This window comes from Bradyrhizobium macuxiense, assembly GCF_001542415.1.
GTDB classification, from domain to species: Bacteria; Pseudomonadota; Alphaproteobacteria; order Rhizobiales; family Xanthobacteraceae; genus Bradyrhizobium; species Bradyrhizobium macuxiense.
The window spans coordinates 79,264-127,931 of record NZ_LNCU01000032.1 but is presented as its reverse complement, the minus strand read 5'-3'; the positions used below and the strand labels follow the sequence as shown (position 1 = coordinate 127,931).

The 48,668-nt window shown below is 64.7% G+C and carries 35 protein-coding genes, 1 tRNA gene and 2 pseudogenes; 26 read left to right on the top strand and 12 right to left on the bottom strand.

What is annotated here, in order from left to right; genetic code table 11:
- Positions 1-1,286: gamma-glutamyltransferase (locus AS156_RS07570; protein WP_245312594.1), on the bottom strand; the 1,286-nt coding region annotated here is incomplete at its 3' end.
- Here AS156_RS07570 and AS156_RS44055 point away from each other — a divergent pair.
- Together AS156_RS44055 and AS156_RS44050 are read left to right on the top strand one after the other, a co-directional pair.
- Positions 1,285-1,873 (top strand): annotated as a pseudogene (locus AS156_RS44055) (enoyl-CoA hydratase-related protein); the annotation flags it as partial. The gene AS156_RS07570 and the pseudogene AS156_RS44055 overlap by 2 nt on opposite strands.
- 30 nt (positions 1,874-1,903) lie before the next feature.
- The gene (locus AS156_RS44050; RefSeq protein ID WP_347336616.1) at positions 1,904-2,152 is read left to right on the top strand and encodes an enoyl-CoA hydratase-related protein; all 249 of its coding nucleotides are present in this window, start codon (positions 1,904-1,906) and stop codon (positions 2,150-2,152) included.
- A gap of 18 nt (positions 2,153-2,170) precedes the next feature.
- On the opposite strand, the gene AS156_RS07560 is transcribed toward AS156_RS44050, so the two are convergent.
- Positions 2,171-3,184 carry a zinc-dependent alcohol dehydrogenase family protein gene (locus AS156_RS07560; RefSeq protein ID WP_066502113.1) on the bottom strand — a complete coding sequence of 338 codons (1,014 nt, stop codon included), beginning with the start codon at positions 3,182-3,184 and terminating at the stop codon, positions 2,171-2,173.
- Positions 3,185-3,373: 189 nt separating this feature from the next.
- On the opposite strand from AS156_RS07560, the gene AS156_RS07555 reads away from it, so the two are divergent.
- From AS156_RS07555 to qhpG, 6 genes are all read left to right on the top strand, one after another.
- Positions 3,374-4,249: a DUF2066 domain-containing protein gene (locus AS156_RS07555; RefSeq protein WP_066502226.1), complete on the top strand. Its 876-nt coding sequence runs from the start codon at positions 3,374-3,376 to the stop codon at positions 4,247-4,249.
- A gap of 419 nt (positions 4,250-4,668) precedes the next feature.
- The gene (locus tag AS156_RS07550) at positions 4,669-6,066 is read left to right on the top strand and encodes an FAD-binding oxidoreductase (protein ID WP_066502111.1); all 1,398 of its coding nucleotides are present in this window, start codon (positions 4,669-4,671) and stop codon (positions 6,064-6,066) included.
- Between the two features lie 25 nt (positions 6,067-6,091).
- Positions 6,092-7,741, top strand: coding sequence for a hypothetical protein (locus AS156_RS07545; RefSeq protein WP_066502108.1), 1,650 nt, complete (start codon positions 6,092-6,094; stop codon positions 7,739-7,741).
- 11 nt (positions 7,742-7,752) lie between these two features.
- On the top strand, positions 7,753-9,498 hold the full coding sequence (locus AS156_RS07540; RefSeq protein ID WP_066502103.1) for a ferritin-like domain-containing protein: 1,746 nt from the start codon (positions 7,753-7,755) through the stop codon (positions 9,496-9,498).
- A complete protein-coding gene (locus AS156_RS07535) occupies positions 9,495-10,862 on the top strand; it encodes a radical SAM/SPASM domain-containing protein (protein WP_066502101.1) in 1,368 nt (455 codons plus the stop codon). Before AS156_RS07540 ends, AS156_RS07535 begins: the two co-directional genes overlap by 4 nt.
- The gene (qhpG, locus tag AS156_RS07530; RefSeq protein WP_066502099.1) at positions 10,859-12,268 is read left to right on the top strand and encodes a flavin-dependent monooxygenase QhpG; all 1,410 of its coding nucleotides are present in this window, start codon (positions 10,859-10,861) and stop codon (positions 12,266-12,268) included. The genes AS156_RS07535 and qhpG overlap by 4 nt, the downstream gene beginning before the upstream one ends.
- A gap of 10 nt (positions 12,269-12,278) precedes the next feature.
- On the opposite strand, the gene AS156_RS07525 is transcribed toward qhpG, so the two are convergent.
- The 3 genes from AS156_RS07525 to AS156_RS07515 all read right to left on the bottom strand — a co-directional run.
- Positions 12,279-15,602, bottom strand: coding sequence for an adenylate/guanylate cyclase domain-containing protein (locus AS156_RS07525; protein ID WP_082747377.1), 3,324 nt, complete (start codon positions 15,600-15,602; stop codon positions 12,279-12,281).
- Positions 15,603-15,846: 244 nt separating this feature from the next.
- Positions 15,847-16,479, bottom strand: coding sequence for a pyridoxamine 5'-phosphate oxidase family protein (locus AS156_RS07520; protein WP_066502090.1), 633 nt, complete (start codon positions 16,477-16,479; stop codon positions 15,847-15,849).
- Positions 16,480-16,588: 109 nt separating this feature from the next.
- A partial coding sequence (locus tag AS156_RS07515) for a GntR family transcriptional regulator (RefSeq protein ID WP_210184211.1) occupies positions 16,589-17,257 on the bottom strand: 669 nt, incomplete at its 3' end.
- A gap of 134 nt (positions 17,258-17,391) precedes the next feature.
- On the opposite strand from AS156_RS07515, the pseudogene AS156_RS07510 reads away from it, so the two are divergent.
- The 6 genes and pseudogenes from AS156_RS07510 to AS156_RS07485 all read left to right on the top strand — a co-directional run.
- Positions 17,392-18,534: pseudogene (locus AS156_RS07510) on the top strand (MFS transporter); the annotation flags it as partial.
- Between the two features lie 348 nt (positions 18,535-18,882).
- A complete protein-coding gene (locus AS156_RS07505; RefSeq protein WP_066502081.1) occupies positions 18,883-19,947 on the top strand; it encodes a phosphotransferase in 1,065 nt (354 codons plus the stop codon).
- Positions 19,948-19,951: 4 nt separating this feature from the next.
- Positions 19,952-21,268 carry an aspartate aminotransferase family protein gene (locus tag AS156_RS07500; protein WP_066502078.1) on the top strand — a complete coding sequence of 439 codons (1,317 nt, stop codon included), beginning with the start codon at positions 19,952-19,954 and terminating at the stop codon, positions 21,266-21,268.
- Positions 21,269-21,287: 19 nt separating this feature from the next.
- Complete coding sequence (locus AS156_RS07495) at positions 21,288-22,535, top strand: Zn-dependent hydrolase (RefSeq protein ID WP_066502075.1); 1,248 nt, start codon at positions 21,288-21,290, stop codon at positions 22,533-22,535.
- A gap of 47 nt (positions 22,536-22,582) precedes the next feature.
- Positions 22,583-23,893 carry an ArgE/DapE family deacylase gene (locus AS156_RS07490; RefSeq protein ID WP_066502064.1) on the top strand — a complete coding sequence of 437 codons (1,311 nt, stop codon included), beginning with the start codon at positions 22,583-22,585 and terminating at the stop codon, positions 23,891-23,893.
- A 159-nt stretch (positions 23,894-24,052) separates the two neighbouring features.
- A complete protein-coding gene (locus AS156_RS07485) occupies positions 24,053-25,252 on the top strand; it encodes an adenylate/guanylate cyclase domain-containing protein (protein WP_066502062.1) in 1,200 nt (399 codons plus the stop codon).
- 93 nt (positions 25,253-25,345) lie between these two features.
- Here AS156_RS07485 and AS156_RS07480 read toward each other — a convergent pair whose 3' ends face one another.
- Together AS156_RS07480 and AS156_RS07475 are read right to left on the bottom strand one after the other, a co-directional pair.
- Positions 25,346-26,221 carry a hypothetical protein gene (locus AS156_RS07480; RefSeq protein ID WP_136626075.1) on the bottom strand — a complete coding sequence of 292 codons (876 nt, stop codon included), beginning with the start codon at positions 26,219-26,221 and terminating at the stop codon, positions 25,346-25,348.
- A 232-nt stretch (positions 26,222-26,453) separates the two neighbouring features.
- Positions 26,454-27,380 carry a LysR family transcriptional regulator gene (locus AS156_RS07475; protein WP_066502053.1) on the bottom strand — a complete coding sequence of 309 codons (927 nt, stop codon included), beginning with the start codon at positions 27,378-27,380 and terminating at the stop codon, positions 26,454-26,456.
- 107 nt (positions 27,381-27,487) lie between these two features.
- Here AS156_RS07475 and AS156_RS07470 point away from each other — a divergent pair, with 107 nt between their 5' ends.
- From AS156_RS07470 to AS156_RS07445, 6 genes are all read left to right on the top strand, one after another.
- Positions 27,488-29,110 carry an FAD-dependent monooxygenase gene (locus AS156_RS07470; RefSeq protein ID WP_160331066.1) on the top strand — a complete coding sequence of 541 codons (1,623 nt, stop codon included), beginning with the start codon at positions 27,488-27,490 and terminating at the stop codon, positions 29,108-29,110.
- Positions 29,111-29,112: 2 nt separating this feature from the next.
- Positions 29,113-29,895, top strand: a complete 783-nt coding sequence (locus AS156_RS07465; RefSeq protein ID WP_066502047.1) for an alpha/beta fold hydrolase — start codon at positions 29,113-29,115, stop codon at positions 29,893-29,895.
- Positions 29,896-29,919: 24 nt separating this feature from the next.
- The gene (locus tag AS156_RS07460) at positions 29,920-31,383 is read left to right on the top strand and encodes an MFS transporter (protein WP_066502045.1); all 1,464 of its coding nucleotides are present in this window, start codon (positions 29,920-29,922) and stop codon (positions 31,381-31,383) included.
- A gap of 42 nt (positions 31,384-31,425) precedes the next feature.
- On the top strand, positions 31,426-32,625 hold the full coding sequence (locus AS156_RS07455; RefSeq protein ID WP_066502043.1) for a M24 family metallopeptidase: 1,200 nt from the start codon (positions 31,426-31,428) through the stop codon (positions 32,623-32,625).
- A 319-nt stretch (positions 32,626-32,944) separates the two neighbouring features.
- Complete coding sequence (locus tag AS156_RS07450; protein WP_136626074.1) at positions 32,945-34,315, top strand: hypothetical protein; 1,371 nt, start codon at positions 32,945-32,947, stop codon at positions 34,313-34,315.
- 69 nt (positions 34,316-34,384) lie between these two features.
- Positions 34,385-35,209: a class I SAM-dependent methyltransferase gene (locus AS156_RS07445; RefSeq protein ID WP_066502038.1), complete on the top strand. Its 825-nt coding sequence runs from the start codon at positions 34,385-34,387 to the stop codon at positions 35,207-35,209.
- 198 nt (positions 35,210-35,407) lie between these two features.
- Here AS156_RS07445 and AS156_RS07440 read toward each other — a convergent pair whose 3' ends face one another.
- Together AS156_RS07440 and AS156_RS07435 are read right to left on the bottom strand one after the other, a co-directional pair.
- The gene (locus tag AS156_RS07440) at positions 35,408-36,421 is read right to left on the bottom strand and encodes an SIS domain-containing protein (protein WP_245312590.1); all 1,014 of its coding nucleotides are present in this window, start codon (positions 36,419-36,421) and stop codon (positions 35,408-35,410) included.
- On the bottom strand, positions 36,418-37,362 hold the full coding sequence (locus AS156_RS07435; protein WP_066502034.1) for an N-acetylmuramic acid 6-phosphate etherase: 945 nt from the start codon (positions 37,360-37,362) through the stop codon (positions 36,418-36,420). The genes AS156_RS07440 and AS156_RS07435 overlap by 4 nt, the downstream gene beginning before the upstream one ends.
- 314 nt (positions 37,363-37,676) lie before the next feature.
- Here AS156_RS07435 and nagA point away from each other — a divergent pair, with 314 nt between their 5' ends.
- Together nagA and AS156_RS07425 are read left to right on the top strand one after the other, a co-directional pair.
- A complete protein-coding gene (gene nagA, locus AS156_RS07430; RefSeq protein ID WP_066502032.1) occupies positions 37,677-38,882 on the top strand; it encodes an N-acetylglucosamine-6-phosphate deacetylase in 1,206 nt (401 codons plus the stop codon).
- Positions 38,883-40,085: an aspartate kinase gene (locus AS156_RS07425; RefSeq protein ID WP_066502030.1), complete on the top strand. Its 1,203-nt coding sequence runs from the start codon at positions 38,883-38,885 to the stop codon at positions 40,083-40,085.
- 51 nt (positions 40,086-40,136) lie between these two features.
- Here AS156_RS07425 and AS156_RS07420 read toward each other — a convergent pair.
- Both AS156_RS07420 and AS156_RS07415 read right to left on the bottom strand, forming a co-directional pair.
- Positions 40,137-40,212, bottom strand: a tRNA-Ile gene (locus AS156_RS07420).
- A 112-nt stretch (positions 40,213-40,324) separates the two neighbouring features.
- Entirely contained in the window at positions 40,325-41,293 is a 969-nt protein-coding gene (locus tag AS156_RS07415) for a Bug family tripartite tricarboxylate transporter substrate binding protein (RefSeq protein ID WP_066502027.1), read from the bottom strand.
- Between the two features lie 123 nt (positions 41,294-41,416).
- On the opposite strand from AS156_RS07415, the gene AS156_RS07410 reads away from it, so the two are divergent.
- Positions 41,417-42,385 (top strand): TAXI family TRAP transporter solute-binding subunit, encoded by a 969-nt coding sequence (locus tag AS156_RS07410; RefSeq protein ID WP_066502025.1) that lies wholly within the window; start codon positions 41,417-41,419, stop codon positions 42,383-42,385.
- Positions 42,386-42,488: 103 nt separating this feature from the next.
- On the opposite strand, the gene AS156_RS07405 is transcribed toward AS156_RS07410, so the two are convergent.
- Complete coding sequence (locus AS156_RS07405; RefSeq protein WP_245312588.1) at positions 42,489-43,679, bottom strand: ABC transporter substrate-binding protein; 1,191 nt, start codon at positions 43,677-43,679, stop codon at positions 42,489-42,491.
- A gap of 206 nt (positions 43,680-43,885) precedes the next feature.
- Between AS156_RS07405 and AS156_RS07400 the strand changes: the two genes are divergently transcribed.
- The 3 genes from AS156_RS07400 to AS156_RS07390 are packed head-to-tail and all read left to right on the top strand — an operon-like array spanning position 43,886 to position 48,136.
- Positions 43,886-44,998: a molybdopterin-binding protein gene (locus AS156_RS07400; RefSeq protein WP_066502020.1), complete on the top strand. Its 1,113-nt coding sequence runs from the start codon at positions 43,886-43,888 to the stop codon at positions 44,996-44,998.
- A gap of 9 nt (positions 44,999-45,007) precedes the next feature.
- Entirely contained in the window at positions 45,008-46,957 is a 1,950-nt protein-coding gene (locus AS156_RS07395) for a molybdopterin biosynthesis protein (protein ID WP_066502018.1), read from the top strand.
- Positions 46,958-47,005: 48 nt separating this feature from the next.
- The gene (locus tag AS156_RS07390; protein WP_066502015.1) at positions 47,006-48,136 is read left to right on the top strand and encodes an FAD-dependent monooxygenase; all 1,131 of its coding nucleotides are present in this window, start codon (positions 47,006-47,008) and stop codon (positions 48,134-48,136) included.
- Positions 48,137-48,668 lie beyond the last annotated feature (532 nt).

The following is a 48,668-nucleotide window of genomic DNA, read 5'->3' as shown; positions in this document are numbered from 1 at the left end:
CCCGACGCGCCGGCAGCGAGACGACGTCCGTCGGCGGCCTGCGCGATCACCGGCGTGTAGTTGGTCAGGCAGCGCTTGCCGCCGGCGAGCGAGTTGGGATTGCCCGGCGTCGGATCGAACCACATGATGCCGTTGTTCATGGTGAGCCCGGTGCTCGGCGTCACGAATTTCGAGCCGAAGGTCGACAGCAGCGTCTGCGTCACCGCCGCCATGTTGCCGTCGCGGTCGACCGCGGCGAAATGCGTGGTGCAGGACGGCGCGATCGCCTCGGCACCGAGCGAGCGGCGGCCGTCGACGTCGCCCATGTCCTTGAGCCGCTCGCGGTAGGCGGCCTGCAACGCTTCCGCATAGGCCGTGTACGCCGCAGCATCCGGACCGCCGCGCGCGGGCTCCAACGCCTTCTGCATCAGGCCGAGCGTGCGCGCCATGGTCGGCCCAGCGGTCAATTCCGGCGTCGCATAGACCGTGCCGCCGCGATAGGGGATCGCGAGCGGCTCGCGCAGATGGGCACGGAAGGCGCCGAGATCGCGCACCGACAACGCGCCGCCGGCAGCCTGGATGTCGTCGGCGATGCTGCGCGCGAGATCGCCCTCGTAGAAATCGCGCGGGCCGGCCGCGGCAAGCTGCGCCATCGTCGCCTTCAGGCTATCCTGCGGCATGCGCACGACCGACTTGATGCCCCAGGCTGCGCTCGGCGGCAGGCCGTCGTGCAGATAGGCGGCGGTGCTGGCGGGGTAGCGGCGGAGATCGGCGGTGGAGCTCGCGATCATCGCGGTGGTCCACCAATCGACCAGCAGGCCTTCGCCGGCGAGCTTCACGCTCGGCGCCAGCAACTCCTTCCACGGCATCCTGGCGTGACGGCGATGCGCTTCCTCCATGCCTGCGACGACGCCGGGCACCGCGATCGATCCGGGGCCATGCAGGTTGCGGTCGTCCTTGACGCGCGCCCAGGGGAAGAGGTCGGAGGCTGCTCCCGAGCCGGTCAGCGGATAGTCCTCGATGCGCAGGCTGTCGGGCGCGCGCATGCCGTAGTCGATCACCTCGGTGCGGTTCTCGCGGGCGCGATAGAGCACCATCGCGCCGCCGCCGCCGGCGCCGCTCATCCATGGTTCCAGCACGCCGAGCGCGAAGGTGGTTGCAATGACCGCATCGACGCAATCGCCGCCCGCTGCCAATACCTCCGCGCCCACCTCCGCCGCTCTGCGTGACTGCGCGGCGACGATACCGCCCTTGGAGGTCACGGCGGGTTTGCGGATCACTTGCGAGTTGGAGAACTGATCGGACATGGCGCTGTTTTCGCTGTTCTTGTTGCGGGTGGGTGAGGTTGGCGTAGCATGCAAGCAAGGCGGAGCGAGTGCAATAACTAGCTATTCCGGGGAGAGGAAAATGACTGGCGTGAAACGTGAACGGGACGGCAATGTCGGCATTCTGACGCTCAACGATCCCGCCAGCCTGAACGCGATGACGCCGGACTTGCTCGGCGATCTCGCGACGGCGATCGGCGAGATGACTGCCGATGCCGGCATCCGCGCGCTGGTGCTGACGGGAGAGGGGCGCGGTTTCTGCTCGGGGCAGAACCTCAAGGCGTTCCAGTCGCTCGGCGACAACATCTATGTCGGCGTCATGAGACATTATTGGCCGGCGTTGCAGGCGTTGCGCGAATGCCGCGTGCCGGTCGTCGTCGCGGTCAACGGCGTTGCGGCGGGCGGCGGCTTCAGCCTTGCGATGTCGGGAGACATCATTCTTGCAAGCCGATCGGCGAGCTTCATCCAGGTGTTCAGCCGGATCGGCCTGGTGCCCGATCTCGGCTCGACCTGGCTCTTGCCGCGGCTGGTCGGGCGCCAGCGCGCGCTCGACCTGATGCTGCTGAACGNCGGCCGAGCGGGCGAAGGAGTGGGGATTGGTGCGCGAGGTGGTGGACGACGCGAGACTTCTCGACGAGGCGAAGGCACTGGCGCGGCGTCTCGCTGACGGACCGACCCGGGCGCTGATCGCCACACGGCAATTGCTCGAGGAGAGTGAGCACGCCGGCTACGCCGATCAGTTCCGCCGCGAGATCGAGCTGCAGATGGTGATCCGCGAAAGCGCCGATGCGCAGGAAGGCCGCAAGGCTTTCGTCGAGAAGCGCAAGGCGCAGTTCACGGGGCGCTAGGCCTCGATGTCGGGCGCGCTACCCGATGGCAATGGCGACTTTGCCGAAATGCGCGCCGCTCGCCATGTGCGCGAACGCATCCTTGACCTGGTCGAACGCGAAGACCTTGTCGATCACGGGCTTGACACCGTGCAGGCTGATGCCGTCGCAGAGCGCCTGCAGGTCCTCGACCGAGCCGACCGTGACGCCCTGCAGCCGCTGTTGCTGCATCACCATCAGCGGCAGCCGCGTGTCGGTTGTTGGCGGACCGGCGAGCACACCGATGAAGGCGATGGTGCCGCCGATCCTGGTGGCGCGGATCGACTCATTCAGCGTGCCGACGCCGCCGACCTCAACGACCAGATCGACGCCGCGCACGGTCAGTTCGCGCGCCTTCTTGCCCCAGTCGGGCGTGGTCTTGTAGTTCAGCGTGACGTCGGCGCCGAGCTGCTTCAGCCGCGCGATCTTGGTGTCGCTGGAGGAGGTCGCGATGACGCGGGCGCCGCACATCTTGGCGAATTGCAGCGCGAACAGCGAAACGCCGCCAGTGCCCTGCGTCAGCACCGTCTGCCCGGGCCTGAGATCGCCGAGCTTGACCACGGCGCTCCAGGCCGTGAGGCCCGCGCATGGCAGCGCCGCAGCCTCGACGTCGTTGAGATGGTCGGGCGTGCGCACTAGCGCATGAGCCGGGAACACCCGATACTCGGTCAGCACGCCGTCGACGCTGCCGCCGAGCGCTGCGCGCATCCGCGTCTCGCTCGGCTCGCCGCCAACCCAGTCCTCGAAGAAACTGCCGATGACACGGTGGCCGGGCGCAAAATTCTTCACTCCGGCTCCCACCGCCTCGACGACGCCAGCGCCGTCCGACACCGGCACCAGCGGAAATTTCTGGCGCGAGCCGTAGCCGCCCTTGACGGTCAGCAGGTCGCGATAGTTCAGCGTCGCCGCCTTCAACCGGACCAGAACCTCACCGGGGCCTGCCTGCGGAACCGGCTTGTCGACCAGCGCAAGCGCATCCACTCCACCCGGACCTTGCAATTCGTAGCTCTTCAAGGGGACGCCTCCTGCAAGTCGCGGGCGCGCTCAGCATCGCCGCGTATGTTTCAATCATATGTCAGTCCGGCGGCGCGTGGCCATAGTGTGCGGCGCGATGCATCGCATGGTGCCCATGTCGGAACCTGTTGGCGCCGCGGCGAAAATGCAGTCAATCTGCGCGGACCAAGCGCGGAGCGGGAGGCGATCATGACTGCCTTGCTTGAGACGAGGAATTCGACCGGTATCCTCATGCGCGGTATGGCCTGGGTGGTCATCGTGGTGGCCCTGATCTGTCGCGGCGGCGCGCTCGCGGCCACCGCCGACGATCTCTACCGCGCGCAGACCGTCGTCACCGGCCAGGGCGAGCCGAACCGCATCATCGGCTTTGGCGCATGCCTCGAAGACGTGCTGATCAAGGTCTCCGGCCAGCCGGGGCTCGCGAGCGACAAGCGGCTCGCCGCATACAAGTCGAAGGCCAAGGAGTTCGTCAGCGATTTCAGCTATCACGACCAGTACGCCGGCAAGCCGCATCACGACGAGCAGGGCACCCGCGACCGACCCTACGATCTGACCGTCACCTTTGACGACAAGAAGATCGATGGCATCCTAGGCGCGCTCGGCCTCAAGCCGTGGCGATCGCAGCGGCCGGTGCTCGGCGTCTTCGTCGAAATGCAGCAGGGCGCCAAGGACTACATCGTCACCGCCGATGGCACGCAGTCGGACCTGCAGCGCGACGCGCTCGCGGCCGCGGCCGACAAGCGCGGGATGCGCGTCGTCCTGCCGAGCGCGGCTTCCCTCGCTGCCGCGAACCTCACCGCAGCCGAACTCCTCAAGGCGCCGTCAGCGAAATTGACGTCCATTGTTGCGTCGCAGGGTGGCGAGGCGGCCCTGGTCGGACGGCTGGTCTGGGATGACAAGGATCTCGGATGGGTCACGCAATGGCAGATCGACTGGCAGGGCAAGCCCTACACGTGGCAGTTGCGCGGCGTCACCTTCGACGAAGCCTTTCGCCGCGGCGTTGGCGGCGCCGCGCAGACGATGTCGGGTAACGGCGATCCGGGGAAGCGCGACCGATCCAGATGACGGCGCAGTCCGAACGTTCGTCGGTCGCGCGACCTGCCTTCGGTGTCGGACGATTGTGTCGCGAATATTTAGACGGTCCGAGAACCGCGAGCGGATTGACTTATGGCCTGATCGGGCATTGGATGTCGCATATTTCAGAGACGGTGATTTAAGCCCATGACAACCTCCGGTATAGTTGCGATCGTAGCGACGTTTTTCCTCAATGGGTCTCCCCGGTTCCCAGGAATAGCCTCACCGACCGGATGGCGAGCTGAGCGTCCCGACGACAACATCGTCGGTTAGGTGGCGACATGTGGAAGAGTGCGAAGCTTCGGCACCGCGAGGCGAGAGTCGCTGGCCTCCGCGTAGCCCATTCCCTGCCATCGGCTATTCCTTCGTCAGAGGCGATTGCCCACCTTCAATCCCAGATTGAGGGCTCCGTGGTGCTGCCGACCGACCCCAATTATCACGCCGCGCGGCAGGTCTTTAGCCAGGAATTTCAGGTCCTTCCGCAACTCATCGTCTATTGCGAGGTGTTCGAGGATGTCAGGCATTGCCTGAAGTTTGCGGAGCGCCACAAATTCTGGGCGATCACACGTTCGGGAGGTCACAGCACGGCGGGATATTCCGTCATCTGCGATATGGTGATCGATCTGAGCCGCATGAATTACGTCGTCGTCGATGCGGTGGCGAAGCGCGCGGTGATCGGCGCCGGCGCCACGTTCGGGCATATCAATGCAGTGCTCAACGGCTACCGGCTGCACATGCCGGGCGGCGCCTGCGAGGACGTGGCGATCGCCGGCTACATGCAGGGCGGCGGCTACGGTTTCACCTCCCGCGAGTACGGCATGAATTGTGACAATCTGATCGACGCGACCGTCATGCTCGCGGACGGAAGCATCGTGCTGGCCAGTGAAACCGTGAACAAGGATTTGTTCTGGGCCATCCGGGGCGGGACCGGCAACAATTTCGGTGTCGTGCTGCAGGCGACCTACCAGTTGCACGACCTCTGGAAGATCTGGGGCTTTGGCCTGCTGTGGCCCATCGAGCATGCGCCCGCAGCGCTCGTCGAGCTGCAGAAGAACTACATGACCAAGGGCGCCGCGGACCAGCTTGGTTACATGGTGATCGTCACCGCCCAGCAGGGGAAAAATGTCATGCTGATGCGCGGCACCTATCATGGCACCCGCGACGAGGGGATGGCCGCGCTCGCCTCGCTGCTGGCGACCAAGGGCGTCCAGCTGCAGGTCGATATGTTCGACACCTATCTGGCGGTGAACCGCTATATCGTCGACAAGCCGTTCCCGATCCCCGACGTGCCGAACTCGGTGATGGAGGACAAGCAGAGCGCCTATGTCTCGCGGCCCTTGAGCCTCAAGGACTGGCAGAAGATCATGAACCGCTTCGCGCAATCGCCATGCCCGTGGGGCTGGTTCGTGATCGAGCCCTATGGCGGCCAGATCAACCGCGTGCGCAAGGGCGAGAACGCATTTGTTCACCGCGATGTCATGATGAACACGTTCTACGGCCTGTTCTGGCGCACGCCGGAGGAGAAGGGCCCCTACGAACAGTTCCTCGACGATTTCATGAAGTTGTACGCGCCCTATTGCAACGGGCACTCCTATCAGAACTACCCGCGCCGTGAGCAGAAGGACTTCGCCAAGGCATATTGGGGCGACTACTACTCGTCGCTGGTGGCGATCAAGAACAAATACGACCCGCATGACGTCTTCCACTACCAGCAGGCCGTCGCGCTGAAGGGCGGAGGGCGCAAGCCGCCTCTGGTGCCGCCCACGCCGGGACCGATCGTGCGCGAAGCCTATTCGACCGGCGATTAGTTTCGATATTGTTGGGGAGGGGTGGATGGACCGTGTCGTCGAGGTGTACTTCCTGCCCCCGGTCGCGATTGCGCGGGTTGGCGGCAGCGACAATCCGCTGGAGGCGTTCGAGTGGGATACCGACGTCTCGACGCACGGCGCTCATCAAACCATCATCAAGCCGGCCGTCTCGCTGGACGTCGGCGCTGACGGATCGCTGCGGCCGTACCTTCCCAATGTCATCAGGTTCAAGGATGGCGACCAGTTGCGACCCGCGGCACCCTTCTTCGAGCTGTGGCTGCGAATCCAGTCGTCGCATGACGGCGAGATCCGGGAGGAAAAGGCGACACCCGCCAGGCTTGAGGAGTTGGGGGCCTCGGTCGACAATCTGCAGTTCAATGTGACGGTCGCCAATTGCAAGGCGCAGCGGCGCACCGGATCGCCGGCGTGCTCCTATATCGCGCGCCTCGAGGTCGGCGGCACCGACCATGAGCGCAAGCCGTTGCTCGCCATCAGCCCACACACGCCGGGGCAGGAGCCGCTGGTCTACCCGGATCGTCCGATACCGCTCGGCGCCTTTCAGGTCATCAAGCCCGCACCGGCAACCGCGATGGGCATCGACCTGTCGCAGATCCGCGTCCGCTTTACGCCGGCGCGGGGTGAGGTCTACGGGCCGCCCAATGCGATTGCGGGCCCGTCGTCGCCGGGGCAACCCGGCGACATCATCGCGGCGGCGATTCTGCCCGGTGCCATCCACGAGATCGTGCCGGACCGCAACCGCATCCTCAATCCCAACACGCCGTGGTCGACCTACATCATGAATGCGGCCGGGCAGACCGATCCGCAGCCCTGCGATTCCTACGATGGCGCCGATGTCGGCAACTGGCAGTCCTGGGGCGTGGTCGACGACACCTGCGACGGCACCATCTCGGCGCAACTCATCGTCGCCGGTACGCGCTTCACGGCCACCGCCAGAGTGCTGTCCGGCGTGCCGGACTACGCCCCGGACCGGAGGCCCTTCTCGTCGCTCGCGGGCGATCTCGCGGACCGGGAGTTGCCGCCGGTCGACGTGTCCGAGGCAACGATCGAACAGACCGGCGCCGAGATCGCCGATCTGTTCGCGCGCGTCTTCGAGACCGCGGGCCTGATGAATCTCGACGCCGTCCGCTACAAGGCGATCCAGAGCAATATCAACGATCCGCCGCCGCCGAATTATCCGGGGTTGCCGCAGATCGACAAGCGGATGATGACCAAGGACGACGAGCCCTATGTCGACCTCACGCCGATTTTGCTGGATTCCGACAAGGTCGCGCAGCAGAGCGACGGCGTGCCGTACCTGCCATTGCCTTATTCCGCCGTCGCCATGGCGGCGCATGCCCCGCTGACGGATCTGATTACGTTGCGGGACTTCCTGCGCACCCGCAAGGATCATGTCGGACGGCTGATCCGGCCGCCCTACGGCCGCTTCTCCCAGTTCGAGGAAGCGCCGGGCAAGGTTCCCAATCCAAGCTTCCGCGATTCCCGCGTCTCGCGCGACGGCCTGCATGACATGCGCATGCCACCCTTCATGCGCGACTCCGACGAGAATGCGCTCTCGCTGACCTGGCGTGACTACGACACGCTGATGCGGTTCATCGATTTGCTGGCGGAGCAGGCGGCGGCCAACGCCGCGCCGGGCCAGCCGCCGAAGGCGTGAGGACAACAGCCATGGACAATCGATCGGGAAAGATCTTTCCGCGCAATCTCACCGCCCGCGCCGCCTATCAGGTGCCGGGCAACCCGACCGTGACGCGTCTCGAGGACGCCGTCGGCAATTGCTATCCCGGCCTCGAGGTCGACGTGCGCAATTTCGATCGGCGGTTCTTCCCGGGCCTGGTCTTCGAATTCGTCGGCCGCGACGACAACGGCGCGCCTTATGACGAGCCCCAGCGTTACGGCGCGTGGCTCAGATATGTCGACTATCTGTTCGACCCTGAACTGCAGGCGGACAATGCCGACGCAAGGCGCCTGCTGCTCGACATCGAGTTGAACGCCGGCACGCTCGGCGCCCACACCGACTGGTATCTCGAATGGGTCGAGCAGGGCGGCAAGCGCCTGTCGATGCGCCTGCACAACCCCGACAATCCGGATTATCCGCTCGACGGCCTCTACGTTTGGCGATTGCTGCGTGGGCTCGCGCCGGGCGCGCTGAAGATCGGGTTGAAGCGGCGCGGCGCTCCTGATGGCGCCGAAGTCGTTTTCGAGGGCTGGCGGCGGCACTTCACCGATCCGGTCACGGGTGTGATCAATAACGCCTATCTGCCGGGCGAATTGCTGCAGAGCCTGTGCTCGCCCTGGCAGCACGATTTTCGCGATTGCGCCTGCATGTACTGGGCCTCCAATCATCCCGACGCGGTGTTCCAGGAACTCGAGCCCGGCGAGCCGATCCTGCCGAACGATCAGGCAGCCAATCCGCTGCTCGGCAATCTGAGGGTCGACTGGCTTCGTGCGGAGCGGTCGCGCGACATATCGGCGGAGGCCGCCAACACCATCGCCAAGAACCGCCCCTACCAGTTCGATCACTTCCAGATCAATCACGAATGGCAAAACCTGAACGTCGTTCTGCACGATCACGAAATCGACTCGGTCTATGTCCCCTTGCGTGAACGGCATGCCAATCCGTACGCAAACCCTGCCGAACTCGCGCGCGAGCTGCGCGAGAAGCTCGGTCCGATGGAGATGACGCTCGCGCTCGAATATCTCTATGCGCGGTTCTCGCTGCTCTCGCCCGAGGAGGCCGCAGGATCGCATTGGCGCACGATGAAAGAGGATGTCACTTTCATCCGTGGCGGCCTGATGATCATCGCCACTTGCGAAATGCAGCACCTGCGTTGGGTCAACGAGCTCCTGTGGATGCTGCACAATGCCGGCCTTACGCCTTCCTATGAACCTGTGTTGCATCCGGCGCCACAATTGCCTGACGGCAAGGGCGGCTGGCGCGACAGCGCCTTGCGCCGCTTGACGCCTGAGACGCTGGACGCGTTCATCAACATCGAACGTCCGAGCGGTTTCCTCGACGGTGCCTATTCGCGGGTGATCGCGACCCTGCGGTCGCCGATCTATCCGGCTCATGCGATCGAGCTCGCGGAGCGGATCGACAGCGACGGCGTCGATCACTACAGCCGCTTCCGCGAGGTGGAGACTGCGCTCAAGGCCTATCAGGGCGCCGATCCGGCCTTGCCGTATCTGCGGCGCGTTGAAATCGGGACGCCCGAGCAGGCGGCCGCAGCGCTGGCGATCTACCAGGAGATCCTGCGTGACCTCGGCCAAGGCTATACCGACTATGCGCATGGCGGCATGGCGGAGGGCGCGCCGCTGGTGAACGCCGCCCGCCTGAAGATGAACGAGCTGCTGCAGGTCGGCGAGAAGCTCGCGGCCGACGGCATCGGCATTCCATTCTGGCCCCAAAAATGATCGCCGCCAGTTCCTTCGAGGCGTCGCCTGACGTCCATCTGTTCGATACAGAGTTCGGGCCGCACGCGCTGTTGGCGGACGCATCCCAGGTCTTCGCGCTGGACGAGCAGACCAGGGACGAGCTGGCGCGAGCGGCAGGACTAGGTCCCGATGCCGTGCGCGAAGTAATCGGATTGTCGCGTCCGCTTGCATCCGCGATGGAGGCCCCACGCGATCCACCGCTGCGATCGCTGTCGCTTGCGGTCGCGCAGGCCTGCAATCTCGGCTGCACCTACTGTTATGCCCAGGAGGGAAGCTTCGGCGGCAAGGCCAAGGAAATGGCATGGCGCACGGCCGAGACCTCGGTGCGCCGGCTGTTCGCGGACGCAGAGCGAGGAGACACGCTCCATATCTCGTTCCTGGGCGGCGAGCCGCTGGCGGCGCGCGAACTCCTCCGCGATGCCACCGAGCTCGCCGTGGAGCTGGGACGCGCGAAGGGCGCCAACGCTAAATTCTCGATCACCACCAACGGCACCTTGCTGCGGTCGGATGACGGCGAATTTTTCGAGCGGCACGGATTCGCTGTGACCGTCAGCCTCGACGGCGTCGGCGCGGTCCACGATCGGCTGCGGCCGTTCAAGAACGGGCGCGGCAGCTATGAGCGGGCGATCGAGAATGTGCTGCCGCTGCTCGCCATGCAGCGTCGCATGCAGATCTCCGCGCGCGTCACCGTGACTCCGGACAATCTCGATCTGCGCGAAACGCTGGACGGATTCGCCGAATTGGGATTCACCAGCGTCGGATTCTCGCCCGTGCTGCGTTCGCCCACCGGCAAGAGCGAGCTTCGCGCGTCCGACTTCCAGATCTTGCTCGCGCAGATGATTGCCTGCGGGCGCGAATTCGAGCGTCGTATGGCGCAGAGGCAGCGCTATCCCTTCGCCAACATGCACAGCGCGATGCGCGAGATCCATCGCGGGACGCATCGCCCGTATCCCTGCGGCGCGGGCGCGGGGTATTTTGGCGTATCGGCGGATGGCGATATGTTCGCGTGTCATCGCTTCGTCGATGATGCGGCCGGCGCGATGGGCCATGTCGAGACGGGCGTCGACCGGGCGCGCCAGCGGCAATGGCTCGAGGAACGTCTGGTCGATCGGCAAGAGCCGTGCCGTTCCTGCTGGGCGCGCTATCTCTGCGGCGGTGGTTGTCATCACGAGGTGATCGCCCGCGGACGGCCGGCTTGCGATTTCATCAGGGGATGGCTGGACTATTGCCTGCAGGCCTATGTGAGGCTGTCCGTTCTCCGTCCTGATTATTTCGGCGGATCGCCGGATTATTTCGGCGGATCGCCGGCTGAGGTTGTGTTCGAGGCCCCGGCGTTGTCATGACCCCCGTCACGACAGCCGAGGTTTGCGTGATCGGCGGTGGACCGGCCGGCTCTGCCTTCGCGACGCGGCTGGCGCGGCTCGGGCATGATGTCGTCCTGATCGAGCGGAGCGCGTTTCCGCGCCCGCGCATTGGCGAGGCGATGGCGCCGTCGATCTGGACCATCCTCGACCTTCTCGAGGTCCGCGACGAGGTTGCGGCAGCCGGCTTCGCGCGGGTCGAGAAATCCATCCTGCGATGGGCTGGTGGCGCGGACGAAGACGTATCGCTGCCGCCCGGCCGTTTCGGCTTGATGGTCGATCGCGGACGGTTCGACGCGCTCCTGCTCGATACGGCGAGGAAGGCCGGCGTGCGTGTCCTTCAGCCGGCGAGAGCCAAGGCGCCGCGCGTGCGCTCTGGCGGATGGGTTGTTCCCGTCGAGAGTGGCGAGGGCGCGTCGTTAATCGAGGCGCGGTTCCTCGTCGATGCGGCGGGGCGCTACTCCAACATCCGCAGGACCGAGCCGCTGCTGGGGCCGATGACGGTCGCATTGTCAGGGCATTGGCGGGATACGCCGCTGGTTCCCGGTCACAACCGCATCGAGGCGGGACAAGACTGCTGGTATTGGGGCGCGCCACGACCCGACGGCGCCTTTTGCGCCATGATCTTCGTCGATGCCGACCAATGCCGGGGCCGCCGTCGGCCCGACATCGAGGCCGACTACCGGAACAGGCTATCGGAGTCCCGGCTATTGCAGGATTGTCTACGGGGCGCGCTGGAGGGTGGAGTTCGGCTGCACGACGCCACGCCGCATCAAACCAACGCGTGCGTGACCGAAACGTCGGTCAAGGTGGGGGAGGCGAGCTTCTCGCTCGATCCGCTGTCGTCGCAGGGCGTGCAGGCGGCGATGAACTCCGGCCTTCAGGCCGCGGTCGTCGTCCACACCATCCTGACGCGACCGGAGCATGCCTCAGCCGCGATGGCGTTCTATCGAGACGCCCAAGCGGACACCGTTGCGCGCCACCGGGCGGCATCTGCGCGTCACTACGCGGCGGTCGCGAGCACAACGTCAACGGCGTTCTGGTGTGAGCGGGCCGCCAAACTGGATGTTTCGAGCGCGTCGATGCCGATGGCGCAGCTGCGAGCATTCGCCGGAAAGGCGCGCCTGTCGGGCGAGGTCCGCATCGCTGATGTTCCGATCATCGAGCGCGATCACATCATGCTGCGCAAGGGCCTGCATCATCCGGCGCTTGGACGACCGTTCGCCTATCTCGACGGGGTCGCTGTCGAGACGTTGCTGGAGCGAGTTGCGAGCAGCAATAGCCTGGACGAGCTGGGGCGGGAGTTGGCGCGGGTCACGACCCGCGAGCGCGGGCAGCGCATGGTGTCGTGGCTGGTCGGGCGCAGGATCCTTGTATCAGCGGAATGACTGATTGGTCTCAGGCGATGGACGCGTGCGGCGCCAGGATGGTGCGCGCGGCGGCAAGATCGACGCTGTCGAACCCTTCGTCGAAACGGCGATAAACCGCGTCCACCATTGCCTTGCCTTCCGCGCCACGCCCGAGCTCGCCCAGCAGGCGGGCCAAATCCACCGAGGCGCGCAGCTCCCATGACAGCGCCGCGTGATTGCGTGCGACCGCGATCGCCTTGCGCAGGCATGCCTCGCCCTCGGCGATCCGGCGCTCGGGAAGCGCAAGCAGCAGCATGCCTTCGACGCGATAGAGTTCGGCCTCGGCCCAGCGCTCGTCGGTGGCCTCGAGCAGTTCCTTGGCCTGCGCGACGACCGACAATCCCTCATTGGGCTGGCCGGCATCGAGATAGGTCTCCGCGATGAGGGTCAGCACGTAGCCCTGATACTGGCGCGCGCCGGTCGCCCACCACAGGTCGGCGGCATTCAGCATCTGCGGAAGCAATTGCTCGGGCGGAACCTCGCCGCGCCGCGCCGCGGCGAGAAAGAAGCTCGCGCCGCGCTCCATCAAGTCGAAGGACAGACGCCGGGCGAGGTGCTGCCCCTGGGTCGCCGATTCGATCACGCCGGGCCGGTCGCGCGAGAGCACGCGAAGCAAAGCGCTGTAGATCAGCGCCTGGCAGATGCTCGGCAAATGCTTCAGAGCCTCGGCGTGCGACAGAGTTTCTTGTTGGGAGGCCTCCGCCTGAACAGGCTTGCCGAGCAACCAGAGCGTGGTCGAGCGGAACGAGGCCGCGACCTCCTTGTGATCCAGTCCGAAGGCCGCGGCGAGCGGACCGTGCGCGACGGGATCGTAGAGTGAGAGCGACTGCTCGAAATGATCGAGCGCGGCAGGTTGATGTCCAAGCTGAAACTGCACGCACCCCATGCTGCGCAGCCCGATCATGATATAGTTGGTGTCGCCCTGTTGTCGCGCAAAGGTCAGCAATTCCTCGGCGATCTCGCCGGCGCGCATCGTCTCGGACCGGACGAGATGGTAGGCATAGAGGCCGGCGAGCGTCAGCAGCAGCTGCGCCGGCTCACCGACGCTTTGGCTGAGCGCATGGGCGCGCCGGAGGGCGTCGCCGGTTTCCGGCGCCGAATAGCCCTTGGTGCTGCGCAGGGCGCCTGCGCGCTGCAACTGGATCTGCAACTCGAGACGGTCGCGCTCGGTGCCTTCCGGTAGGGACTCGACGACGCGCAATCCGTCGTTCAAATAAGCGAGGGCTTCGACATTGGCCGAACGCGCTACGGCGCGTCCGCCGGCGAGCCGATAATACTCGGCCGCGCGGGCGGCGTTGCCGCCGTGCTCGTGATGCATGGCCGCGATGTCGGGCTGCGTTTCGACGATCTGCGGAAATCGCGTCTCGAGGACCCTGACGATGTTGCGATGCACGTCGCGGCGGCGTGCCCGGATCATGAGCTGATAGGCGGAATCCCGCAGCAGCGCGTGCTTGAAGGTGTAGTTGGCCTCGGGCGGATCCCCGCTGCAATGAATGATGTTTGCGTCGATCAGCTTGTCGAGCGCGTCCGTGAGGGCCGGACCGCGCACGGAGGAGACTTCTTCGAGCAGGCGGTGCGAAAATTCACGCCCGATCGCCGCACCGATCTGGGCGATGTCCTTCACCGAATTCAGCCGGTCCAGCCGCGCCAGCAGCGAGTCCTGCAACGTCGAGGGGATCGCGATCGGTGTCCGCGCCGAAACCAGCTGATAGGACTCGCTCTCCTCACGAAGCAGGCCCGATTCCATCACGGTTCTCGTCAGTTCTTCGACGAAAAGCGGCACACCGTCGGTCTTGACGATAATCTCGTCCAGAATTTTGGCCGGCAGAGCCTTTCCGCCGGCCACGCCCTGGACCATCATCGTGGTTTCTTCGCGAGGCAACGGCGGGAGCTGTACGACCGACAGGTTCGGTGCGCTTTCCCATGGCGGGTTGAATTCCGGACGGGCGGTAATCACCATGAGTACGCTCAGCGTCGGCATCGCTTCGAAGAAGCGTCCCAGCACGACCAGCGACGTCGGATCGATCCAATGCGCGTCTTCGAGCAGTGCGAGCGCGGGGGCGTGTTGCGTTCTGGCTGTGAAGAGCACGACTAGCGCAACAATCGTCCGTTCCTTCTGTTCAGCCGCGGTCAGGTCGAGCGGCGGATAGCGTCCGACAGTCGGGATCGATAGCGCGCCGGCGAGAACCGGCGCGAATTCATGCGCCTTCAGTCCATAACGCGCGATCATCGCCTCGAGCTTGTCGAGCTTTGTCGACGGCGATTCGTCGTTGAGGAATCCCGCGGTTCGCCCGATCTCGCTCAGGATCGGGTAGAGTGCATCATTCACGTGATGCGGCGAGCATTGGAAGCTGATCGCGATGTGCGGCGATGCGGCGACGTGGTCCGCAAGGGTGGCCACAATGCGCGACTTGCCAATTCCCGCCTCACCCGAGACGAGCACGATCTGTCCTTCGCCGTTCCGCGAGCGCCTCCAGCGGTCCCGCAGCAGTGCCGTTTCCTGCTCGCGGTTGACCATGGGCGAAAGCCCCTGCGATCTGGATGCCTCGAAGCGGGTGCTGGTGCGCGCATCGCGCAGGACCGACCAGACCCGGACCGGCGTTTCGAAACCTTTGAGCGCATGTACGCCGAGCGGCTGCAGATCGAAGGTCCGCCCGACCAGCCGCATGGTGGACTCTGCGATCACGACGCTGCCCGGGGCCGCCAGCGCCTGCAACCGCGCCGCCAGATTCGGCGTCTCGCCAACGACGTCCCGTTCTTGCGCAGGGCCCGGTCCGATCAGATCGCCGACCACGACGATGCCGGTGGCGATCCCGACCCGGACGGCGAGCTTGTGTCGCGCCGCGGTCTCCAGGTTTGCGACGGCGTCGACGATGTCGAGGCCCGACCGGATCGCCCGCTCGGCTTCGTCCTCATGCGCCCGCGGGAAGCCGAAATAGGCGAGGATGCCGTCGCCCATGAACCGCGCAACGAAACCGTCATAACGGGCGACCGCACCCGAACAGGCATCCTGATAGGCGCGGATCACGTCGCGCATGTCTTCCGGGTCGAGCCGCGCCGAAATCTGGGTCGAGCCCACCAGATCGCAGAACATCACCGTTAATTGACGGCGTTCGGCCTCGTCCGAAGCCGGTGCTTCGCGGAGGGCTGCGATGGCCTTCAGCAGACGCTTGCGGTTGCCGAGCGATACGCCCAATTCCACGAGGTCGGCGTCGGTAAGATCAGGCAGAACGTCGAGTCCGACTTCCGCCTCGCGAAACGCGGTCTCATACTGCTCAAGACCCAGGCCTCGCAGCCATTCCACGACGTCCATGATCGCTTCCCGCCACCAAGCTTAAGGTCTTCCAACATGTTGCAGAAGTCCAGCGGATAAGTGGTTGGGTGGCATTGGCCCAGAGCAACTCATCCGCGAAAGCCCTCTGCGGTAGGGCAAAAGGGGCTAAGCCCGTGAAAACACGGATGCATCCCGTGGTTGCGGTAAGTCCGTCGCAGCCGCGGCGACGCTAGTCGTCCATCTGGACACTGTCAGCAGAGCCCGGCGTCAGTCGAATCCGGTGTCAGTAGAGCCGCGTGCGATAGGCCTCTTCCATTGCCTTTTCGGCGGTCTCGACCCCGATGGTGGCGGTCTGCTCGGCGATGATCCGGCCCAGCGTCGGGAAGCTGTGGCGTTCAACCTGCACGGCGGGATTCCACAGCTTCGAGCGCATCAGCGCCTTGCCGCAATGGAAGTAGGCTTCCTCGACATGGACCTTCAGGCCGATGATCGGCGTGACGTTCTGCACCGTCAGCGGCGTCAGCAGGTCCGGCTCCTGTGATATTTCCGCTTTTCCGTTGACGCGCAGCGTCTCGTTGATGCCGGGCACAAGGAAGACCAGGCCGATGCCGGGCGAGGCCAGAATGTTGCCGAATGTATCTACGCGATTGTTGCCGCGCCGGTCCGGGATCAGCAGTGTCTTGTCGTCGATGACGGAGACGAAGCCCGGCGCGTCGCCGCGCGGACTGGCGTCGGCGTGGCCATTGCCATCGCTGGTGGCGACGACGAGGAACGGCGATAGCGCGATGAAGTCACGGCAGAACCTGTCGAGATGATTGAGGACCTTTTTCTCCGCAAGCGCGCTCACTTGCCCGAAGTGCGCGCGAAGATCCTCTTGCGACTTCACCGGCGGCTTGCCCGCGCCCTGGTTGCTCACAACGCACCTCCCTGTGCTGTCAGTTCTCGATCCGGCCGTCGTGTCTTCAAGAAAGACTGCGCTTGCGGCGCTCGGCGTCAAGCCAGCGCCTTCAATCCGGTGTGGCTTNGCTTGTCGCCGCGCCATTCGACAACAGAAGCCCCGACTGCAGCAGGATTTCCGCCGTTGCATTGATATCCGCCTGAATGGCGGCTTCCGCGGCGGCGGGGTCGCGCTTCTTGAGCGCGGCGAGGATGTCGTGGTGATACGAGATCATCGCGCGTCCGCCGGAGACATAAACCGCTGCGATCAGCGGGCCCATCCGCAGCCACATGTTCTCGATCATGTCGTGCAGCACGGGGAGGCCCGCGATCTCGGCGATCTTGGAGTGAAACAGACGGTTGAGCTTGATCGCCGTCACCGTGTCGCCCTTGGTCCGCGCCTCTTCGTTCTCCTCGAGGATGCGCGTCAGCAGCACCTCCGAGGTGCGGTCGATGCGCGTGGCGGCGAGCTGGGCGGCGAGACCTTCCAGGCGTAGCCGGATCATCCGGACTTCCTGCAACTGCTCGACATGCATTCGGGGAACGCGGATGTCCTTCAGCCCGCGCATCTCGAGCGCGCGCTCCTGGACCAGGCGGAGCAGGGCGTCCCGTACCGGTGTGACGCTGACGCCGAGCTGATCGGCCAGGGCCCGGATCCGCACCTTATCGTCCGGCTGCAGCTGCCCCTCGATCAGGGCAAGGGCGATCTGCGAGTACACCGTCTCGTACAGGCTGCTGCGATCGACTTGTAAAAACATATCTTTCACAAGGGGTTCCCTATCCCGCGACGACCCGTCCCGGTCACGATTCAACGCCTACCAAGCTATATCAGCCCGCCTGTTTGATAACCAGCATGCTGATATTTGATGCATCAAAATGGTCTTGACGCATCATGCATCAAATGAATACGAAGGAACTGCCGGAGATCACACATTCAAAGCCCGCGCATCAACAGGGGAGAAGGAACAAGGGTATGGTTGAGCGACAGCCGATCAGGGCGGCACTGGCCGCGTTTCTCGGGACCGCCATCGAGTGGTACGACTTCTACATCTACGGGACCGCCGCGGCCCTCGTGTTCGGCGATGTGTTCTTCGCCACCAACGATCCCTTCATGGGCGTGCTGGCATCGCTCGCGACCTTCGCTGTCGGCTTCGTGGCCCGGCCGTTCGGCGCGCTGATCTTCGGGCATCTCGGTGACAAGGTCGGCCGCAAGAAGAGCCTGATCATCACGCTCGCCGTGATGGGCATCGCGACTACGCTGATCGGTATCCTGCCGAGCTTCCATTCCGTCGGCATCATGGCCGCGGTCATGCTCGTGCTGCTGCGTCTCGTCCAGGGCATCGCCGTCGGCGGCGAGTGGGGTGGCGCGGTGCTGATTGCCACCGAGCATGCGCCGGAAAAATGGCGCACGTTCCTCGCCTCCGCGCCGCAGTACGGCAGCCCGATCGGCCTCATCCTGGCGACGCTCGCATTCCGCTCGGTGTCCGCGCTGCCGCAGCAGGACTTCCAGTCGTGGGGCTGGCGCATTCCGTTCATCCTCAGCGGCGTGCTGGTCATCGTGGCCTTCATCATCCGTGCCGGCGTGAATGAAAGCCCCGAGATGATCGCGCAGCTCAACAAGGCGCCGTCGCACGACGTCGTTCCGGTCCGCGAGGTGCTGAAGACCAAGAAGAAGGCAGTCGTGCTCGGCATCGGTCTCAGCCTGCTCGGCATCGCCGGATTCTATTTCATCACCACGCTGATGATCAGCTACACGACGACCTATCTGAACATCCAGCGCAGCCAGATCCTCGACATCATCTCCTGGGTCGGCATCGTCGAGCTCGCCTCGTTCCCGGTCGGTTCGTACATCGCCACCAAGATCGGCGAGCGGCGCCTGCTGCTGCTGACGACGGGAGCGGCCTGCCTCTGGTCGGCACCGATGATGATGCTGGTGGTGACGGGCAGCGTCGCGAACATTGCGATCGGCATCCTGGTCGCGACGTTCCTGATCGGCGCCTACTACGCGGTGATCGCCTCCTTCCTGCCGCGGGCATTTCCGGTGCGCATGCGCTACACCGGCATCTCGCTGAGCTTCCAGCTCTGCGGCGCGATCTTCGGCGGCACCACGCCGCTGGTCGGTGTCTGGCTCGCCCACGCCTACGGCGTTCAGTGGGGCCCGCTGGCCGCGTTGTTCGCGCTGATCGCGGGCGGTGCCTTCCTGTCGATCTGGTTCCTGCCGGTCGAGGATGAAGCCCCGGCCACTGACGTTGCGCTCGGCCGGGCGAACCGTTCCGCCTACGCCGCCAACGGCTAGGCCACCAAGAAGTGCTCGCGGCGGCCCCCTCGAAATGGCTGTCGCGAGCGCGTATCACAGCGTAGCTAACTCAAGTCGGATGCCGGAATGAATGATGTGGCCACCGGGAGCTATTCTCGCGCTTCGGCCGGCGATGCGCTGTCGTCGCACTGGACGCTGCTGCTGCTTGCCGAGGTCGAGGATCTGGTCGCGCGGATCTACGGTTTGTCCGGTTCGGTGACCCGGCTGTCGAGCGAGCGCGACGAAACCTTCAAATTCGCCGCTGCGACCGGCGATGCCTATGTGCTGAAGATCGCAAATCCCGTCGAGGATCCGGCGTCGTTGGCGTTTCAGGACGGCGCGCTGATGCATCTGGAGGCGACGGCGCCTGAGGTTCCGGTGCCGCGACTGATCCCGACCTTGCAAGGTGCGCGCAGCCACGATCTGCCGGTGGCGGACGGTGCGGCCCGGAAGGTGCGGCTGCTCAGCTATCTCGACGGCGACCAGCTCTATCGCCTGCCGGCATCGACTGCGCGCAACCACAATCTCGGCCGCGTGCTCGCGATCCTGGGCCAGGGGCTCGCCGGCTTCAAGGGCCGTCCGCCCGTCGGCAAGCTGCTCTGGGACATCAGCCATACGCTCGACCTTGCCGATCTCGTCAGCCATGTCGGTGCCGAACGGCAGCCACTCGTGCGTGGCGTGCTCGATGCGTTTGCGGACGTGATTCCGCAGGCGGCAGGCTCGCTGCCGCATCAGATCATTCACAACGACTTCAATCCCCACAACATCCTGATCGATGCGGCGTCGCCGCTGGAGATCGCAGGCATCATCGATTTCGGCGACATGGTGTTTGCGCCGCGGGTCAACGATCTCGCCGTCGCGCTCGCCTATCATCTGGCGAGTGACGGCTGGCAGGACCTCGCGGGCGCGATCCTGCGCGGCTACGCAACGGTGACGCGGCTCGAGGTCGACGAGATCCGCGTGCTGCCGGTGCTCATCAAGGCACGAGTGGCGATCTCGATCATCATCTCGGAATGGCGGGCGGCGAGCCGGCCCGACAACCGGGACTACATCCTGCGAAACCATCACGCTGCGTGGCAAGGCCTGCAGCGTCTGTCCGGATTGTCCGCGTCCGATCTCGAGCGGTTCGTCTCTTCCAATTGCGAGGGTTAAGCACATGGCCATGGTCAACGCCTTCACCGCCGAGGACTTTGCGCGGCTCAGTCCCGAGGAGCAGAATCTCATCGAGCGTCGGCAGCGCGTGCTCGGCACCGCCTATCGGCTGTTCTACGAGCGTCCGCTGCATATCGTGAAGGGCGAGGGCGTCTGGCTCTACGATGCCGGCGGCAACAAATATCTCGACGCCTACAACAACGTCGCCTCGATGGGACATTGCCATCCAAGGGTGGTCGAGGCGATCACGCGGCAGACCGGCATCCTCAACACCCATACGCGCTATTTGCATGAATCCATCATTTCCTATGCCGAGGCGCTGACGGCGACATTTCCTGCCGCGCTCAGCCAGGTGATGTTTGCCTGCACGGGCAGCGAGGCCAATGATCTCGCCGTGCGCATCGCGCGTCACGTCACCGGCGGCACCGGCATCATCGTCACGAGCCTCGCCTATCACGGCCTGACAAGCGCCGTTGCCGAATTCTCGCCGTCGCTCGGCGAGTTCGTGCATCTCGGCGGTCACGTCCGGGCCGTGCCGGCGCCCGATTCCTATCGCACTGCGCCGGGCGAGATGGCGGAGCGTTTCGGGCGTGATGTCCGGGCCGCGATCGCCGATCTCAAGCGGCACGGCATCAAGCCGGCGCTGCTGATCGTTGACACGATCTTTTCCAGCGATGGCGTGGTGGCCGATCCCAAGGGCTTCCTGAAGCCCGCGGTCGATGCCATCCACGAGGCCGGCGGTCTCTTCATCGCCGACGAAGTGCAGCCCGGCTTCGGCCGCACCGGCGATGCGATGTGGGGCTTCCTGCGTCATGGCGTTGCGCCCGACATGGTCACGATCGGCAAGCCGATGGGCAACGGCTATCCGATGTCCGGCGTCATTCTCCGGCCCGAGGTCGTGGCGGAGTTCGGCGAGCAGGCGCGCTATTTCAACACCTTCGGCGGCAATCCCGTGGCGGCTGCAGCGGGTATGGCCGTGCTCGATATCATCAGGGATGAAGGACTGCAGGCCAACGCGGCCGATGTGGGCACCTACATGCGCCGGGGATTGCAGCAACTCCGCCGCGATTTCCCGCAGGTCGGCGACGTGCGCGGTGCCGGCCTGTTCATCGGCGTCGAGATCGTCTCCGATCCTGCGGCGAAGACGCCGGATGCCGCAATGACGACGCGCCTTGTCAACGGGTTGCGGGAGCGCAGTGTTCTGATCAGTGCCTCGGGGCCGAACGCCAACGTGCTCAAGATCCGTCCGCCGCTGGTGTTCTCGCGCGACAACGCCGACACGCTCATCGCTGCGCTGCGCGACGTGCTTGCTTTGCTGTAGGGTTCAGGAGACGAACAAAATGCCCCAGCACGCGTCCGAGTTGCGGGTCGATGGCGATCGCCTCTGGGCTTCGCTGATGGAGATGGCCAGGATCGGGGCGACCGCGAAGGGCGGCTGTCGCCGGATCGCGTTCTCCGCGGAGGACGACGCCGCCCGCGCGTTGTTCAAGTCGTGGTGCGTGGAGGCCGGGCTCGATGTCGTGTTCGACCGCTTCGGCAACATGTTCGCGCGCCGTGCGGGACGCGAGGACGGTGCGCCCGTCGTGCTCGGCAGCCACCTCGATACGCAGCCGACCGGTGGACGGTTCGACGGCATTCTTGGTGTGCTGGCTGCGCTGGAGGCGGTGCGCTGCCTGAACGATGCCGCTGTGACGACGCGGCGTCCGCTGGTCATCGCCAACTGGACCAACGAGGAAGGCGCGATCATCCGGCCGATGATCGGATCGGAAACTTTCACGGGCGCACTGCCGCTGGCGGAGGCGCTTGCGCTGACCGATGACGCGGGGACGTCGATCAGCGAACTGCTCGCCGGAATGCAGAACGGTGCGGGACCGCTCGAAGTCGGCTTCCCGATTCACCGTTATCTCGAGCTGCATATCGAGCAGGGGCCGATCCTCGAGAACGAGGGCGGCCAGATCGGCATCGTGACCGGCGGCATCGGCTTCCGCCGCTACGTCTTCAATTTCCAGGGGCAGGAAGCCCACGCCGGCCCGACGCCGATGGAGAGCCGCAAGGATGCCATGGTGGCGGCAGCACGCGCCGTTCTGATGGCGGACACGGCCGCGCGCGGCAAGCCGGGTGCCCGCGCCACGATCGGCCAGTTGCACACGCGCTCCGGTTCGCCGAACACGGTCGCGGCCGATGTCGAGATGACGCTCGATTTGCGTCACGGCGATAATGCGGTGCTGGATGCGCTCGAGCAGGAGGTGCTGTCCGGCATCGCCCGCATGGCGTCGGATCAGGGCGTGTCGGTCAGCTGGCGCGAGGTGGCGAACTCCTCCGCGGTGCCGTTCGATGCCGAGGTCATCGCTGTCGTGGCCGATGCGGCCGGTGCGCTCGGTTATCGCAGCTCGCGCATGCTCAGCGGTGCGGGGCATGACGCCTGCCACATCGCCCGCAAATATCCTGCCGGGATGATCTTCGTGCCATCGGCGAACGGCCTCAGCCACAACGAGGCCGAATATACCGCGCCGGACGATTGCCGTGCCGGCGCCGATGTTCTGCTCCGCGCCGCGCTGCATTTCGCCGAGCCGGTCGGGCCCGCGTGATCCAGGCTGCGATCAAACGACAAAACGATTCGAGAGGATAATCTCCCGTGAGTGCCAAAAACGATACTGCCCGGACGGCCGAGATTCTTGCCGGGGTTGACGCCCTGTTCGACGAGCAGGTGCAGTTCCTGCAACAGCTCGTTCGGATTCCCTCGCAGCGCGGCGAGGAGGCGGCGGCCCAGGAGTTCATGGCGGACGCGATGGCCGGGCTCGGTCTCGAGATCGATAAATGGGTGATCGATGCCGACAGCATGCGCGATCATCCCGGCTTCTCACCGGTGTCGATCTCCTACGACAAGTCCTGGAACGTGGTCGGTACGCATCGCCCGAAGAAAGCGACCGGACGCTCGCTGATCCTCAACGGGCATATCGACGTGGTGCCGACCGGCGTCGCGACATCATGGGCCTACGGTCCCTATGAGCCCGTGATCAAGGACGACTGGATGTACGGCCGCGGCGCCGGCGACATGAAGTCGGGGCTCACGGCCAACCTGTTCGCGCTGAAGGCGCTGCACCGCCTCGGGCTGCAGCCGGCCGCAGCGGTGCATGTGCAGTCGGTGGTCGAGGAGGAGTGCACCGGTAACGGCGCGCTCGCCTGCGTCGTGCGCGGCTACACCGCCGATGCGGCCTTCATCCCGGAGCCGCTTGAGCCAAAGCTGCTACGCGGACAGATCGGTCCGATCTGGATCCGGGTCGAGGTCGCCGGCGCTCCCGGTCATGCGTCGGGCGACTTCGGCAAGGGCGCCGGCGCGATCAACAATGCCATCGAGCTGATCCAGGCGCTGAGCGAACTCGAGGTGCGCTGGAACGCGCGCAAGAGCGGCTATCCGCCGTTCCAGAACCATCCCCATCCGATCAACTTCAACGTCGGCCGCATCGAAGGCGGCGAGTGGACATCGAGCGCGCCGTCGGCCTGTGCCTTCGAGGTGCGGGTCGCGGTCTATCCCGGCCAGTCCACCGCCGACGCCTGCGCCGAGTTCGAGCAGTTCATCACTGAAGTGTCGGCGCGCAACCCGTTCCTCGCGACGCACCCGCCGAAGATCTCCTATCCCGGCTTCATGGCGGAAGGCTATCATCTGGTCGGGGCCGACGCGCAGGAGGCGGCGCTGCGCCGCAGCCATGCCGAGGTCTGGGGCGACGATCTCAAGGAGCACGCGTTCGCGGCCACCACGGATGCGCGCTTCTTCGGCCTCTACGCCGATTGCCCGACGCTGGTCTACGGGCCGTACTGCCGCAATCCTCACGCCTTCGATGAATGCGTCGATCTGGAATCGCTGCGCAAGGTGACCAAGACGCTGGCGCTGTTCATCGCCGACTGGTGCGGCCTCGAAGCGAAGGAAAGCGAGGCCCGTCACTAGGTCGTCACGATCGCAACCTTCCGCGTTCCGGGGTGCCGCCACGCGGTACCCCGCCCGCAACCTGTTGCGCACAATCGCAACGGAGTGTGTTGACGTCGTCGGGCGGAAGCCCGACATAGGCCATACCGCCGGATCCGGGTCACCGCTCAGGAGCAGGGTATGAACGCGCCGCCAAACATCGATTCCGTCGCCACGGACCCGGACAACGACGTCGTGCGCTGGCTGACGAACGAGACTCGCGAGCAGCGCTTCATCGACAATATTTTTGCCGAGCTGTGCGTGCGGCTGCAGCGCGCCGATGTTCCCATCAAGCGGGCGTCGCTTCATCTCCTGATCCAGCACCCGCAATGGCTCGGCGCCCGGATCCTGTGGGCCGACGGCACGCAGGACGCCGCGATCACGCGGGTCGACTACGATGTCAGGCAGCGGTCTGAATACATCGGCAGTCCCGTGGCGGAGATCCAGGACGGCGCCACCGAGATACGCGAGAATCTCGAACGCGATCCCGCACTTGGCCGCAAGCATGGCGTCTATGACGAGTTGCGGTCGAAGGGCCTGACGGATTATGTGGCGTGGCCGATGTACCACACGCTCGGCAAGCGGCACGCCGTGGCCTTCTCGACGGATCGGCCCGGCGGCTTCGACGATGCGCATATCGCGTACCTGTTGCGCGTGATGCCGATCCTGTCGCTGGTCAGCGAAATCCGGATGAAGAACCGGATGGCGCGGACGTTGCTCGAAACCTACGTTGGGACGCACGCGGGCGAACTCATCCTGGCCGGCGCCACGAGGCGCGGCAGCGGAACGACGGTTCATGCCGCGATCATGATCTGCGATCTGCGCGATTTCACCCGGATCTCCGACAACTGGCCGCGCGATGACGTCATTGGTCTTCTGAACGACTATTTCGACGCGATGTCGGAGCCGATTGCCCGGCACGGCGGGGAAATCCTGAAGTTCATGGGCGACGGTCTGCTCGCCATCTTCCCGCTCAGCCAGCCATCGGCCTGTGCCAACCTGCTGCATGCCGTGACCGAAGCGCGTCAGGCCATGGCCGCCCTGAACGAGAAGAGCCGCGAGAGCGGTGGTGCGCCGTTGAACTTCGGCATCGGCGTGCACGTCGGAGACGTCATGTACGGCAATATCGGGTCGCGCACACGGCTCGATTTCACCGTCATCGGCCCCGCGGTCAACATGGCCTCGCGCCTCGAAACCTTCACCAAGCAACTGGGGAAGACGGTTCTGCTGTCCCGCGCGTTCGCCGACCAGGTCGCAAACGATTTCGATCTCGAACGTGTCGGCGAATACCCGGTGCGCGGCTTCAGCGACCCGATCGAGTTGTTTGCCTATCACGGGTGAGGGCGGCGCCCTCGCGTGGCGTCGTGCGTGATCTCGACTCTATGGCGACCAGGGCGCGCTGACGATGAAACTTGGCTCATCGGCCCGGAACGGTCACGCCGGAAATAATTCGGGAGCCGAGTTGGGCAGAAAGGCGGGATCTGCAGATGCGAGAGGAGGCGAAGGGCGGATCTGCATGGACTCGAATTGATAGTATCTCTCGAGAATATCGGTATCCAGCATTTCGCGCTCCTGTGTGTAATAGCTGAAATGAGCGACGACCTCGTCGCCGATGATTTGCCCGGGCCGCTTTGTCAGCATCGGGAGAAACGCGGAGATGTGCTCCTCATCATCGACATCGAGCGGACAGAAGGCGTCACCGAGCGCGTTCCGGTCTCGGCCGAACACGCCCAGGCAATTGATCGAGAACCGTCCCATCGTCATCGTGGCGTCGGGGACGTGAAAGTCCTTGATCCGGTTGGCCTCGAGCCTGGTCAGGAAGGCGCGGTGGAGATGGACTGCAAATTCGGGGTTTTTCCAGCCGATTGTGCAGGCCGCCTGGCATGACAATGGAATCGAAGAAGAGATCTTCCCGTGGAACGACAAGAGCCAGGAGCAGATCGCGTTGTTGATCACCATCGGCGAGAACCAGATCGCGTTGGTTTGGCTTGCCGCGGCTTTCGCTGCAAAACGTCCGAAGAAGCCCTGAGGCAGGTAACAGATGTCGTCGTCGAGCTTGACGTAGAACGCGTCCGGATCGGTCATCGTGCGATAGAACTTGTTGATCGATCGGTTGTCGCCGTTTGAGTTCGGCAGCGAGACGATCTTGACCCTGGGGCCAGCCAGGGACTGGAGGTAGGTTCGGTCGGCAGGATCCCGGCAATTGTCCCAGAGATGCCATTCGGCGACCGTGTCATCGCTGAGAATATATTTGGCCAGCAAGTGAAGATATCTGCGGCGCCCGGCCGGCGTGACGGCGATCACCTTCATCATCGATCCCTTCGTCTCTCGATCGGTCCAGAGCGGCCGACCTTGGCAGTCGATGACGCGACGCTTGCGGCGACAGCGGAAGCTGACCGATCTCGCGGACACTGACCGACAAGCCGAAACATGACTTATAATTCGTTAACATCTCTCTACCTGGCGGTGACCCGGGTGGTAGCGCTGACCTGCCGCCAGGCAGGCGGCGCCGGGATCATCTCGCGCCGCATAGGGTGTGTACCTATCGACGAGGCCGATCAGGTCGCCCTGTTGGAGCGCTCGCGCGTTGCGCGGTCCGGATGATCCCGTCGTGGATCAGTTCGCTGCATATCTCCTTGAGCAGAGCCACTGTCTCGTGCGTTGCCCTGCTGATGGGCCGGCCACGCGGCACGGCGAGCACGCGTTCGGCGCGCATCCACGGCAACAGAGCCGCGGAGAGCCGGCCGGCCTCGATCTCCTGATAGATGCCGGAATAGGGCAACAGCGCGTAGCCGAGCCCGGACGCCACGATGCGCTTCATCGGCGTGCTGCTTTCCACGCGCACGAAAAAGGGAACTTCGGTGGGAAACGGCGTGCGGCTCAGCGGCAGGATGGCGCGCGGCAGGCGTTTCACGTCATTGACCGTCATCCTGCCCCGCTTGAGCAGGGGATCCTGTGGTGGGCCGATCAGAAACACCTGCTCTATTACCAGCGTCTCATAGGCCAGATGATCATTCGGCTGCGGCGCCGTGACGATCGCAAGATCGAGCTGGCCACGCAGCAGCCGGTCGCAGGCGAGCTCGGTCAGGGCCTCGCCGAGTTCGAGCTGGACGCGAGGAAAACGCTCGGCCGTGAGCCGGGCGAGGGGCGGATAGAATATCTCCGCCACGCTCGATGGCGCGCCGAGCCGCACCGTGCCGCTCGGCTCGCGGTTCTCGGTACGCACCTCGGCCTTGATGTCGTCGACCAGTCCGAGCAGCCAGCGTCCACGCTCCAGCAGCACCTTGCCCGACTCCGTCACCGCGACGCCGCGCGCGGTGCGTGTGAGCAGCGCGCCGCCGAGCTCATGCTCCAGCTCCTTGATGTGACGGCTGAGCGCGGACTGCGCGATGTTCAGCGCGCTGGCGGCAGCGCCGAAGCCGCCACGCTCGGCCACACCGATGAAATAGCGAAGCTGACGCAGGTCCATGCCGCCTCCATCTCGGAACGAGATGGGAAGCATATCAAACATATTCTTGTGAGATGTCAAAATGAGCGCATCCTCCGCCCAACAACGAGCAAGGGAAGGAAATGCTCATGGGCACCTCTGGCGAGGCGCTGCGGCGCACGTCGATCATGATCGTCGGTGGCGGGCCGGTTGGGCTCGCGATGGGGCTGTTGCTCGATCGCTTCGGCATCGACGCCATCATCGTCGAGAAGAGCCCGACCACGACCGATCATCCGAAATCGCGCGGCTGCTGGGTCCGCACCATGGAGATCTTCCGCCAATGGGGTATCGAGCAGGCGATCCGCGATCGCGGCCTGCAGGATTCCTCGGACATGTTCGTGCAGGTCGAGAGCATCGCGGGCCGCGAAATCAGCCGCTCGCGCCCGGAGCCCAATCTCGGCCAGACCCCGGCCTGGAAATCGCTGGTCGCGCAGGATGCGGTCGAGGAGGAGATCTACAAGGTCATCGAACACTCGAACCTGGTGCAGGTGCATTTCTCGACCGAATTCGTCGGCTTCGAAGAAGTCGAGGACGGCGTCGTCTGCGAGATCCGCTCGGTGGAGACCGGTCGGACCGAGCGTTGGCACGCCAGATATCTGCTCGCCTGCGACGGCGCCGGCAGTCAGACCCGGCGCAGCGCCGGCATCGATATGGTGGGACCGGCGACGCTTGCCGTGATGCTCAACGAATATTGGCGCGGCGATCTCTCGCGCTTTCCGATCACGCGTGAGGCTGCTGGTTATCAGGTCTACAGCGACCAGCCGGGCATGCCGCGGCGAGCCGGCATTCTCAACACGAACGGCCGCGATCGCTGGCTGTCGGTGATCCAGATCGGCGAGGAAAAGGATGAGCGGCCGCGGCCGTGGACGGATGCGGAGACCATCGAGATCATCCGGACTCATGCTGGAGTCCCCGACCTCGACGTGACACTGCTCAACCGCTCGATCTGGCGGATGAGCAAGCAGGTCGCCGCGCGGTTCCGCAAGGGCCGCGTGTTGGTGGTCGGCGACGCCGCGCATCGCTTTCCGCCGACCGGCGGCTTCGGCCTGAATTCGGGCGTGCAGGATGCCCACAACCTCGCCTGGAAGCTCGCTTATGTGTTGCGCGGGCTTGCCTCGGAGCAACTGCTCGAGAGCTACGATGTCGAGCGCCGCCCGGTGGCACAGTCGAACGCCGATTTCAGCTACGGCAATTTGATCCGCTTCCGCCGCCTCGACGAGGCCGTGCGTTCAGGCAATGAGGATCGCATCCGTTTCTGGGTCAACGACCTCGACAACCATCTGCACTCGATCGGCCAGGCGCTCGGCTTTTCCTACGAGGAGGGCGCAGTGGTGCCCGACGGCACGCCGCGCGGTGGTCACCTGACACGAACCTACTTTCCATCCGACCGTCCGGGCGGACGTTTTCCGCACCTCTGGCTCGACATGGCGCGCAAAACCTCGACGCTCGACTGGTTCGACAAGGAATTCACCGTCGTTACCGGGCCGCTCGGTGGCGAATGGCTGGAGGCCGGCCGTGATGTTTCCGAAAAGCTCGGCATCCCGCTCAGCCTGCAGCAATTGCCGAATGCGCACCAATCCGACGGCATCCAAATGGGTCTGCGCGGCGCCGTGGTGGTCCGGCCCGACGGCCACGTAGCCTGGCGCATGCCTTACATCCCCCAGGATCCCGCGCGCGAGCTCGCCGGCGCACTGCGAACCGTGTTGCATTAGCGATGGAGAGCGTCGAGGCCAACGGCATCTCGATCAGCTTCAAGCGCAGCGGCGAGGGACCGCCGCTGTTCCTGCTGCATGGCGCGGAAGCCGATCATTCCATGTTCGATGCGTTTGGTGCCGCGCTCCTGCGGCATTTCACCGTCATCGCCTATGACCAGCGTGATTCCGGAGCCGCGCGCAATCCGCCTGTGTCTTATGGCCTCGGCGAGCTCGCCGACGATCTCGCCGCCCTGATCGCAGTGCTCGGCTATGCGCGCGCCCATGTCTTCGGAACCTCGTTCGGCGGCGCGATCGCGCAGGTGGCTGCCGTTCGTCACCCGGCTCGGATCGATCGCCTGGTGCTCGCTTCGACCTTCCGCGTCGGCGTGCCCGTCGCCTCGATCAACCCCGAAGGCTTTCCAAGGTTTGTCGCGCTACGCGCAGGCCTGCCGGAGAGCCTGCCGGCCTTCGCCGAATATTTCTTCACGCCGAGCTATATCGCAGCCCATCCGGAAGCGCTCGCCATCTTCACCGCCAGCAAGCGTGACGCGGGACAAAAAGAGCGCCGCGGCGCAGTGCTGGCGCAGCCGATCGAGATATCGCTCGGTGCGATCAAGGCGCCCACGCTGATGTTGGCAGGAAGCGAAGACCGCCTCATTCCGTCAACGCATACGCTGTCATTGGCAGGCGAGATTCCGGGCGCCCGCAGCGCGATCATCGATGGCGTCGGCCATGTCGGCACGATCCAGGATCCGGCGGCGGTGGCGGCGCAAGTGAGGGCCTTTCTGCAGAGCGAAAACTAAAGCAAATCGTGGAGGAGGACGATCATGGCGGAGTTAGGGGAGGATCTCGTCACTGCCTATGACGGTGCGCCGCTCGATGCCCGTTACTGGACCAGTATCGCGCTCGGCATCTCGACCAGCGTCTTCGATTACTTCGACTACTTCGTGGTCGGCTTCCTCGTCGCAGTGCTGGCGCCGCAATGGCAGCTCACGTTCGGGCAGACCTCGCTGATCCTGCTGAGCGCCGGCGTCGGTGCTATCCTGGGCTCGCTGGCCTGGGGCGCGCTCGCTGACCGCTACGGCCGCAAGACGCTGCTGGTCGCCGGCGTCACGCTGTGTGCGCTGAGCTCGGGCTCGGTCTCGCTGATACCCGACGGCGCCTGGATCACCTTCGCGACGCTGCGTTTCTTCGTCGGCTTCGGTGTCGGCGCTGCCGCCTCGGTTGCCGTGCCCCTGATCGTCGAATATACGCCGACGCGTCACCGCACCCTCGTGACCAGCGCCACCGTCATCCCCGTCTCGCTCGGTATTCTCGCGGCCTCGCTGTCGGCCGCGACCCTGCTGCACCAGATCGGCTGGCGCGGCCTTGCCGCGCTTGGCTTTCTGCCGTTGTTGCCGGCGCTGTTCATCGGTCTGATCATGCCGGAATCCGTGCGCTGGCTGGTGTCGCGGGGCCGCGATGCGGAGGCACGCCGCATCGTTGCACGTGCGCTCCGGGTTGCGCCCGATGCATTGCCACCGCCACCGGCGATCGCGACAACCGCCAAGCCGCAAAGCGCGAGTTTTGCGGAACTGCTGCGCGAGCCCAGGCGGGTCTGGTTGACGCTGATCATCTGGTTCGGGGCCAGCACGGCGAATTACGGCGTGTTTCTCTGGGGCCCGACGATCGTCGCTCTGCTGATGGGCGTGTCGACGGTCGAGGTCGCTCATCTGTTCGTGATCGTTTCGCTCACCGGCATGATCGGGCGCGCCATTTTCTCCGTGCTGGCGCCGCGGATCGGGCGGCGGCGTTGCGGGGAGATCATGGGTTATGGCATCGCGTTGTCGCTCGGTGCCGCGGGACTGTTCTTCGACCGGACGCTGTTCGGTTATCCCGCCTTCGTGGTGCTCCTGGTGCCCGCAGCGTTGTTCTTCGACGGCGGCTTTTCCAACATCGCGCCGTACTCCGCCGAGATCTTTCCGGTTCGCCTGAGCGCGCGTGGCGTGGGGCTGGCGCAAGCTGCCAATGGCGTTGGCAAGATCGCAGGTCCGTTGTGTCTTGCACTGATTGCCGGCACCTCGAACCTGATCACGCCCAAGGCCACCATCGACGCCGTGACGCCGGCGTTTCTGTTCCTCGCGACATGTGGACTGGCGATCGGGCTTGCCTTCACCTTGCTTGGCGTCGAAACCCATGGCCGTCCGCTTGCGTTGGAGGGGCCGTTGCCCGGCGACAGCACGGGAACAGTTGCCGTTCAACTTGGTCGCGAGGCAGAGGGCGGCGTTGCGGCACGACCGACGCCGTCATAGCTGTTGTCCAATCGTCGTCATAACAAGAGAAGGAAGCGCACCATGCAGGACAGCATCCAGACGCGAGCGGCCTCCCGGGCCATTCCCTTCGACACAGACAAGCTTGACCGGCTGATGGAGGAGGCGGGTCTCGATGTGCTGCTCGTCACCTCCAAGCACAACGTGCAGTACATGCTCGACGTGGAGCGGGCGATCTTCTTCGACTACATGGATGCGCTTGGCATCAGCCGCTATCTGCCGGTCGTGGTCTATGCCAAGGGGGCGCTGGACAAGGCCGGCTATGTCGGCCACGGGCTCGAGACGCACCAGCGGGAGGTGGTGCGCCCCTGGGTGCCGACACTGAAGACCTCCGGCAACGGCAGCTTGGATGCGATCGCGACCGCCGTGCAAATGATCCGCGCCAACGGCGTGCCGGCCAGGCGCATTGGCGTAGAGACCGCCTTCCTGCCGATGGATGCGGGCAAGGCATTGCAGGATGCGTTTCCCAACAGCGAGATCAAGGATGCGCTGTTCGTGTTGGAGCGGCTGCGTGCGGTGAAGACGCCGGCCGAGCTCGCCAAACTGCGCGCCGCTTCCGAACGCGTGACCGAAGCGATGCTCGATGTGATTGCCCATCACGGCCCCGGCACCACCAAGCGGGAGCTGTTCGAAGCGCTGCGGGTTGCCGAGGTGAAGCGCGGGCTGACCTTCGAATATTGCCTGCTCGCCTCGGGCACCAGCCACAACCGTGCGCCGTCGGAGCAGCGCTGGGAAGAGGGGGACGTCCTCTCGCTTGATTCCGGCGGCAATTATCACGGCTATATCGGCGATCTCGCTCGCATGGCGGTGCTGGGCGAGCCGGATGCCGAGTTGAAGGACCTGCTTGCCGAAATCGATGCCGTGCAGCAGGCGGCTTTTGCCGTGATCAAGCCGGGTGCGATGGGCGGTGTGATCTATACCGCAGCCGAGCGTGCACTGAAGCAGGCGAGCCAGCGCGACAATACCGAGTTCCTGGCCCATGGCATGGGCCTGGTCAGTCACGAAGCGCCGCGGCTGACCGCCACGGGCCCCGTTCGTTACGATGCTGCCGATGCCGGCCGTCCGCTCGAACCCGGCATGGTGATCTCGGTCGAGACCACGATGAAGCATCCCAGGCGCGGCTTCATCAAGCTGGAGGACACGATCGCCGTCACTGCGAGCGGGTACGAGATGTTTGGCGAAAACGGCCGTGCGTGGAATCTCGGCGGAGTGCCGACACGCTGAGAACGACTGCATCGAGCCGCGTGCACGATCTGATGCCGCAGGCTTCACTAGCAGCATCTTTGCAGTTTTCGCCCCCGGTGTTGGCGGACATGGCGGAATGGCCGGTCGGCCGCGGCGACGTTCGGAGGCGAGTTGGCAGACGAGGGCCGTGTCCGCTAAGCGTGCCTCGTTGCTTGCGATTGCCGGCGCAGCCCGATCCGCAAGACGGCCAGCCTTGATCTCCCGGCACGGTTTCCCTGCCTGCGAGCCCCTCCAGGCCATTGCCCGGACCGGCCCTGCGGGTTAAGGCTCTGCGTGTTTGGAAACCGCGGAAACGACCATGTTTGAGGCAGCCAGGGCAGTTCTGCGACGATACATCGCGCTCGCCACCTTCCTGGGAAGCTATTTAATCCTCACGGTGGTGGGGAACCTGCTCTTCTTCTCGCCCATCGGGGATCAACTCGGCAGGCACTCGGTCCTCGGATTCTCGATCAGGAACTTCAAGACGGCGGGGACGGCGGGCTTTTGGATCCTGCTGCTTCTGCCGTTCATCGTGGCGCCCGCTGTTGTCGAAGCTGTCAGGCGCATTGCGGCGCCGTGGCTCATCCGGCACGGACAAGGCCTGCCTGAGCCATCAAGAGTTGCGTATCTTGCTCTCCTGCTCGCGTTCTATCTCTTCGCCTTGACTGCGCTCTGGCGGGCGGACGCCGTTCATCTCTTGACCCGGGCAACTACCTATGAAGATGCCCTGAGAGATCGATTTCTGCTGCTGGCCACCTTGGGTTTCTGGCCCCAGATGGTCATCAAATCAGGGCTGGTCACGCTTTCGCTGTTCGGGCTGATCCAGACTCTCACGAAGCGGGATCCTTTCTGGCTCATCATTGCAGCTTTCAACCTGGTTGCTGTCTCGGCACTCCTCATTCTCCTGAACATGAAGTGGCCGCTGGTCCTGTATTACGGCCTGAATGTGGTGGCGATCCTTCTTTATGCGAGGCGCCCGCTTGTTCCGGGGATTTCCTTCGCGGCGCTCGCGGGCACAGCTTACTTGCTCATTTCGTTCGCGCTGCTGCGCGTGGTGCCGATGCCAACGATACATGTTGAGATCGCCGATATCGGCGCTCAACCGGGCCATCCGGGCCGAGGGCGGATCGAGACAAGCATTGCACCGCCCTTGAACGAGACAAGCGTTGCACCGCCCTTGAAGGAGGCCGCAGTGATGCCGCTTCTTGCGATTTTCAATCGCATGGCACTGCCGTTTCCATTCTACTATGACGTCTTCACCGGTGAACCGGGCAAATGTGGAACCCTCGTCGACCGCATCAAGCGGAAGACAAACCCCTGTCAGCCCAGTACTCTGGTCTATCAAGAGATGTTCGCGGACCAGTTTGCCGGCATCGGTACCGCACCGCAGGCGGTTCACATCACCGGATATGCACTCTCGGGATGGGCCGGCGCGCTGATCGAAATCATGCTGGCATCCGCGATCATGGGATTATTTGCGGCGCTTTCGGAACTTCGCGGCCCCCTCGTTGATACCGCAAGCATCATCGGTGCCATGGCGGGATACTTCTTCTCTCAACTGCCGTTCGAAGGTCCGATCATCTATGATCACGGCATCCTCTGGTGTGGAATCGTGCTGGCCTTTCTTGCTGCCGCCGGCGCACTCGGCACACTTGGTTCCGGCATGAGCAGGGAACCGCGCACAAGCTGATTGCGCGCGGTTGACTCGCTCGCCGAATGGTTGCGAGACTGGCTTATGTCGAGAACAGAGAGCCGCTCCATGACAAATTCGGCCGTTCAAGAATTCTGGGATGCTGCGGCATGTGGAGAAGTCGCCTACGCCCTGGGAGACACACCGGCGGAACGCTTCGCCAATCAGTCGTTGGAGCGCTATCGGCTCGAGCCCTTTATCGAGAAGTTTGCCGCCTTCGATGAAGGCCTCAACGTCGCTGTGCTCGAGATCGGCGTCGGCATGGGCGCAGATCACGAACGCTGGGCGCGGAGCGGACCGCGCCGCCTTTGCGGGATCGATCTGACACCGCGCGCAATCGAGCTGACGTCCGAGCGCTTTGCATTGCAGGGCCTCCACTCCGAACTCCAGGTCGGAGACGCCGAGCATCTTCCTTTTGCTGATCGGACCTTCAACATGGTCTATAGCTGGGGCGTTCTTCACCACTCGAACGATACGCCGCAGGCGATCGGCGAGGTGGCACGCGTGCTGAGGCCGAACGGCTTTGCGCGCATCATGATCTACCATAAATGGTCGATTGTCGGGCTGCTGCTCTGGCTTCGTTACGGTCGGCTTTCATCGAGCCTTGAGTCGATCTACGCGAAGCACCTCGAAAGTCCTGATACGAAGGCCTACTCCAAGAGTGAGGCCACGGCCATGTTTGAAGCCGCTGGACTGAAGATTGTCGCGATGGATGTCGAGCTCAGCCCCGGCGATCTCCTTGCCGGAGGCGCAGGACAACGTCACAAGGGTCGGCTCCTCTCGACGCTTCGCCGACTGTGGCCGCGCCGCCTGCTGCGCCTTTTGGCGCGCCCACTCGGTCTGTATCTCATGATCTGGGCGGTACGACCGGCGAACGTGCGCGCGGGTTCGTAAACCTTGGTGGGCCCCGGCAGGACTCGAACCTGCAACCAGACCGTTATGAGCGACCGGATAAGTGCTGGGTTCGTTGATTTTGCCTTGTTTTCGTTTGCTTTTGATCGCGTTTGTTACGCTTTGGCGAGGTCGTTTCTGGTGCGAAACCGGTGCGGCGCTGCTCCGGCTTTCGGTTGCCAGCCAGCGATTAGTCAGCTGTCAAAACGTCTCGGTAATCTTGCTCAGGCGAGGCGGACGATCCGGGTCAAATCCAAAGGCGCGCGCCGTCTGCTCGATCATTCGGTAGGCTGGAACGAGCATGGTGATCGGGTCGGTGGCGGGGTCGTCTTCGGCCAACCAGGGCAACGAGCCATGCGGTCCGCCGCATAGATGCAGCGCGATCTTTTGCTCGTGCAATTCTTCTGCCAGCGCGTCCACGGTGGCCGCCGTTTCATCCCTGAGGCGCATCATGACAACCGGCGTGCGCGATGATAACGCGGCGCGCGGCCCATGCTGCAGCTCGGCGGCGCTCAGACCAATGGAAGGCAGGCGCAGGATCTCCGAAAGTTTGAGCGCGATCTCCCGCGCCGAGCCCAGGCCCAGGCCCCGAGCCGCCACAAACACAGCTGACGCCTTGGCGAGATCACCGGCAATCTCGGACCAGTCGAGCGCCAGCGCGCGATGCAGGCGTTCGGGCAGCCTGTCGAGGGCCGACCGCAGCGCAAGATCTTCCGCCAGCTCGGCAACAAGTCCGGCGCTAACGGCCATCGAGCCGATCACGGTCTTGGTCGCCGCTACGGAGTGCTCTTGGCCGGCTTCGATCGGAACGACGAACTCCGCTTCGTCAGCCACCGGCGACGACGTCGCATTAACGATGGCCATTGTGCGCGCGCCCGCGGCGCGCGCCGATCTTGTCGCCGCGACAAGATCCGGGCTGCGCCCGGATTGCGAGATCACGATGAACAGCGCATGGCGTAGCATCAAGGGCGTACGAAACGCCGTGATCACCGAAGGAGCGCTGGCTGAAACGGGAAGGCGAAGCCGCGTTTCGACAAGGTATCTTAGGAAAACCCCGGCATGCCCGGAGCTTCCCCGGCCGCACACGACGCACAGGGGGGCGGAGCCAATCCGAATTCGCCGTACGATGTCGCGCGTGGCGGGGCGGCTACGAAGAATGTTGGCGACAACATCCGCGCTTTCCCCAATTTCGCTCGCCATCGCGGATGTTGTCACGGCTCCACCGCTCCGCCTCGCTTGCGCGCCGCCGCTCTCTCGAGGCGCCGGTCACCATCCCTGGCGAGCTCGGCAAACACGCGGCGAAGGTTGCCGTCACAGTTCTGCAGAACGGTCTCGGCATCAACCCTGTCGACGCCCAACGCCAGAAGGCTTGCCGTCTTGATGTCTCCCTTGGCCTGCTCAAGCGATCGTGCCGCGTGCGACGGATCGCAATGCGCGATTTGCGCCACCATGGCCTCGGCGCGCCGCTTCAGCTTGGCATTGGTCGGCTGCATGTTCACCATCATGCCGCGGTACACCCGGCCAAGGCGCAGCATGATTCCTGATGAGATCAGATTGAGAACAACCTTCTGCGCGGTGCCGGCCTTCATCCGCGTGGAGCCGGCGACCAGCTCGCGGCCGGTCTCGATCAAGATCGGAAACCTTGCCGCTGCCAGCAGTGCGGTGCCGGGATTGTTGGCGACACCGATCGTCACTGCATCAAAAGAGCCTGCCTGTTGCAGGGCCGCGACCGTGAATGGCGTTGTTCCACTGGCGGCAACGGCGATCACCACGTCGTGCGGTGTGAGTCGTGTCGCATTGATCTGCGTGATCGCGTCATCGACATCGTCCTCCGCGCCCTCGATGCTGGTGACGAACGCGCTGTCTCCGCCGGCGACGATGAAGCGGACGCGGTCGTTGGGCCAGGCGAAGGTCGGCATCAGCTCTGCACCGTCCTGGACCGCCACGCGGCCCGAGGTCCCGGCGCCGACATACACAATGCGTCCGTGATCGCCCAACGCCGCCTTGGCCGCTTCCGTCGCCGCAGCGATCGCGGGCAGGGCATGGCCGATCGCCGCGACCGCCGCGAGCTGGCCCTCCCACATCGCTTCCATCGCTGACGTCAGCGGCCATGCATCAAGATCGGCAAAGCGGGGATCGACCTCTTCTGTGGCCACATAGTTGATCCACGCGCCCTCAATCCCGGAACTTTGGAACCTGCTCATGGTCGGCCTCTCTTTTAAGCTGGTCCAAGCCGTCCTCGCGCCGGCCTGAGCTCGCTTCATCAAGCACCCTGCCGTTTTCGTCCTTTCCGGGACCGACAGCGGGTTCCGCCGCCATCGACGCCGAGATACGTGGTACCTTTCGTTTCCATGGAAAGCTAACGCAAGGGTTTCGTTCGGGGTCCTGCCAAAGCCCTGAGTGTACATATGGAGCCTTGTGCAGGGCTCGCCTCACGAGTCCGTGACTGCCATTCTCGGGATGAACACTGATGGGCCACGCTGGGTCTTCCGTTTCTCTCACGATTGCCGCGCAGCAGATCTTCGATGGTACCGACATGCGCGGGCCTGGGTCGGTCAGGATCTCGCAGGGGCGGGTTGAAAGCATCAGCTTCGGCGAGACGGAGGCGCGCGCCTCAATCCACCTTCCCGCAGACGCGATCCTTGCGCCCGGACTTATCGACATCCAGGTGAATGGAGGTGGGGGCGTTCTTCTTAACGACCAGCCAACGGAGGCCGGCGTTCGACACATCGTCGACGCGCACCGCAAGGAGGGAACCACGGGCTGCTTGCCGACCCTCATCACCGATCGCAGCGAGGTCATCGGGCGGTTGGCTGCAGCCGCCCAGGCTTGTCTGAACATTCCCGGCGTGCTCGGCTTCCATCTGGAAGGGCCGGCGCTCAACAGGTCTCGCAGAGGCATTCATCCGGAAGCCGAGATACGCGTGCCTGATCGGCGCGATCTCGTCGCGATCAAGAGTTTTGGGGGCCGCGGCCGCTCCATTGTGACCTTGGCCCCGGAATGCGTGCCCGCGTCCATGATCGATGAATTGATCGGCGCCGGATTGCGTATCGCGGCCGGCCACAGCGACGCCACCGCAGCCGAAATCAGGCGGGCGGTCGATCGCGGTGTCTCGGGGGTGACTCATCTGTTCAATGCCATGTCGCAGCTGAACGCCCGGGAGCCGGGCTTGGTGGGCGCCGCGCTTGAGGATGACCGGCTGCTTGCAGGGATCATCTGCGACGGCATCCACGTTGACCGCGCCGGTTTGCGTGTTGCCTTCCGCTGCAAGGGACGCGATCGATTGATGCTGGTCACCGACGCCATGCCATTGGCGGGCACGAACGACCGGCAATTCATGCTGCAAGGAAGGCAGATCACGTTGCACGAAAATCGCCTGACTGGCCCCGATGGCACGCTCGCGGGCGCTCACCTCACCATGATCGAGGCGGTGCGCAACGCTGTTGCGCTGATCGGAATCTCCCTTGTCGATGCCCTCATCATGGCCTCTCGGACACCCGCGGCATTTTTGGGCCTTGAGTCCGAGCTTGGACGGATCGCGCCTGGATACCGCGCGAACCTTGTCGCCTTCAATCCGAACTTTGAAGTCGTCGGAACATGGATAGGCGGTGTCGGCTCGATCGGCGAGGCGCGCGAGGCTTCGCACAGAGGATACGAGGCTTCTCACAGGGGATAGATGCGCAACCATCCCGTCATCGTGCAAAAATATGGCGGTGTCTGTCTTGAAACACCGGCGAAAATTCGCGCAGTTGCGCGCAGTCTTGCCGACCTGCATGGCCGTGGTCATCGTGTCGTGGCGATCGTCTCCGCCATGGGCACGACGACCGACCAATTGATCCAGATGGCTTATCAGGTAAGCCCGACGCCCAATCGCCGTGAACTCGACATGCTGCTGACGACCGGCGAGCGCATCAGCATGTCCCTGATGAGCATGGCGCTTTCCGATCTCGGCGTGCCCGCGATCAGCTTCACCGGCAGCCAGGCCGGCGTTATGACCGACGACTCCCATTCCTCGGCCCGCATTCTGGATGTACGGCCCATCCGCGTGCGTGAGGAACTTGATCGCGGGCGCGTTGTGGTGCTGGCAGGATTTCAGGGCGTGAATCCGGCGACCAGGGAAATCACCACACTCGGCCGGGGCGGCAGCGACACCACGGCCGTTGCGATGGCCGCGGCGCTGAAAGCCGAGCGCTGTGAAATCATCAAAGAGGTCGACGGAATTTGTTCGGCCGATCCGCGCGTCGTGCCGGATGCAAAGCCCCTGCGGCGAGTGGACTTCGCATCCCTGTCCGAAATGTGCTTCTGGGGTGCAAAGATCCTGCATTTTCGCAGCGTAGAGCTGGCGCAAAGTCAGGATGTGCCTCTGGTCATCAAGCGGTGGGGTGGGGTTGAGCATGGCACGCGAGTGATGAAAGAGGTTACAGGCATGGAAAACGGAAAGGTACTGGCCGTCAACTCGATGGCTCGCATTGAGCATGTGGAGATAGATTCCAAGGATCTCAATCACGGCTTCGAGAAATTCGCGCAGCATCTCAAGAAAAATAGCCTGTCCTGGCCGCAGCTCCTCGCCTCGAGCTTCACCGCGGGAAAAACCAGCATGACCGTGGCCTGTGATTCGGAGTGGCTCGACGCACTGTTGCGCACGCTGGAGCGCAGCAAGGATCTGCGCAAGCATGGCGAGGCTTCAAGCTCCGTGAGCCTCTCCTGCTTCGGCGGCGTTTCGTCGGAATTGCCGTTCAGGGCGTTGCAAGTTCTCGAACATCACGGGATTGTCCCCGACAAATACGTGTTGTCACCGCATTCGGTCAGTTTGTTTGTCCCTGTGGAGAGCCGGGAGGCCGCGGTCAAGGCGTTGCATTCGCTGGTCCAGCAAGCATAGGTTCGAGGAGCGGCAGGGTTGATCCCAATGAGCTACTACTACTGAAAGCACTGGTGGGCCCGGCAGGACTCGAACCTGCAACCAGACCGTTATGAGCGGCCGGCTCTAACCATTGAGCTACAGGCCCCGCCGCCTGCGGGCCGCGTGGGGCGGCCGGGAGCGGTGCGGGGCTCCGTTTACAGGCTGCGCCGGGTTTCGGCAATGCCACCCTTGATCCGCCCGTGGCGGCCATACGCGGCTCAATCGACCGATACGCCGGCAAACTCCACAACCTTGCGCCATTTGTCGGTCTCGTCGGCGACGAGCTTGCCGAATTCGGCTGGGGTCATCGGCTTCGGGATGCCGCCGACCTCGGCGAGGCGCGCTACGAGCTTCGGGTCCTTCAAGGCTTCGCCGACCGCCTTGTTGATGAGATCGACGATTTCCGGCGGCGTGCCCTTCGGCGCCGATATGCCGTAGAAGCCGACCGCCTCGAAGCCCGGCACCGTCTCGGCGATCGCCGGCACGTCGGGGACGCCAGGCCAGCGCTGCGGCGACGTGACGCCGAGCGCGCGGACGCTGCCGCCGCGCGACTGCTCCAGAGCCGACGGCAGATTGTCGAAGATCAGCTGCACCTTGTTGGAGATGATATCGGGGAATGCAATCGCCGATCCCCGATACGGCACGTGCTGCATGTCGCACCCGGTCATCGCCTTGAACAGCTCGGCCGACATGTGCACCGAAGTGCCGTTGCCGGACGAGGCATAGGCGAGCTTGCCGGGATTGGCCTTGCAGTAGTCGATGAACTCCTGGACGGTCTTCACCGGAAGCGCGTTGGTGACCACCAGCATGTTGGTGAGCTGCATGATGCTCGCGACCGGCGTGGTGTCGCGCAGGAAGTCGTAAGGCAGCTTCTTGTAGAGCGAAGCGGAGATCGCATTGTTCGGCGCGACGAACAGCAGCGTGTAGCCGTCCGCCGGCGAGTTGATCGCGGCCGCGGCTGCGATGTTGCCGCCGGAGCCGGCACGGTTCTCGACCACGAATTGCTGGCCGAAATGATCCGACAACCACTGGCCCATGATGCGTGCGACGATGTCGACCGGGCCGCCGGCGGCAAAGCCGATCAGCCAGCGCACCGGGCGGTTCGGGTAGTCGGACGCGGAGGAGGGGGCGACGGTGGCGAGGCCGCAAACCAAACCTAGCAACGCAGCGCGCACGAACCGGATCATTGTTTCCCCCTGTCATTTTCTTGTGAGCATTGCCGTCATGGTTTCACAAATCGCTGCCTTTGCCTATGACATCAGCCGTGCGACGATAGTCTGCCCCGCATCGAATGCCGCTTGAGGCCCGACATGAAATTCGCCGTTATGATTTGCGCCGGTGCGTTGTTGTTTGCGGGCGGCGCGGTGGCACAAGAAGGGGGCAAGGTCGTGTCGAAGACAACGATCAGTTTCGCCACGGCGACGCCGGGCGGTGGCTTTCCGCTGTATGGCAACGCGTTTGCCGAAGTCATGAACGCCGCCGACCCGACGCTGTCGATCGAGCCGCGCAACACCAAGGGCTCCAACGAGAACATTCCGCTGCTGGAGGCTGGTACGGTCGACATCGCAACCGTTGCGGGCGAACCGGCTTATGAAGCCTTCAAGGGCATCGGCCGGCCGCCGGCGACGAAGCTGAGGATCCTCACTGCGATGTATTCGAGCCCGGGCATGTTCGTGGTCCGCGCCGACGGCCCCTACAAGACGATCCGGGATCTGGTCGGCCAGCCTGTTGCTTTCGGTGCCAGGGGCTCCGGTCTGCCGATCCTGTCGCGTTACATCCTCGACGGCATCGGGCTGAAGCAGGACGAGGACTTCAAGTCGATCTATCTCGATCGCGCCGGCGATGGTCCTGCGATGGTGCAGGACGGCCGCGCCGCCGCGCTGTGGGGCGCCGGCATCGGCTGGCCCGGTTTCACCAAGATGGCCGAAAGTGCGACGGGCGCGCGGTTCATCGCGCCTGATGCCGACCAGATCGCGAAAATCCTCGCCAAGCACAGTTTCCTCAAGCCGCTGACAGTGCCGGCAGGCAGCTATCCGAAGCAGACGGAGGCGATCGCCTCGGTCGGCTCCTGGAGCTACATCCTCGTGCGCGACAGCCTGCCCGACGATGTCGCCTACCGGCTGGCGAAGACGCTGCATGGGGTCGAGGCGACCTTCTGCAAGAAGCTCGCGCAGGCCTGCGAAACCACGGCGGCGAACACCGTCGCCGCCGCGCCTGATGTCAACCTGATTCATCCCGGCGTGCTGAAGTATTTTAGAGAGGTCGGGGTAGCGAAATGACGAAGTGAAAAGGGCGAATAGTGAGTAGCGAATAGCGAATGGTTTTGTACGTTCGTCACTCACCGCCCCGCTATTCGCCATTCACTATTCGCCATTCGCCGTCCTATTTCTTCACCAGCGGGCACGCCGGATCCGGCGGGCCGAACGCGTCCGCGCCGGAGATCTTCGCCAGGATCTTGTAATAGTCCCACGGATATTTCGATTCCGCCGGTGTCTTGACCTGCACCAGCCAGAGATCGTGCACCATCAGATTGTCCTCGCGCAGCTTGCCGTTGCGTGCGAAGAAATCCTCGACCGGCGTCTCGCGCATCTTGGCCGCGACCTTCAGCGGTTCGTCGGTGCCGGTCGCCTTGACGGCGTTGAGATAGGCCATCACGGAGGAATAGACGCCGGCCTGCCACATCGTCGGCATCCGGTTCATCTTGGCGAAATAGCGCTTCGACCATTCGCGGGTCTTGTCGTCCATGTCCCAGTAGAACGAGGTGGTCAGCAACAGCCCCTGCGCCGCAGGCAGGCCGAGCGAATGGACATCGGTGATCAGCGCGAGCAGCGCCGCCATCTGCTGTCCGCCCTTGATGACGCCGAATTCAGCGGCGGTCTTGATCTCGTTGGTGTTGTTCGGCGGCCCGCCGGCGATGCCGATGACCTTCGCCTTCGAGGCCTGCGCCTGCAGGATGAAGGACGACAGATCGGGCGTCGCAAAAGGCGGTCGCACCGAGCCCAGCACCTTGCCGCCGTTCTTCGTCACCACGGCGGAGGCGTCCTTCTCCAGCGAGTGGCCGAACGCGTAGTCGTCGGTGATGAAGAACCAGCTGTCGCCACCGCGCTTCACCACTTCCTGGGCGGTGCCGACCGCGAGCGCCCTGGTGTCGAACACCCACTGCATCGCGTAGGGCGAGCAGAACTTGCCGTGGAAATCGGTCGCGCCGGTCGAGTGCGTGATGAACAGCTTCTTCTTCTCGTTGGCGATGTTCTGCACCGCGAGCCCGACCGCGGACACCGGCACGTCGACGATGAGGTCGACCTGATCGACGTCATACCAGCGCCGCGCGATGGTCGAGCCGACGTCGGGCTTGAGCTGATGGTCGCCGACAATCACCGTGATCGGCTTGCCCAGCACGCTGCCGCCGAAATCGTCGACCGCCATCTGCGCGGCGGTGACGGAGCCCTGTCCGGTCGGCGTTGAGGCCGGGCCGTTCATGTCGGTGAGCACGCCGATCTTGACCACGTCGTCGGAAATTTGCGCCATCGCGGCGGACGAGGCCAGCAGCGCGGCTGCGAGCGTCCCGAACATGGATAGTCTTCTGGCGATCATCCTGTTTCCCTCCCTGAAGTGGCGCATTGGCCATTATTGCTTGTGCCGGGGCTTTGCCGTCCGGTCATATTGGTTTCTTTTGCAACTATTTTGGGGTCGGCGTCAACGCGCCTTCGGTCTAATGGCGGGCGTCCAGACTGGTTCAAGGCGGTTTCTTTCGGCTCAGATTCAGTCCATAGCGGGCCATGGTCACCGTCCAGCGATTGCCGGCTTTGCTCACCCCGCTCGATGTGGCGCGTGCCGCCACCCTGCGCGGCGTCGCGCCGATCGAGCCGACCGAGCTGCCGCTGGCAGAGGCCTTGCGCTGCATCGCCGCCGAGATGCCGGCCTTGCGCGCGCATCCGCCGCGCGACGTCGCGGCCAATGACGGCTGGGCGATGCGCGCCAATGATTTGGTCGGTGCGACCTCTTACGCGCCATTGCCGCTGACCGCGCTTCCGCTCTGGATCGAGGCTGGTCAGGCCATGCCTGACGGCACCGACTGCGTGGTCGATGCCGACGCGGTCGACGCCTCCGGTCCGCTTGCGCAGGTGCTTGCAGAAGCTATCCCGGGGCAGGGCGTCCGGCGCGCCGGCAGCGATATTGCCCAAGGGCGTGCGTTGCTGGAGGCAGGACAGCCCGTGCAGTCGCGCGACCTCCTGCTCGCGCGCACGATCGGACTGGAGACGCTGTGCGTGCGGCGGCCGCGGATTCGCATCGTCAATTGCCCCGGGGGCCAGATGACGACGCAGTTCATCGCAGAGGCCGCGCGCCTCGCGGGTGACGAAATTGTCTGCGCCGAGGCGCCGGGGCGCGATGCTGCGGCGATCGCGGGCGTGCTCGATGCGGGCGGCTGCGATTTGCTCATCACCATCGGCGGCACCGGCGTCGGCCGCAGCGATACGACGGTGAACGCGCTCGCCGGGCGTGGCAAGGTGATCGCGCACGGCATCGCCCTGCAGCCCGCGCGCACCACAGCGGTGGGGCGGATCGACGCGACGCCGGTCGTAGCTTTGCCGGGCGCGCCGGATCAGGCCTTCGCGGCGTGGTGGGCCGTCGTGGTTCCCGTGCTCGATCGCCTGTCGGGACGGCGTCCGCGCGAGACGCTTGCGCTGCCGCTGGCGCGCAAGATCGCATCCAGCGTCGGGATTGCCGAGGTCGCGCTGCTCACGCGCCAGCGGAGCGCCTGGGCGACGCTTGCGATCGGGGACCTGTCGCTCGACGCGATCGGACGTGCCGAGGCGGTACTGATCGTGCCCGGCGCCGCGGAGGGATTTGCTGCGGGCACGCCGGTCGATGCCTATATGTTGCGGGAGTGAGTTCCCGAGATGACCAGCACCTCTGCGCCGAAGCCCAATCCATCCGTCGATCAGGACCAGTTCCTGACCATCCTGTCGCGTGAGGACGCGCTCGCGCGCTTCGAGGCCGTGCTGTTTCCGCGCGCGGTCGCTCGCGAAGCCCGGTCGCTTGCCGCTGCGCTCGGCTCTGCGCTGGCGGAGGACGTGGTCGCGCCGATCGACGTGCCGCCGTTCGACCGCTCCAATGTCGATGGCTTTGCGGTGCGCTCCGCCGATCTCGCGGGCGCCGGTGAAGCGGCGCCGGTCCGTCTGGTGCTGAATGACGAGGTCATTGCCTGCGGCACCGCGCCGACGCGGCTGGTGCTGTCGGGCAGCGCGACAGCGATTGCGACCGGCGGCCCGGTGCCGCGCGGCGCTGATGCCATTGTGATGGTCGAGCACACCCAGCCTGCGAGAGCACGCGCGATCGAGGTGCGGCGTGCCGCATCGCCCGGACAATTCGTCTCCTATGCCGGCTCCGATATCGCGCGCGGTGAGGCGCTGCTGCGCGCCGGCACGATCATCGGCTCGCGCGAGATCGGCATGCTCGCGGCCTGCGGAATCGCCGAGGTTCAGGTGGCGCGGCGGCCGCGGGTCGCAATCCTCTCGACCGGTGACGAACTGGTGCAGCCCGGCGAGACGCTGCGGGCCGCCGCGATCTACGACACCAACGGCGCGATCGTCACGGCGGCGATTGCCGAGAACGGCGGCGACGCGCGTTTCCTCGGCGCGATCGCCGACGACGAGGCCGCGCTCGAGGCCGCTATGCGCAAGGCGCTTGCGGAAAGCGACATGCTGGTGCTGTCGGGCGGCACGTCCAAGGGGGCGGGCGACGTCTCGCACCGGATCATCGCCCGGCTCGGCAAGCCCGGGATCATCGCGCATGGCGTGGCGCTGAAGCCGGGCAAGCCGCTGTGCCTCGCGGTCTGCGACGGCAAGCCGGTGATCATCCTGCCGGGTTTTCCGACCTCGGCAATGTTCACGTTCCACGACATGATCGTGCCGGTGTTGCGGCGGATGGCCGGCCTGCCGCCGCGCTCGGATGCCAGGGTGAGCGCGAAGGTGCCGGTACGTATCGCCTCCGAGCTTGGGCGTACCGAGTTCGTGATGGTCTCGCTGGTCGAAGGTGCCGACGGCCTGATCGCCTATCCCAGCGGCAAGGGCTCGGGCGCGATTACATCCTTCGCGCAGGCCGATGGTTTCCTGAAAATTGAGGCGCTCGCCGACCAGATGCTGGCAGGCGCCGACGCCGAAGTGACGTTGTTCACGCCGCATGTGCGGGTGCCGGATCTCGTCATCGTCGGCAGCCATTGCACCGGGCTCGATCTCGTCACCGCGGCGCTGGCGCATGCCGGCCTCACCGTACGTTCGATCGCGGTCGGCAGTCTCGGCGGGCTCGCAGCGGCCAAGCGCGGCGAATGCGATCTTGCGCCGATCCATTTGTTCGACGACAAGACCGAGACCTACAACGCGCCGTATCTCGCCGATGGCCTCGAGCTGGTGCCGGGCTGGCGGCGGATGCAAGGCATCGTGTTCCGCAGCGGCGATACGCGCTTCGAGGGCTTGAGCGCGCAGGAGGCGGTGCGGGCCGCGCTCGCCGATCCCGCCTGCATCATGGTCAACCGCAACCAAGGCGCCGGCACACGCATCCTGATCGACCGGCTGCTCGGCGGCAGCAGGCCTGATGGTTACTGGAATCAGCCGCGCTCGCACAACGCGGTCGCGGCCGCCGTGGCGCAGCATCGCGCCGATTGGGGCATGACCATCGCGCCGATCGCCCATGCGTCCGGACTCGGTTTTATTCCGCTCGCCGAAGAGCATTATGATTTCGCGCTGGTGACAGTGCGCAAGACGCGGCCCGCGGTGCAGGCGTTCCTCGACGCATTGGCGTCGGAAGAGAGCCGTGCGGCGCTGGCAAAGGCGGGCTTCAGGCCAGCATAGCCGGACGCTGTCTCGCCGCGCGACAACAGGATCTGGGGCGGGGAAACGATGGCAAGGCCTCTCTCGGTTGCGATCGTCGGTGCCGGCATGGGCGGGCTTGCGACCGCCGCGGCGCTCCGCCGTGTCGGCATTGACGTCACGGTCTACGAGCAGGCCACGCAGTTCGCGCGCATCGGTGCCGGCATCCAGATCGGCTGCAATGCGATGAAAGTGTTGCGCAAGCTCGGGCTGGAGCAGCGGTTGCGCGGCGGCTCCTTCTATCCGCGCTCCTGGAACAACCGCGACTGGCGGAGCGGCGACGTCAAGTTCGACATGATCTTCGGCGAGAGCGCCGAGGAGAAGTTCGGCGCTCCCTATCTGCTGGCGCATCGCGGCGATCTGCATGCGGCGCTCGCAAGCGCCGTGCCGGATCAATGCGTCAGGCTCGGCCACAAGCTCACCGGGCTTGATCAGACCAGCGATGGCGTACGGCTCGCCTTCGCCAATGGCGCGACCGTCGTTGCCGACGCCGTCGTTGCCGCTGACGGCGTGCATTCGACGGTGCGCGACATCCTGTTCTCGACGGCGCCGGTGAAATTCACCGGGCGCATCGCCTACCGTACGACCTATCCGGCCGCGCTGCTCGGCGACAACAGGATTGACGACTGCACCAAATGGTGGGGCGAGGACCGCCACATCGTGATCTATTACGTCAAGCCGGACCGCAGCGAGGTCTATTTCGTGACCAGCCAGCCCGAGCCCGACTTCAGGATCGAGTCCTGGTCGACGAAGGGCGACGTGACGGAGTTACGCAAATCCTTCGACGGCTTTCATCCCCAGGTCATCCAGGTGCTGGCCGCGTGCCCCGACGTGCACAAATGGGCGATCATGGATCGCGACGCCCTGCCGCGCTGGGCGGCCGGCAACGTGACCCTGCTCGGCGACGCCTGCCATCCGATGACGCCCTATATGGCGCAGGGCGCCGCGATGGCGATCGAGGACGCCGCGGTGCTGTCGCGCTGCCTCGATGGCGTTGCCCGGGACGGCGTGGCTGACGCATTTCGCCGTTTCGAGGCAACGCGCAAGGAGCGCACGACTGAGGTGCAGGAAACCTCGCGGGCCAACACCTGGCTGCGCGGCAAGACCAATGCCGACTGGGTCTACGGCTACGATGCATGGACCGTTCCGCTGGCGGTGTGAGGGGACGCGGCAACGTTCGGGTTAGGCTCGGCTTCGTCAAACAGCGCGGTGTCATCACCCCGTGCGGGTGATCCAGTATTCCAGAGAGGCCAATGCGTGAGCCGAGAGGCCGCGGCGTACTGGATCGCCCGGTCCCGTCTACGCCAAGGCTTCGACGCGGCTTGCGGTCTCTGGCGCGCCGAAGCTTTAGCGGAGGCGGCAAGCCGGGCGATGACAGTTGTGGGGCTCTCTCCAGTCGTCGTCCCTGCGAAAGCAGGGACCCATACTCCGCGGCTTGTGTTGTGAAGGGGACTCGTCGTTCCTGCATCGCTCAGGAATGAACTTCGGTGGTTATGGGTCCCTGCTTTCGCAGGGACGACACGGAGTGTGTTGCGCCGCCGGTGAGACAAACATCTGCATTCTCGCGACATCATTTGTCCGAGCTTTGCATTTCGTTGTCCCCTCCTAGGAGCAGAGGGCGCAGGGAAAGCCGGGTGCCGATCGCACCCATGGGCCCCGAGCAATGGTAGAAAGCTCGGGGGTAGGACCACAG

Bases quoted from the DNA above. Each gene is read 5' to 3' on its own strand.
- AS156_RS07555 (WP_066502226.1), top strand. From the start codon at position 3,374: ATGACTGCCTTGCTTGAGACGAGGAATTCGACCGGTATCCTCATGCGC.
- AS156_RS07545 (WP_066502108.1), top strand. From the start codon at position 6,092: ATGGACCGTGTCGTCGAGGTGTACTTCCTGCCCCCGGTCGCGATTGCG.
- AS156_RS07540 (WP_066502103.1), top strand. From the start codon at position 7,753: ATGGACAATCGATCGGGAAAGATCTTTCCGCGCAATCTCACCGCCCGC.
- AS156_RS07535 (WP_066502101.1), top strand. From the start codon at position 9,495: ATGATCGCCGCCAGTTCCTTCGAGGCGTCGCCTGACGTCCATCTGTTC.
- qhpG (WP_066502099.1), top strand. From the start codon at position 10,859: ATGACCCCCGTCACGACAGCCGAGGTTTGCGTGATCGGCGGTGGACCG.
- AS156_RS07525 (WP_082747377.1), bottom strand. From the start codon at position 15,602: ATGGACGTCGTGGAATGGCTGCGAGGCCTGGGTCTTGAGCAGTATGAG.
- AS156_RS07505 (WP_066502081.1), top strand. From the start codon at position 18,883: ATGAATGATGTGGCCACCGGGAGCTATTCTCGCGCTTCGGCCGGCGAT.
- AS156_RS07500 (WP_066502078.1), top strand. From the start codon at position 19,952: ATGGCCATGGTCAACGCCTTCACCGCCGAGGACTTTGCGCGGCTCAGT.
- AS156_RS07495 (WP_066502075.1), top strand. From the start codon at position 21,288: ATGCCCCAGCACGCGTCCGAGTTGCGGGTCGATGGCGATCGCCTCTGG.
- AS156_RS07485 (WP_066502062.1), top strand. From the start codon at position 24,053: ATGAACGCGCCGCCAAACATCGATTCCGTCGCCACGGACCCGGACAAC.
- AS156_RS07480 (WP_136626075.1), bottom strand. From the start codon at position 26,221: ATGAAGGTGATCGCCGTCACGCCGGCCGGGCGCCGCAGATATCTTCAC.
- AS156_RS07475 (WP_066502053.1), bottom strand. From the start codon at position 27,380: ATGGACCTGCGTCAGCTTCGCTATTTCATCGGTGTGGCCGAGCGTGGC.
- AS156_RS07470 (WP_160331066.1), top strand. From the start codon at position 27,488: ATGGGCACCTCTGGCGAGGCGCTGCGGCGCACGTCGATCATGATCGTC.
- AS156_RS07465 (WP_066502047.1), top strand. From the start codon at position 29,113: ATGGAGAGCGTCGAGGCCAACGGCATCTCGATCAGCTTCAAGCGCAGC.
- AS156_RS07460 (WP_066502045.1), top strand. From the start codon at position 29,920: ATGGCGGAGTTAGGGGAGGATCTCGTCACTGCCTATGACGGTGCGCCG.
- AS156_RS07455 (WP_066502043.1), top strand. From the start codon at position 31,426: ATGCAGGACAGCATCCAGACGCGAGCGGCCTCCCGGGCCATTCCCTTC.
- AS156_RS07450 (WP_136626074.1), top strand. From the start codon at position 32,945: ATGTTTGAGGCAGCCAGGGCAGTTCTGCGACGATACATCGCGCTCGCC.
- AS156_RS07445 (WP_066502038.1), top strand. From the start codon at position 34,385: ATGACAAATTCGGCCGTTCAAGAATTCTGGGATGCTGCGGCATGTGGA.
- nagA (WP_066502032.1), top strand. From the start codon at position 37,677: ATGGGCCACGCTGGGTCTTCCGTTTCTCTCACGATTGCCGCGCAGCAG.
- AS156_RS07425 (WP_066502030.1), top strand. From the start codon at position 38,883: ATGCGCAACCATCCCGTCATCGTGCAAAAATATGGCGGTGTCTGTCTT.
- AS156_RS07415 (WP_066502027.1), bottom strand. From the start codon at position 41,293: ATGATCCGGTTCGTGCGCGCTGCGTTGCTAGGTTTGGTTTGCGGCCTC.
- AS156_RS07410 (WP_066502025.1), top strand. From the start codon at position 41,417: ATGAAATTCGCCGTTATGATTTGCGCCGGTGCGTTGTTGTTTGCGGGC.
- AS156_RS07405 (WP_245312588.1), bottom strand. From the start codon at position 43,679: ATGTTCGGGACGCTCGCAGCCGCGCTGCTGGCCTCGTCCGCCGCGATG.
- AS156_RS07400 (WP_066502020.1), top strand. From the start codon at position 43,886: ATGGTCACCGTCCAGCGATTGCCGGCTTTGCTCACCCCGCTCGATGTG.
- AS156_RS07395 (WP_066502018.1), top strand. From the start codon at position 45,008: ATGACCAGCACCTCTGCGCCGAAGCCCAATCCATCCGTCGATCAGGAC.
- AS156_RS07390 (WP_066502015.1), top strand. From the start codon at position 47,006: ATGGCAAGGCCTCTCTCGGTTGCGATCGTCGGTGCCGGCATGGGCGGG.